General features: G+C 53.4%; 53 protein-coding genes, 1 tRNA gene, 1 other RNA gene, 1 pseudogene and 1 other annotated feature (2 of these 57 only partly in view). Of the genes and pseudogenes, 33 read left to right on the top strand and 23 right to left on the bottom strand.

Translation table 11 applies throughout. The annotated features are described in order from the left end of the window. From cobU to rnm, 4 genes are all read right to left on the bottom strand, one after another. Nucleotides 1-231: the 5' end (the start) of a bifunctional adenosylcobinamide kinase/adenosylcobinamide-phosphate guanylyltransferase gene (gene cobU / locus ACM5QY_RS13580; protein ID WP_416121281.1), read on the bottom strand. It extends 324 nt beyond the left edge of the window; only the first 231 of its 555 coding nucleotides appear in the window; its start codon is at nt 229-231; its stop codon lies off the left edge, out of view. A 123-nt stretch (nt 232-354) separates the two neighbouring features. Next, on the bottom strand, nt 355-1,275 hold the full coding sequence (rluB, locus tag ACM5QY_RS13575) for a 23S rRNA pseudouridine(2605) synthase RluB (RefSeq protein WP_226790068.1): 921 nt from the start codon (nt 1,273-1,275) through the stop codon (nt 355-357). Nucleotides 1,276-1,857: 582 nt separating this feature from the next. Then, on the bottom strand, nt 1,858-2,478 hold the full coding sequence (locus tag ACM5QY_RS13570; RefSeq protein ID WP_416121279.1) for an L-threonylcarbamoyladenylate synthase: 621 nt from the start codon (nt 2,476-2,478) through the stop codon (nt 1,858-1,860). A 71-nt stretch (nt 2,479-2,549) separates the two neighbouring features. Next, nucleotides 2,550-3,473: an RNase RNM gene (gene rnm, locus ACM5QY_RS13565; protein WP_416121277.1), complete on the bottom strand. Its 924-nt coding sequence runs from the start codon at nt 3,471-3,473 to the stop codon at nt 2,550-2,552. Between the two features lie 350 nt (nt 3,474-3,823). Next, nucleotides 3,824-3,926: a sequence feature (Trp leader region), on the top strand. 42 nt (nt 3,927-3,968) lie between these two features. Here rnm and ACM5QY_RS13560 point away from each other — a divergent pair. From ACM5QY_RS13560 to ACM5QY_RS13535, 6 genes and pseudogenes are all read left to right on the top strand, one after another. Then, nucleotides 3,969-5,531 carry an anthranilate synthase component 1 gene (locus ACM5QY_RS13560; RefSeq protein ID WP_416121275.1) on the top strand — a complete coding sequence of 521 codons (1,563 nt, stop codon included), beginning with the start codon at nt 3,969-3,971 and terminating at the stop codon, nt 5,529-5,531. 1 nt (nt 5,532) lies between these two features. Then, nucleotides 5,533-7,136, top strand: a pseudogene (gene trpD / locus ACM5QY_RS13555) (bifunctional anthranilate synthase glutamate amidotransferase component TrpG/anthranilate phosphoribosyltransferase TrpD). 3 nt (nt 7,137-7,139) lie between these two features. After that, nucleotides 7,140-8,504, top strand: a complete 1,365-nt coding sequence (gene trpCF, locus ACM5QY_RS13550) for a bifunctional indole-3-glycerol-phosphate synthase TrpC/phosphoribosylanthranilate isomerase TrpF (RefSeq protein WP_416121273.1) — start codon at nt 7,140-7,142, stop codon at nt 8,502-8,504. Between the two features lie 43 nt (nt 8,505-8,547). Further along, nucleotides 8,548-9,738: a tryptophan synthase subunit beta gene (trpB, locus tag ACM5QY_RS13545; RefSeq protein WP_416121271.1), complete on the top strand. Its 1,191-nt coding sequence runs from the start codon at nt 8,548-8,550 to the stop codon at nt 9,736-9,738. Next, entirely contained in the window at nt 9,738-10,544 is an 807-nt protein-coding gene (trpA, locus tag ACM5QY_RS13540; protein ID WP_416121269.1) for a tryptophan synthase subunit alpha, read from the top strand. Before trpB ends, trpA begins: the two co-directional genes overlap by 1 nt. A 237-nt stretch (nt 10,545-10,781) precedes the next feature. Then, nucleotides 10,782-11,096: a BON domain-containing protein gene (locus ACM5QY_RS13535; protein WP_104921637.1), complete on the top strand. Its 315-nt coding sequence runs from the start codon at nt 10,782-10,784 to the stop codon at nt 11,094-11,096. A gap of 96 nt (nt 11,097-11,192) precedes the next feature. Here the strand turns inward: ACM5QY_RS13535 and ompW are convergent, their stop codons facing one another. After that, nucleotides 11,193-11,825, bottom strand: a complete 633-nt coding sequence (ompW, locus tag ACM5QY_RS13530; protein ID WP_104921636.1) for an outer membrane protein OmpW — start codon at nt 11,823-11,825, stop codon at nt 11,193-11,195. Nucleotides 11,826-12,118: 293 nt separating this feature from the next. On the opposite strand from ompW, the gene ACM5QY_RS13525 reads away from it, so the two are divergent. The 4 genes from ACM5QY_RS13525 (at nt 12,119) to yciA (ending at nt 14,523) form a co-directional block, all read left to right on the top strand. Then, the gene (locus tag ACM5QY_RS13525) at nt 12,119-12,520 is read left to right on the top strand and encodes a YkgJ family cysteine cluster protein (protein WP_416121267.1); all 402 of its coding nucleotides are present in this window, start codon (nt 12,119-12,121) and stop codon (nt 12,518-12,520) included. An 88-nt stretch (nt 12,521-12,608) separates the two neighbouring features. Next, entirely contained in the window at nt 12,609-13,364 is a 756-nt protein-coding gene (locus ACM5QY_RS13520; protein WP_416121265.1) for a YciC family protein, read from the top strand. 99 nt (nt 13,365-13,463) lie between these two features. Beyond that, nucleotides 13,464-14,003 carry a septation protein A gene (locus ACM5QY_RS13515; RefSeq protein ID WP_416121263.1) on the top strand — a complete coding sequence of 180 codons (540 nt, stop codon included), beginning with the start codon at nt 13,464-13,466 and terminating at the stop codon, nt 14,001-14,003. A gap of 79 nt (nt 14,004-14,082) precedes the next feature. Then, on the top strand, nt 14,083-14,523 hold the full coding sequence (yciA, locus tag ACM5QY_RS13510; protein WP_104921632.1) for an acyl-CoA thioester hydrolase YciA: 441 nt from the start codon (nt 14,083-14,085) through the stop codon (nt 14,521-14,523). 78 nt (nt 14,524-14,601) lie between these two features. Here yciA and ACM5QY_RS13505 read toward each other — a convergent pair whose 3' ends face one another. Continuing rightward, nucleotides 14,602-15,333, bottom strand: coding sequence for an energy transducer TonB (locus ACM5QY_RS13505; RefSeq protein WP_416121261.1), 732 nt, complete (start codon nt 15,331-15,333; stop codon nt 14,602-14,604). Nucleotides 15,334-15,546: 213 nt separating this feature from the next. On the opposite strand from ACM5QY_RS13505, the gene ACM5QY_RS13500 reads away from it, so the two are divergent. The 3 genes from ACM5QY_RS13500 to ACM5QY_RS13490 all read left to right on the top strand — a co-directional run bounded on the left by ACM5QY_RS13500 (nt 15,547) and on the right by ACM5QY_RS13490 (nt 16,576). Next, nucleotides 15,547-15,843 carry a YciI family protein gene (locus ACM5QY_RS13500; RefSeq protein ID WP_104921630.1) on the top strand — a complete coding sequence of 99 codons (297 nt, stop codon included), beginning with the start codon at nt 15,547-15,549 and terminating at the stop codon, nt 15,841-15,843. A gap of 165 nt (nt 15,844-16,008) precedes the next feature. Then, nucleotides 16,009-16,299 (top strand): TFIIB-type zinc ribbon-containing protein, encoded by a 291-nt coding sequence (locus ACM5QY_RS13495; protein WP_416121259.1) that lies wholly within the window; start codon nt 16,009-16,011, stop codon nt 16,297-16,299. Between the two features lie 115 nt (nt 16,300-16,414). Then, on the top strand, nt 16,415-16,576 hold the full coding sequence (locus tag ACM5QY_RS13490; protein WP_226790016.1) for a YnfU family zinc-binding protein: 162 nt from the start codon (nt 16,415-16,417) through the stop codon (nt 16,574-16,576). On the opposite strand, the gene ACM5QY_RS13485 is transcribed toward ACM5QY_RS13490, so the two are convergent. Next, nucleotides 16,577-16,759, bottom strand: a complete 183-nt coding sequence (locus ACM5QY_RS13485) for a YciY family protein (protein WP_015697085.1) — start codon at nt 16,757-16,759, stop codon at nt 16,577-16,579. 288 nt (nt 16,760-17,047) lie between these two features. On the opposite strand from ACM5QY_RS13485, the gene cls reads away from it, so the two are divergent. Together cls and ACM5QY_RS13475 are read left to right on the top strand one after the other, a co-directional pair. Continuing rightward, complete coding sequence (cls, locus tag ACM5QY_RS13480) at nt 17,048-18,508, top strand: cardiolipin synthase (protein WP_104921629.1); 1,461 nt, start codon at nt 17,048-17,050, stop codon at nt 18,506-18,508. Nucleotides 18,509-18,583: 75 nt separating this feature from the next. Further along, entirely contained in the window at nt 18,584-18,913 is a 330-nt protein-coding gene (locus ACM5QY_RS13475) for an HI1450 family dsDNA-mimic protein (RefSeq protein ID WP_416122883.1), read from the top strand. 71 nt (nt 18,914-18,984) lie between these two features. On the opposite strand, the gene oppF is transcribed toward ACM5QY_RS13475, so the two are convergent. The 6 genes from oppF to ACM5QY_RS13445 form a co-directional block, all read right to left on the bottom strand. Beyond that, on the bottom strand, nt 18,985-19,989 hold the full coding sequence (oppF, locus tag ACM5QY_RS13470; protein ID WP_416122882.1) for a murein tripeptide/oligopeptide ABC transporter ATP binding protein OppF: 1,005 nt from the start codon (nt 19,987-19,989) through the stop codon (nt 18,985-18,987). A gap of 29 nt (nt 19,990-20,018) precedes the next feature. Further along, nucleotides 20,019-21,044, bottom strand: coding sequence for an ABC transporter ATP-binding protein (oppD, locus tag ACM5QY_RS13465; RefSeq protein WP_416121257.1), 1,026 nt, complete (start codon nt 21,042-21,044; stop codon nt 20,019-20,021). Between the two features lie 11 nt (nt 21,045-21,055). Beyond that, a complete protein-coding gene (oppC, locus tag ACM5QY_RS13460) occupies nt 21,056-21,964 on the bottom strand; it encodes an oligopeptide ABC transporter permease OppC (protein WP_416121255.1) in 909 nt (302 codons plus the stop codon). 15 nt (nt 21,965-21,979) lie between these two features. Next, nucleotides 21,980-22,900 (bottom strand): oligopeptide ABC transporter permease OppB, encoded by a 921-nt coding sequence (gene oppB / locus ACM5QY_RS13455; RefSeq protein ID WP_416121253.1) that lies wholly within the window; start codon nt 22,898-22,900, stop codon nt 21,980-21,982. A 187-nt stretch (nt 22,901-23,087) separates the two neighbouring features. Continuing rightward, on the bottom strand, nt 23,088-24,728 hold the full coding sequence (gene oppA, locus ACM5QY_RS13450) for an oligopeptide ABC transporter substrate-binding protein OppA (RefSeq protein ID WP_416121251.1): 1,641 nt from the start codon (nt 24,726-24,728) through the stop codon (nt 23,088-23,090). Nucleotides 24,729-25,884: 1,156 nt separating this feature from the next. Further along, a complete protein-coding gene (locus ACM5QY_RS13445; protein WP_416121249.1) occupies nt 25,885-26,529 on the bottom strand; it encodes a YchE family NAAT transporter in 645 nt (214 codons plus the stop codon). Nucleotides 26,530-27,059: 530 nt separating this feature from the next. Here ACM5QY_RS13445 and adhE point away from each other — a divergent pair. Beyond that, nucleotides 27,060-29,729 (top strand): bifunctional acetaldehyde-CoA/alcohol dehydrogenase, encoded by a 2,670-nt coding sequence (gene adhE, locus ACM5QY_RS13440; protein ID WP_416121247.1) that lies wholly within the window; start codon nt 27,060-27,062, stop codon nt 29,727-29,729. 120 nt (nt 29,730-29,849) lie between these two features. Here the strand turns inward: adhE and ACM5QY_RS13435 are convergent, their stop codons facing one another. After that, complete coding sequence (locus tag ACM5QY_RS13435) at nt 29,850-30,458, bottom strand: thymidine kinase (RefSeq protein WP_416121245.1); 609 nt, start codon at nt 30,456-30,458, stop codon at nt 29,850-29,852. Nucleotides 30,459-31,072: 614 nt separating this feature from the next. Between ACM5QY_RS13435 and hns the strand changes: the two genes are divergently transcribed. Beyond that, nucleotides 31,073-31,480 (top strand): histone-like nucleoid-structuring protein H-NS, encoded by a 408-nt coding sequence (gene hns / locus ACM5QY_RS13430; RefSeq protein ID WP_013575950.1) that lies wholly within the window; start codon nt 31,073-31,075, stop codon nt 31,478-31,480. 207 nt (nt 31,481-31,687) lie between these two features. Here hns and ACM5QY_RS13425 read toward each other — a convergent pair whose 3' ends face one another. The 4 genes from ACM5QY_RS13425 to rssA all read right to left on the bottom strand — a co-directional run bounded on the left by ACM5QY_RS13425 (nt 31,688) and on the right by rssA (nt 36,284). Next, nucleotides 31,688-32,695 carry an NAD-dependent epimerase gene (locus tag ACM5QY_RS13425; protein ID WP_416121243.1) on the bottom strand — a complete coding sequence of 336 codons (1,008 nt, stop codon included), beginning with the start codon at nt 32,693-32,695 and terminating at the stop codon, nt 31,688-31,690. A gap of 9 nt (nt 32,696-32,704) precedes the next feature. Then, nucleotides 32,705-34,048, bottom strand: coding sequence for a UDP-glucose dehydrogenase family protein (locus tag ACM5QY_RS13420; protein ID WP_416121241.1), 1,344 nt, complete (start codon nt 34,046-34,048; stop codon nt 32,705-32,707). Between the two features lie 214 nt (nt 34,049-34,262). Beyond that, on the bottom strand, nt 34,263-35,276 hold the full coding sequence (rssB, locus tag ACM5QY_RS13415) for a two-component system response regulator RssB (protein WP_416121239.1): 1,014 nt from the start codon (nt 35,274-35,276) through the stop codon (nt 34,263-34,265). Nucleotides 35,277-35,372: 96 nt separating this feature from the next. Next, on the bottom strand, nt 35,373-36,284 hold the full coding sequence (rssA, locus tag ACM5QY_RS13410; protein ID WP_416121237.1) for a patatin-like phospholipase RssA: 912 nt from the start codon (nt 36,282-36,284) through the stop codon (nt 35,373-35,375). 138 nt (nt 36,285-36,422) lie between these two features. Between rssA and ACM5QY_RS13405 the strand changes: the two genes are divergently transcribed. From ACM5QY_RS13405 to ACM5QY_RS13390, 4 genes are all read left to right on the top strand, one after another. Further along, the gene (locus ACM5QY_RS13405; RefSeq protein WP_416121235.1) at nt 36,423-36,887 is read left to right on the top strand and encodes a YchJ family protein; all 465 of its coding nucleotides are present in this window, start codon (nt 36,423-36,425) and stop codon (nt 36,885-36,887) included. A gap of 46 nt (nt 36,888-36,933) precedes the next feature. After that, on the top strand, nt 36,934-37,782 hold the full coding sequence (gene purU / locus ACM5QY_RS13400; RefSeq protein ID WP_416121233.1) for a formyltetrahydrofolate deformylase: 849 nt from the start codon (nt 36,934-36,936) through the stop codon (nt 37,780-37,782). Between the two features lie 202 nt (nt 37,783-37,984). Next, nucleotides 37,985-38,069, top strand: a tRNA-Tyr gene (locus tag ACM5QY_RS13395). A 43-nt stretch (nt 38,070-38,112) separates the two neighbouring features. Next, nucleotides 38,113-38,242, top strand: a non-coding RNA gene (locus ACM5QY_RS13390) — RtT sRNA. A gap of 67 nt (nt 38,243-38,309) precedes the next feature. Here ACM5QY_RS13390 and ACM5QY_RS13385 read toward each other — a convergent pair. Genes ACM5QY_RS13385 through ACM5QY_RS13375 form a run of 3 tightly spaced genes read right to left on the bottom strand, consistent with a single transcriptional unit; the run spans nt 38,310 to nt 42,717 of the window. Next, complete coding sequence (locus tag ACM5QY_RS13385) at nt 38,310-40,130, bottom strand: ABC transporter ATP-binding protein (RefSeq protein WP_416121231.1); 1,821 nt, start codon at nt 40,128-40,130, stop codon at nt 38,310-38,312. 1 nt (nt 40,131) lies between these two features. Next, nucleotides 40,132-41,565 (bottom strand): M81 family metallopeptidase, encoded by a 1,434-nt coding sequence (locus ACM5QY_RS13380; protein ID WP_416121229.1) that lies wholly within the window; start codon nt 41,563-41,565, stop codon nt 40,132-40,134. 12 nt (nt 41,566-41,577) lie between these two features. Then, entirely contained in the window at nt 41,578-42,717 is a 1,140-nt protein-coding gene (locus tag ACM5QY_RS13375; RefSeq protein ID WP_416121227.1) for an ROK family protein, read from the bottom strand. 224 nt (nt 42,718-42,941) lie between these two features. On the opposite strand from ACM5QY_RS13375, the gene ACM5QY_RS13370 reads away from it, so the two are divergent. From ACM5QY_RS13370 to ACM5QY_RS13355, 4 genes are read left to right on the top strand one after another with little or no spacing between them, the layout of a single operon-like run. Further along, on the top strand, nt 42,942-44,486 hold the full coding sequence (locus ACM5QY_RS13370; RefSeq protein WP_416121225.1) for an ABC transporter substrate-binding protein: 1,545 nt from the start codon (nt 42,942-42,944) through the stop codon (nt 44,484-44,486). 27 nt (nt 44,487-44,513) lie between these two features. Then, nucleotides 44,514-45,434: an ABC transporter permease gene (locus tag ACM5QY_RS13365; RefSeq protein ID WP_416121223.1), complete on the top strand. Its 921-nt coding sequence runs from the start codon at nt 44,514-44,516 to the stop codon at nt 45,432-45,434. Then, a complete protein-coding gene (locus tag ACM5QY_RS13360; protein ID WP_416121221.1) occupies nt 45,434-46,300 on the top strand; it encodes an ABC transporter permease in 867 nt (288 codons plus the stop codon). The genes ACM5QY_RS13365 and ACM5QY_RS13360 overlap by 1 nt, the downstream gene beginning before the upstream one ends. Continuing rightward, nucleotides 46,297-47,226, top strand: coding sequence for an ROK family protein (locus ACM5QY_RS13355; RefSeq protein WP_416121219.1), 930 nt, complete (start codon nt 46,297-46,299; stop codon nt 47,224-47,226). The genes ACM5QY_RS13360 and ACM5QY_RS13355 overlap by 4 nt, the downstream gene beginning before the upstream one ends. Nucleotides 47,227-47,539: 313 nt before the next feature. Here the strand turns inward: ACM5QY_RS13355 and ACM5QY_RS13350 are convergent, their stop codons facing one another. Next, nucleotides 47,540-48,118: a GNAT family N-acetyltransferase gene (locus tag ACM5QY_RS13350; protein ID WP_416121217.1), complete on the bottom strand. Its 579-nt coding sequence runs from the start codon at nt 48,116-48,118 to the stop codon at nt 47,540-47,542. Nucleotides 48,119-48,253: 135 nt separating this feature from the next. Between ACM5QY_RS13350 and dapF the strand changes: the two genes are divergently transcribed. The 5 genes from dapF to aroQ all read left to right on the top strand — a co-directional run bounded on the left by dapF (nt 48,254) and on the right by aroQ (nt 53,441). Beyond that, on the top strand, nt 48,254-49,093 hold the full coding sequence (gene dapF / locus ACM5QY_RS13345; RefSeq protein ID WP_416121215.1) for a diaminopimelate epimerase: 840 nt from the start codon (nt 48,254-48,256) through the stop codon (nt 49,091-49,093). Between the two features lie 327 nt (nt 49,094-49,420). Next, on the top strand, nt 49,421-50,800 hold the full coding sequence (locus ACM5QY_RS13340; RefSeq protein WP_416121213.1) for an MFS transporter: 1,380 nt from the start codon (nt 49,421-49,423) through the stop codon (nt 50,798-50,800). A 92-nt stretch (nt 50,801-50,892) separates the two neighbouring features. Then, entirely contained in the window at nt 50,893-52,155 is a 1,263-nt protein-coding gene (locus ACM5QY_RS13335) for a gallate dioxygenase (protein WP_416121211.1), read from the top strand. Next, a complete protein-coding gene (locus ACM5QY_RS13330) occupies nt 52,152-52,985 on the top strand; it encodes an amidohydrolase family protein (protein ID WP_416121209.1) in 834 nt (277 codons plus the stop codon). The genes ACM5QY_RS13335 and ACM5QY_RS13330 overlap by 4 nt, the downstream gene beginning before the upstream one ends. Nucleotides 52,986-53,000: 15 nt before the next feature. Then, nucleotides 53,001-53,441, top strand: a complete 441-nt coding sequence (gene aroQ, locus ACM5QY_RS13325) for a type II 3-dehydroquinate dehydratase (RefSeq protein ID WP_416121207.1) — start codon at nt 53,001-53,003, stop codon at nt 53,439-53,441. A 4-nt stretch (nt 53,442-53,445) separates the two neighbouring features. Here aroQ and ACM5QY_RS13320 read toward each other — a convergent pair whose 3' ends face one another. Then, nucleotides 53,446-54,660: a LysR family transcriptional regulator gene (locus ACM5QY_RS13320; protein ID WP_416121205.1), complete on the bottom strand. Its 1,215-nt coding sequence runs from the start codon at nt 54,658-54,660 to the stop codon at nt 53,446-53,448. Nucleotides 54,661-54,810: 150 nt separating this feature from the next. Between ACM5QY_RS13320 and galB the strand changes: the two genes are divergently transcribed. The 3 genes in view from galB to ACM5QY_RS13305 are tightly spaced (at most 9 nt apart) and all read left to right on the top strand, a layout consistent with a single transcriptional unit that may run on beyond the window. Continuing rightward, complete coding sequence (galB, locus tag ACM5QY_RS13315) at nt 54,811-55,557, top strand: 4-oxalmesaconate hydratase (RefSeq protein WP_416121203.1); 747 nt, start codon at nt 54,811-54,813, stop codon at nt 55,555-55,557. Beyond that, nucleotides 55,554-56,279 (top strand): 4-carboxy-4-hydroxy-2-oxoadipate aldolase/oxaloacetate decarboxylase, encoded by a 726-nt coding sequence (locus ACM5QY_RS13310; protein WP_416121201.1) that lies wholly within the window; start codon nt 55,554-55,556, stop codon nt 56,277-56,279. Before galB ends, ACM5QY_RS13310 begins: the two co-directional genes overlap by 4 nt. Nucleotides 56,280-56,288: 9 nt before the next feature. Further along, nucleotides 56,289-57,011, top strand: partial view of a 4-oxalomesaconate tautomerase gene (locus ACM5QY_RS13305; protein WP_416121199.1) — the 5' portion only. The gene runs 384 nt beyond the window's last position; only the first 723 of its 1,107 coding nucleotides appear in the window; it begins with the start codon at nt 56,289-56,291; its stop codon lies beyond the right edge, outside the window.

Here is a 57,011-nt window from a genome sequence, read left to right as displayed (position 1 = left end):
CGTCGGAAATTCAGCCCGCTTCAGGCGCACAACGTCGCCTAAATCACGGTGACCTTCAAATGTGTGCCAGTGCGCCGGACGCTGCTGCCGGTGGAAGCGGATCCGCTCGGCCATTTCTGCATCAGTCACCGCAGACGTGGCGATATACAACACGTCTCCGCCCCGCTTTTCTGCGATCTGTTCGGCAAAACGGCTTTTACCACTGCGCGCGCCGCCGGTAATCAGCATCATAATCGGCTCCCTTTGGGTTAAGCGAACAATCACGTTTCGCCCTGATTTTTGAGCAAAAAAAAACCGCAGCCGGTGAGGGCTGCGGTTGATGAGCATAACGGTTAGCGGTTCGCTTGTCAGCGATTAACCCCGTTTTGCCGGGCCGGTCGTGCGACGAGCCGGAGCTACCGACGTGTGGCGCTTAACGGCGCGACGGATCTGGTTGGCTTTCACACGACGACGATCGCGCTCAACCGGCAGCTTGCTGACGGTTTCTTCGGTCATATCGACCAGTGTGCGCAGATAGTTAATGTCCGGCAGATCCAGCTCTTTATAGCCGCCGCGAGGCAGGCCTTTAGGCAGGTTCAGATCACCGTAACGCACGCGGATCAGACGACTGACCTGGACGCCAACGGCTTCCCACAGACGACGAACTTCACGGTTACGCCCTTCTGTCAGGGTCACGTTGTACCACTGGTTCAGGCCTTCGCCGCCCTGGAACTTGATGGAGCGGAAAGCGGCCGGGCCGTCTTCCAGCTGCACGCCACGGCTCAGTTGTTTGATTTTTTCATCATCAACCTGACCGAATACGCGTACCGCATACTCACGTTCCACTTCACGGCTCGGGTGCATCAGGCGGTTAGCCAGTTCACCGTCGGTGGTGAATAACAGCAGACCCGACGTGTTGACGTCCAGACGACCGACGGCAATCCAGCGTGAACCGCGCATTTTCGGCAAGCGGTCAAACACGGTCGGACGCCCTTCCGGATCACTGCGCGTACACAGTTCGCCTTCGGGCTTGTAGTACGCCAGCACGCGGCAGACGGTGTCCTGAGACTCCATTACCGACAGAACGTGGCCGTCGAGACGAATTTTCGTCCCGCCGGTCACTTCAACACGATCGCCCAACGTCGCGATTTTGCCGTCAACGCTGACACGGCCAGCCTGGATCATCGCTTCAACTTCACGACGTGAACCGTGGCCCGCACGTGCGAGAACTTTCTGGAGTTTTTCAGTTTGCCCTTCGGTGCTGTCCAGCGCGTTTTTCGGCTTCTGGTACTTCACTTCTTCTTCGTCACCGTTTTCATCAAACAGTGCTTCAGCATTAGGCTTGGCGCCACGCGGTTTCAGCGGACGCTTTTTATCATCGCGCGCGTTGTCCGGACGAGCCGGTTTACCCATGCGGGGTTTTTCAATGCGGGAATCAGAACGTGAATCGCTGCGACCTGCATCGGCACGCGGTTTATCGCTGCGCGGCTTGTCAGAACGTGGCTTATCGCTACGTGGCTTTTCGGTACGTGGCTTTTCGCCACGCTTTTCAGCCCGCGACGGTTCCGGACGGCTTTTCGCTGCGCCGGAATTTCTGCCGCTTTTAGGCTTGTCACCAGACGAACGTGCCGGTTTGGATTTGTCGCTGGTGTGCTTCTGGGAATTATACTTCTCGCTCATTGAGCAGCCTCATTTGTCGCCTTCACAGGCGTCGGGGGGAGCCGGCAGCACAATGTGACCCATTGTCTGCCCGCCAAAATTCGTTTATTGCGCTTGAATACAATGACTTGCAAAAAAGTCAGCCCGCCATTATACACATTTATCCCCAATTTGTATCCTGCTAAGGGATTTACGGGCTGATTATTTTTCCACCAGTGGTTAGCGGAACGGCGTCGGATCGCCCGCGCCTTCACGGACCACTTCCGGTGTTGATTCGGTCAGGTCGATGACCGTGGTCGGTTGTTGCCCCAGCGAACCGCCGTCAATCACCAGATCGACCAGTTTGCCCAGACGATCTTTGATGTCTTCCGGGTCAGATTCTGCAAAATCATTGCCCGGCAGCATCAGCGTGGTGGACATCAGCGGTTCACCCAGCGCGTCGAGCAGTGCAATCGCAATCGGGTTGGACGGCACGCGTAAACCGATCGTCTTACGCTTTTCACTCATCAACCGGCGCGGCACTTCTTTCGTCGCTTTCAGAATGAACGTGTAGTTGCCCGGCGTGTTATTTTTGATCAGACGGAAAGCCGGATTATCCACGTATGCGTAAGTGGACAGCTCGGACAAATCGCGGCAGACCAGCGTAAAATTGTGGTTGCCGTCGAGCTGACGGATACGGCAAATGCGCTCCATTGCATTCTTTTCTTCCAGGCGACAGCCCAGCGCATAACCCGAATCTGTCGGATATACGATCACATTCCCTTTGCGCAGTAATTCAACCGCCTGACTGATCAGACGTGGCTGCGGATTTTCAGGGTGAATATAGAAATATTGACTCATTTGTTCCTCTCAATTCTTTTCAGGTCTGCCCTCTGTAACGTCATCTTAAAAATGACGTCAAAAAGCAGGCATCAGACCCGTTCAATTTCAGGCTTTTCTGCGGCTACCGGCCAGTGCTGCCACACCGGTTCCACGCCTGCGGGAAGCCAAAGTTTGCGCCCCAGCTCAATCCACGAGCAGGGCTGATGGAAATCAGAACCTTGCGAGGCCAGCAAATGATAATCGCGGGCATAGGCCGCCAGCTGTGCGCGTTCGTTCGGCGCCTGCTGGCACTGCGCGACTTCCATCGCATCACCGCCCTGCTCAGCAAAATACGCCAGCAGACGTTTCAGCCATTTGGTCGACAGGTCATAACGCCCCGGATGCGCGACGACGGCCTGCCCGCCAGACTGATGAATGGCCTCGACAGATTGTTCTATTGTACACCACTGTGGCGGAACGTAGCCGGTCTTGCCCTTGGCGAGATACTTTTTGAAGACCTGCGCGATGTTATCCGCTGCGCCAAATTCGACCAGATAGCGTGCAAAGTGAGCGCGGGTTACCGCACCGCCCTGCGCAAGACGCAGTGCCCCTTCCCATGCGCCTTCAATGCGCGCTTTCGCCAGCCTGTGGCCCATTTCCTGTGCGCGCTGCTGGCGCAATTCGGCCTGGCTTTTGAGCAAACTCACCATCGCCGGATGTGCCGGATCAATCCCTAATCCGACGATATGAATCTCGTGGTTTTCCCACAGCGTGGAAATCTCGACACCGTTCACCAGTTGCAGCGGAAGTTGCAGGCTGGCAATCGCCTGCGCCGCACGCGCCAGTCCTTCTGTGCTGTCGTGATCGGTGATCGCCAGAACGCCAACCCGCATTTCAACGGCGCGGGCCACCAGCGCTTCGGGCGTTAAATAGCCGTCCGAAGCCGTCGTGTGGCTGTGGAGATCGTAAATCTTGAATGCAGTGCCGGAGGTCTGATCGTCTGCTGAGGGTGAAGCTGTTGTTGGCGAAGTCATCGTCACGTCGGGGATTTAACCTGTTTCTGAATGCAGTACTTATCATAACGCGTTAGCGCTGTGCCCGTTAGGGATGATTTCACCGGGTTTTTACGCACGGTTACGGTGCGATAACAATTTGGTCGCACTAAAGATGTGAAATCAGCCAAATTGAGGGTTGACTTTGCCTTCATGAACTAGTTTACTAGTACGCAAGTTCACGGGATGATTCAGAAATTATCAGCGTGACAAACAAATTCAGAAAGTTTAGGTTTTAAGAACGACGGGTTGTAAAGACGACCATTTTTAAAACGATAGCTTTCCCAAACTTAAAAGAGTGTCTGATGATGAAAATTCACATGATGGCGGTTCTCAGCTGGTGGCGTGCTTCCCCTTGTCGGGCGGAGTAATCACGCATAGCTGTCATCAGACGCTGCAAGATTTCCGAAGCCCGCTTAACGCGGGCTTTTTTGTGGCCGTCTGTTTGAAAATGTTCAGAAAATTTCAGGAAGCAAAATGACTATTCAAAAACCACGTTTAGAATTGCTGACCGCACAGGGATGTTACCGCGGCGATCCAACGGCCATTTTCCATCAGCTGTGCGGCGCACGTCCGGCGACCCTGCTGCTGGAATCCTCGGAAGTGACCAGTAAGGAAAACCTGAAGAGCCTGTTGATTGTTGACAGCGCCCTGCGCATCACCGCGCTGGGTTCCCGGGTTTCCATTCAGGCACTGACCCCCAACGGTGCATCTTTACTGCCGCTGATTGACCGCGCGTTGCCGTCTGAAATCCGCAATGACGTTCGTCCGAATGGCCGCGAACTGAATTTCCCGGCGATTGACCAGATGCAGGACGAAGATGCCCGTCTGCGTTCCCGCTCTGTTTTCGACGCCCTGCGCAGCATTCTGACTTCGGTGGAATCCCCGGCACAAGAGCGCGAAGCGATGTTCCTCGGTGGCCTGTTTGCTTATGACCTGGTCGCCGGTTTCGAAGATTTGCCGCAGTTAGCCTCTGACCAGCGTTGCCCGGATTTCTGCTTCTATCTGGCGGAAACCCTGCTGGTGCTCGATCACCAGAACCGCACCTGCCGTTTGCAGTCGAGCCTGTTTACGCCATCTTCTGAGGAAAAACAGCGTCTGCACGAACGCCTGGAACAGCTGCAACACCAGCTCCAATTGCCGCCACACGCCATCCCGCACCAGAGCGTGCCGGAAATGCAACTGAGCGTGAACCAGAGCGATGAAGTGTTTGGTGCCGTGGTTGAGAAAATGAAAGTGGCGATCCGCGCCGGTGAAATTTTCCAGGTGGTGCCGTCACGCCGTTTCTCCCTGCCGTGCCCTGCTCCGCTCGCGGCCTACGAAACGCTGAAAAACAACAATCCAAGCCCGTACATGTTCTTCATGCAGGACAACGATTTCACGCTGTTCGGCGCGTCACCGGAAAGCGCACTGAAATACGATGCGACTAACCGTCAGATTGAAATTTACCCGATTGCCGGTACACGTCCGCGTGGCCGCCGCGCTGACGGTTCGCTGGATTTGGATCTCGACAGCCGCATCGAACTGGAAATGCGCACCGACCATAAAGAGCTGGCCGAACATCTGATGCTGGTAGATTTAGCGCGTAACGATCTGGCGCGTATCTGCGAGCCAGGCAGCCGTTATGTGGCTGACCTGACCAAAGTTGACCGTTACTCCTTCGTGATGCATCTGGTATCCCGCGTTGTCGGCACGCTGCGCGCAGACCTCGACGTGCTGCACGCTTATCAGGCCGTGATGAATATGGGCACGCTGACCGGTGCACCAAAAGTCCGCGCCATGCAGCTGATTTCTGCGTCAGAGCAAACCCGTCGCGGCAGTTACGGCGGCGCAGTGGGCTACTTCACCGCACACGGTGATCTGGATACCTGCATCGTGATCCGCTCAGCCTACGTGGAAGACGGCATCGCCACCGTTCAGGCGGGCGGCGGCGTGGTCCTCGATTCCGTACCGCAAGCCGAAGCTGACGAAACCCGTAATAAAGCCCGTGCCGTGCTGCGCGCCATCGCCACTGCCCACAATGCGAAAGAGGTATTTTAAGATGGCCGACATTTTACTCATCGATAACGTGGATTCCTTTACGTACAACCTGGTCGATCAGCTGCGCTCCAGCGGCCATAACGTGGTGATTTACCGCAATCAGATCCCGGCTGACGTGATTATCGAAAAACTCAGCCAGCTGGAAAAACCGATACTGGTGCTCTCGCCGGGGCCGGGTACGCCGTCTGAAGCGGGTTGTATGCCGGAACTGCTGAAACGTCTGCGCGGGCAGTTGCCGATTATCGGTATCTGCCTCGGACATCAGGCGATTGTAGAAACCTACGGCGGTTTCGTCGGTCAGGCGGGTGAAATCCTGCACGGTAAAGCCTCTTCTATTACGCATGACAACGAAGCGATGTTTGCGGGCATGAACAATCCGCTGCCGGTGGCGCGTTATCACTCACTGGTCGGCAGTCAGATCCCGGAAGGGCTGACCGTTAACGCCCGCTACGGCGATATGGTGATGGCGGTGCGCCACGAAGAAGATCGCGTTTGCGGCTTCCAGTTCCATCCGGAATCCATTTTAACTTCGCAGGGCGCACGTCTGCTTGAGCAGACACTCGCCTGGGCTTTGGCGTAAGGAGAACTGTCATGAAAACGCAAACTATCCCCGGCATTCTCGAAAATCTGTATCAGGCTCAGGCGATGACAGAGGAAGAAAGTCAGCAGTTATTCACCGCCATCGTGAACGGTGAGCTGGAACCCGCCCAGTTAGCGGCGGCGCTGATCAGCATGAAAGTGCGCGGCGAGCAGCCCGCTGAAATCGCCGGTGCCGCAAAAGCATTACTGGCACACGCCGAGCCGTTCCCGCGCCCTGATTATCCGTTTGCGGATATTGTCGGCACCGGCGGCGACGGCACCAACAGCATCAATATCTCCACCGCCAGCGCCTTTGTGGCGGCAGCCTGTGGCGCACGTGTGGCTAAACACGGCAACCGCAGCGTGTCCAGCCGTTCAGGTTCGTCGGATTTACTGGCTGCTTTCGGCATTCGTCTGGATATGCCTGCGGAAGAATCCCGCGCCGCCCTGGACGATTTGAGTGTGTGCTTCCTGTTCGCGCCGCAATACCACACCGGTTTCCGCCACGCGATGCCGGTGCGTAAAGCGCTGAAAACACGCACGCTGTTTAACGTGCTCGGCCCGCTGATTAACCCGGCGCGTCCGCCGCTGGCACTGATTGGCGTGTACAGCCCGGAACTGGTGAAGCCGATTGCGGAAACCCTGCGCGCGCTCGGTTATCAACGTGCGGCGGTGGTTCACGGCGGCGGAATGGATGAAGTGGCAATTCACTCGGCAACACAGGTCGCTGAACTGAAAGACGGCGAAATCACCACCTATGAAGTGACGCCACAGGACTTCGGGCTGGACAATTATCCGATCGAATCCCTGCTGGGCGGCGAGCCGGAAGAAAACCGTGACATTCTGGCACGCTTATTACAAGGTAAAGGTGATCCCGCCCATGAAGCCGCGGTAGCCGTCAATGTGGCGATGTTACTGCGTCTTTTCGGTCAGGAAGATTTGAAGCAAAACGCTCAACAGGCTTTAGATGTCATGCGCAGCGGTGAACCCTACCAGCGCGTGATTGCATTGGCAGCAAGAGGATAAGTGATGCAGCAGGAAACCGTGCTCCACAAGATTGTTCGCGACAAGGAAATTTGGGTCGCGGCACGCAAAGAACAACAACCGCTGGCCAGCTTTCAGAACGAAATAACACAGAGCCAGCGCAGTTTCTACGATGCGCTTCAGGGCGCAAGAACGGCTTTTATTCTTGAGTGCAAGCAGGCCTCTCCTTCGAAAGGAAAGATCCGCGAGAACTTTGATCCGGTAGAAATCGCCGGCGTTTACAAAAACTACGCCTCAGCCATTTCCGTTCTGACGGATGAAAAATACTTCCAGGGCAGCTTTGATTTTCTGCCGCTGGTGAGCAAAACCGTTACGCAGCCGGTGTTGTGTAAAGACTTTATTATCGACCCGTATCAGATTCATCTGGCACGTTTTTATCAGGCCGATGCCATTTTGCTGATGCTGTCCGTGCTTACCGATGAACAATATGTGCAGCTCGCCGCCGTCGCGCACAGCCTGAATTTGGGCGTGCTGACCGAAGCCAGTAATGAAGAAGAGCTGGAACGTGCGGTGAATCTGAAAGCGAAAGTGGTCGGTATTAATAATCGTGATTTACGCGATCTGTCCATTGACCTGAACCGTACGCGTGAACTGGCACCCCGCGTGCCGCACGGTGTGACGGTCATCAGCGAATCCGGCATTAATACCTACGGCCAGATCCGCGAACTCAGCCGCTTTGCCAACGGTTTCCTGATTGGCAGCGCGCTGATGTCAGAACCCGATCTGAACACCGCCGTCAGCCGCGTTTTACTCGGCGAGAACAAAGTGTGCGGTCTGACCCGCGCGCAGGATGCGAAAGCCGCGCATGACGCCGGCGCGATTTACGGCGGGCTGATTTTTGTCGACGCCTCACCGCGCTTCGTGACACAGCCGCAGGCGAAAGAAGTGCAAAACGGCGCACCGCTGAAATACGTCGGCGTGTTCCGTGATGCACAACTGGCCGGGGTCGTGCAAACCGCTCAGACGCTGAATCTCACCGCAGTACAGCTTCATGGCGATGAAGATCAGGCCTATATCGACGCCCTGCGCAGTGAGCTGCCTTCTGCGGTGCAGATCTGGAAAGCGCTGAGCGTGAAGGACAGCATGCCGGCACGCAGTCTGAATCACGTTGACCGTTACGTTCTCGATAACGGCAAAGGCGGAACCGGACATCGTTTTGACTGGAGCAAACTGGCCGGGCAAGACCTGAGCAATGTTCTGCTGGCCGGTGGCCTGAGTGCCGATAACTGCGTCGAGGCCGCGCAGCTTGGTTGTGCGGGTCTGGATTTCAATTCAGGCGTTGAGAGCGCACCGGGCATAAAAGACGCGGGTAAAATTACCGCCGTATTCCAGACATTGCGGGCTTATTAATTCCCCGCAATGACGCAAAAATTGACAGACAGGATGGAATCACATGACTTTACTTAATCCCTACTTCGGCGAATTTGGCGGCCAGTACGTCCCGCAAATTCTGATGCCTGCACTGGCGCAGCTGGAAGAAGCTTTTGTCAGCGCACAGCGCGACCCGGTGTTTCAGGCTGAATTTATCGATTTACTGAAAAACTATGCAGGACGCCCGACGGCGCTGACGCTGTGCAAAAACCTGACCGCTGGCACCAAAACCAAACTGTATCTGAAACGCGAAGACCTGCTGCACGGCGGCGCACACAAAACGAACCAGGTGCTGGGTCAGGCGTTGCTCGCTAAACGTATGGGTAAAACTGAGATTATCGCCGAAACCGGTGCCGGTCAGCACGGCGTGGCATCCGCTCTGGCCTGTGCCCTGCTCGGCCTGAAATGCCGCATTTATATGGGTGCCAAAGACATTGAACGCCAGTCGCCGAACGTGTTCCGTATGCGTCTGATGGGTGCAGAAGTGATACCGGTTCACAGCGGTTCCTCCACGCTGAAAGATGCCTGTAACGAGGCACTGCGCGACTGGTCTGGCAGCTACGAAACCGCCCACTATATGCTGGGAACCGCGGCGGGCCCGCATCCGTATCCGACGATTGTGCGTGAATTCCAGCGCATGATCGGCGAAGAAACCAAAGTGCAAATGCAGGAACGCGAAGGCTGCCTGCCGGATGCTGTTATCGCCTGCGTCGGCGGTGGTTCTAACGCCATCGGCATGTTTGCGGATTTTATCGATGACACGAGCGTGAAGCTGATTGGTGTTGAACCGGGCGGTCTGGGTATTGAAACCGGACAACACGGCGCGCCGCTCAAACACGGTCATGTCGGCATCTATTTCGGAATGAAAGCGCCGATGATGCAGACCTCAGAAGGCCAGATTGAAGAATCTTATTCGATTTCTGCCGGTCTGGATTTCCCGTCAGTCGGGCCGCAGCATGCTTTCCTTAACAGCATCGGCCGTGCGGAATACGTGTCGATTACCGATGAAGAGGCGCTGGACGCCTTTAAAGAATTGTCCCGCCATGAAGGGATTATTCCTGCGCTGGAATCTTCGCACGCGCTGGCTTATGCACTGAAACTCATCAAGGAAACGCCAGAGAAAGAACAAATTCTGGTGGTGAATCTGTCAGGTCGCGGCGACAAAGATATTTTCACCGTACATGACATCCTGACTGCCCGGGGAGAAATTTAATGGAACGTTATCAGCAATTATTCAAGCGTCTGGAAAGCAAAAAAGAAGGTGCCTTTGTTCCCTTCGTGACGCTGGGGGATCCGGGCGCTGAGCTGTCACTGTCGATCATCGACACGCTGATTGAAGCCGGTGCCGATGCGCTGGAGTTGGGCATTCCGTTCTCTGACCCGCTGGCTGACGGCCCGACCATTCAGAACGCAAACCTGCGCGCGTTCGCCGCCGGTGTGACGCCAACACAATGTTTCAATCTGCTGGCACGCATTCGTGAAAAACATCCGGATATCCCGATTGGCCTGCTGATGTACGCCAACCTGGTGTTCCATAACGGCATCGAAACCTTTTACCAGCGTTGCGCCGAAGTGGGCGTTGACTCTGTGCTGGTGGCGGATGTGCCATTTGAAGAATCTGCGCCGTTCCGCGCGGCGGCACTGCGTCATAACATCGCGCCGATCTTCATCTGCCCGCCGAATGCGTCAGACGATCTGCTGCGTGAGATTTCCTCTCATGGCCGTGGCTACACCTATTTGCTGTCACGCGCCGGTGTGACCGGGACCGAGAAACGCGCACTGACGCCGCTCAATCATCTGGTTGACAAGCTGCGTGAATATCACGCCGCGCCGCCTTTGCAGGGCTTTGGTATCTCTGAACCTTCACAGGTGAAAGAGACACTGGCTGCGGGTGCTGCGGGTGCGATTTCCGGTTCCGCGACGGTGCGCATTATCGAAAATAATCTGCATCAGCCTTCAGAAATGCTGGCTCAGCTTTCCCGTTTCGTCAGTGAAATGAAAGCCGCCACCCGCACTTAATCCCGCGTATTTCTGCCAGACAGGACCTGACTCATCTTCTGACTCGGGTTCTGTTTCTTTAAAATGCTTATGTTTTTTTCGCCATTCGATTTGTATAAACCCCGCCAATAATCCAAACTAAAATCACTCGGCAAATCAATGGCAATACAGTTGCCCAAGGTGTTGTTTGTCTGAGTCCTGAACGGGTGAATACAGATCAATCCTTTTGGTTTTATAACAAAGCATGGAGAGTTATTTATGAAGCTATTCAAGACATTGTCCGCTTTCTGCATGGCTGCTGTGGTCGTCATGGCTGTTGCTGCCTGCGCACCGACAAAAAAATCAGAAGGAACAGGTGGTTACATCGATGACACCGTAGTCACCACAAAAGTGAAATCCGCCCTGCTGGCAGATAAAACCATCAAATCAACAGAAATCAGCGTTGAGACCTTCAAAGGCCGCGTTCAGTTAAGTGGCTTCGTGACATCAACGGCGGATGCCAACCGTGCGGTTCAGGTGACACGTGGCGTGGCGGGTGTGCGTTCCATTGAGAACGACATGCGGGTCAAATAATCAGAAACGTTTCTGATGCAATGCGAAGAGGCGCCTGAGCGCCTCTTTTTTATGCCCTGTGTTTCAGGCAATACGTCTGATGCATTGCGGGCAACATCAGAAACGATAGCCGACGCCAAACATAAAGACCCACGGGTCAATCCGGGTGTTGATGTTTTGCTGCTCGCCGCCCGCTTTGAATTTAACTTCTGTATCGATATCCATCCACCAGACGGACATGTTGATCAGCCAGTTATCATTGAGGTTGTAATCCAGACCGGCCTGCGTAGCCACGCCCCAGGAATCCTTAACGCTCAGGTCAGAAAGCCCCGCATCCTGTCCGGTCTGGTTGAATTTCGTATCAAAGAACGTGGTGTAGTTGATACCCAAACCGAGGTACGGACGCAACTTGTCACGCTTGTCCCCGAAGTAGTATTGCGCCATGAGTGACGGCGGCAACTGTTTCACTTCGGCGATGGTCCCGGTGCTTTTCAGACCGATTTTATGCTGGAACGGCGTCGCTGCCAGCAACTCCATCCCAATGTTGTCGGTGAACATATACCCGAACGTCAAACCCATCTGCGTATTGTTATTGATATTAAAAGAACCCAGCCCCAGCACGTTGTCTGAACCTGCGGTTGGACGAACGGTTGCTGTGCCGACGCGAACAATCACATCCCCTGCTTCATGTGCGCTGGCGATTGCCGGAAATGCGGCTGCTGCCACTAATGCCCAATGTGCTGCTTTCATTATCCCTTCCCTTTGTATGGATTATTTATTGACCGCGCGAATGATACCCACTCTTTGGTAGGGTTTGATCAATGCGGGATCACATCTTTAAAACAATTTTTCGGAAAATGCATCTTTCTCAATCCGATCTAAATCGCTAAAAACAAAGGAATTGATCTACATCAAAAACGAGGGATTTTTACTGTTTCACAAAAGCATCAAATTTCGATTGCTTAAAAAAATACCGATACGTAGTTTGCCTGTACCCGGTTGTTTTTGGTTTGATACCGTCAAGGAGTCGGTAGCTTCCCAAGATGAGCGAAATTAATAATCCCTGTATGACCTGTGGCGCATGCTGCGCCTATTTCCGTGTTTCATTTTATTGGGCTGAATCTGAAGAGGCTGGCGGCGTTGTTGCGCAGGCGCTGACGGAGCAGGTCACGCCTTTTTTGAGCTGCATGAAAGGCACCAACAGCAAGACGCCTCGCTGTGTGGCTCTGGAAGGGGAAGTGGGACAATCGGTCTCCTGTTCTGTTTACCTTAACCGCCCGACGCCCTGCCACGAATTTGATCAGTCAGGGCTGAACGGTGTTGGCAATCCGGCCTGCGATCGCGCGCGCGGGCATTTCGGGCTGCCGCCGCTGGAACTGGATGTACCGATGATTGATCTCAGTGCTTTTGCACGGGCACCGTCGGCGTTTCATCGGGCTGACTGACAGGAAGTCAGCGCAAAAGTATCGGCGGGGGCACATTACAGGTTACAATCCACGCCTTGTTATTTTTAGCTTGTGCCAAGGAGCGTCCATGTCTATCACGGCCAGTACATTGTACCGTGACAGTTATAATTTTATGCGCAATCAGCTCGGTAGCGTTTTTTCGCTTTCCGTTCTGGCCGCATTAATTACCGTCATATTGAGCTGGATTTTAAGCCCGTCAGCCGATCAGCTTGATGCTATCGGGCAACTTATGAACAACATGGCGGGCATGAGCGTCGCCGATATGATGGGTTTCATTGAACAGCAGGTCACGCCTGAACAGCAAAGTGCCATTTTCCGTTACAGCATTGCGGCTCTGTTTTCGACGCTGGCAGGAAATGTCATTCTGGTTGGCGGTATCCTCACGTTGATCCAACTGGTTTCTCAGGGCGTTCGCGCAAGCGTCACTCAGGTCGTGACCGCTTCGTTGCCGGTGCTTCCGCGCTTAATCATTTTGCTGTTCGTCTTCAGCATCATGTTCCGTCTCGGTCTGGCGCTGCTTTTCGTTCCTGCGTTCCTGATTGCCATTGCCTGGTCAATGTCGCCAATCATTGCCTGCAAAGAACAGGTCGGGATGTTTAAAGCAATGCGCCTGAGTACCCGTCTGGCCTTTACCCATGTGCGGCTGGTGGCACCGGGTGTTTTGCTGTGGATCCTGGCGCAGGTGGTGCTGATGCTTTTCGTGGGCGTATTAAGTGCCCTGAATCCGATGATCAGCGCTGTCATTTTTGGCGCACTCAGCAATGTTATCACGGCATTTATCCTGATTTATCTGTTCCGTCTTTACATGAAATTACAGGATTAATAGAGACATAACTTTTTCAGGGGCGCTGTGGCGCCCTTTTCTTTTGTCCGGTAAATGATTCCGGTATAGTCATCCCATACATAAAACATGGAATGAAGTATGAAGCAGCTCCTCGATTTTCTTCCCCTGGTTGTCTTTTTTGTGGTTTATAAGCTTTACGACATTTTTGTCGCTTCAGGCGCGTTGATCGCTGCCACTGCACTGGCGTTAGTCATCACCTGGGTGGTGTACCGCAAAATTGAAAAAATGACGTTAATCACCTTCGCCATGGTGGCTGTTTTTGGCACCCTGACGCTGGTCTTCCATAATGATGAATTCATTAAATGGAAAGTGACGGTCATTTATGTTCTGTTCTCCGGCGCTTTACTGGTCAGCCAACTGGTGATGAAAAAGCCGTTAATTCAGCGGATGCTGGGTAAAGAACTGACGCTGCCTGACCACGTCTGGAATAAACTCAATGTCAGTTGGGCAATCTTTTTCCTGCTGTGCGGTCTGGCAAATATCTACGTGGCGTTCTGGCTCCCGCAGAATATCTGGGTTAACTTCAAAGTGTTCGGGCTTACCGTTCTGACGCTGGTCTTCACGCTGTTAAGCGGCATCTACATTTACCGGCATATGCCGGATGATGAAAAAAAATAAGCATTCTTCTGCACGGGCCTTCATTTGAAGGCCTTCGTTGTTTTGAATAAAAACATTGATCACTGTGAAGCAATCAAACATGAACGAAAAACAGAGTTTACCCAATGGTGAGATGGTGCTGCGCACGCTGGCAATGCCTGCGGACACCAATGCGAACGGCGATATCTTTGGCGGATGGCTGATGTCACAGATGGATATGGGCGGCGCGATCCAGGCGAAGGAAATCGCCAAAGGCCGCGTGGTGACGGTTCGTGTCGACGGCATGACATTCCTCAAGCCGGTCGCTGTCGGTGACGTGGTGTGTTGTTACGCGCGCTGTATCCGCACCGGCAACAGCTCGATCACCATCAACGTGGAAGTATGGGTGAAGAAAGTCTCTTCTGAACCTATCGGACAGCGCTACAGAGCCACTGAAGCGGTGTTTACCTACGTGGCAGTGGATGAATCCGGAAAATCCCGTCAGTTGCCTGATGGACGCAGCAATTTCAGTGTCGATTCTGGCGGTGTTTCTCAGGATTGATCCGAATACGCAGTGCGTGAACGAAAAAGGTCGCCCGAGAGGCGACCTTTTTTATGGAGCAACGGGCATGATGCCGCTTTATTCGACGGTGGTGCCGCCTTTGATTTTGAACACCAGGTTAACCACTAAGTTGCTGGCCGCCTTCGGTTCATAACGCCATTTCCCCATCGCCTGTTTTACTTCACGCTCAAACATGTTGCGCGGCTCAGCAGAAAGAACGCGGACATTTTGAACCCGCCCATCGCTGTCCACATCAAACTGAACACGGACGCGCCCTTCAATACGCAGCGCCAGCGCGCGCGCCGGATACATCGGTTCGCCACGTTGTAACGGACGCGGCCCGGTATTGCTCTGCGCATTGGTTGACGCAGGCGGCTGGCTCACGGGCTTCGTGACCGGCTGGTTGCTGGTGACGGGCGCGGTTTGTAACGTTTGCAGCGGTTTTTCCACCGGACGTTCGACCGGTTTCACTTTTGGTTTCACAACCGGTTTTTTCACCGGTTTAGGTTTAGGCTTCGGCGGTTCCGGGATCACAACCGCTTCCGGCGGCGGTGGCGGCTCGGGCACCACTTCCGGCTCAGGCTCGGGTTCCGGCGGTGTAGGCTCAGGCTGTGGCGGCGGCGGAGGTGGCGCAAAGTCAGCCGGGTTGACCATCGTCACACTCATGACTTTTTGTTCCTGCGTCGGCAACTTGATTGACTCACCGACCGCCATGTACAAAACACCCGCAATAACAGCCATGTGCAAAGTGACAGAAAGAACGGCAGGCAACGTAACCTTGCGGATAAATCTAAACTTTTTTAGCGGCATAATGATTCATTTTCCCCGTGAAGCCGCAAGTTTAAATGTAAATAGCAATCATATTCAACACCGAGATGACAACTATTCTCAAATAACCTTTGCTTTGATCCCACGCAAAGCGCTTTCCCCCGGCTTCAGGTTTAGCTATGTTAATTCTGCAAAATGTTCCGGCAGCCCGTGGCGGCCCAAAATTGCTCAATAAAAACTCAATAAAGGTGACTCATGCTTTACGTTATTTATTCTGAAGACGTTTCCGACTCACTGGAAAAACGCACGCTTGCGCGCCCTGCACACATTGAACGCCTGAAAAAATTACAGGAACAAGGTCGCGTCCTGATTGGCGGCCCGACGCCTGCCATCGACAGCGAAGATCCGGGCGCGGCGGGGATGACCGGCTCCCTGCTGGTCGTCGAATTTGAAACGCTGGAAGCCGCTAAAGTGTGGGCTGACGCTGACCCGTATGTTGCCGCAGGCGTGTACAAATCCGTGACCGTGAAACCGTTCAAACGCGTATTCTGATTTCCGGCGGGCAGTTTCAGGCTGCCCGGCTTCTCTTCTTCGGCCCTTCCTGTCGTCTCTTTTAATCAACTTTACTTTTGCTTACAGCAATTGATTGTCTAAATACCCGGTTACCTGAACATTCACTGCATCACTTATTAATCAATACCGAGCGGAGAGCCCGATATGCAATGTCCTGTATGCAAAGAAAGTCAGTTGGTTATGTCAGAACGCCAGGGGATAGAAATCGACTATTGCCCGGATTGCCGTGGCGTCTGGCTCGACCGGGGAGAGCTGGATAAAATCATCGAGAAATCCGCCGTGATTCATCAGCCGGAACGCCCGTCAGCGACTCGCTACGAAGAACCGAACCGCCACGACGATCACCGTCCCCACAGCGGGCATGAAAACCGCGGAAATTATTCCTCGCAAAAGCCCTACAAAAAGAAGAGTTTCCTTTCAGAGCTTTTCGACTGAGTAACGGAAAGCACGCGCCATAGCCGAAACGCTCTGGCGTGATTTCCCAAAGCCGTCACATTGCTTTCATCCGTTGTGTGTTAGAATGCTTACCCCTGCCCACGAGGTAAGCATTATGTCATTCTTCGACGGATTGAAGTTTCTAACCAGTACGACCACGAAGGTCACCTGCCCGGAATGCGGTTTTGTTTCTGAACAGATGAGCGCAAAAGTGCGTAAAAACTCCACGCTGGTTTGTAAAAAATGTGGCGCGCTGTTTCAGCCTAAATCCCGCTAATCACGCATTCCATTCGTAGTTCACCGCATACAGTGACAAACGCTGATGTTGTTGATGATGGATCTGACGAATACGGTAGATATGACGATAGCGTCTCGACTGACCTTCCAGCCAGCGGCTTCTCCGGCGCTGAGTCTGGCGTAACATACGCCAGCGGCCGACTTCATTTTTACTGCGTTTCATTCACCTGTGTCCCGTGATGACCGTTCCTAACGGAAGCGTTTCTTAGCCGGAAAATTACTCATCGTAAAAAACTGCGGGGACATTATAGGCCGATGGGGTTGTGATCCAAGTCTTGTTTTTCCCTTATTCAGCGTTATCAGCTAACCTTGATGTCAGAACAGTGAAAGTTTTATTAATCGGCGACACATTTAAGAGGTAGCTGATTGATTGGTGGGATAAAACTGGTTAAAACTCCCCCCGGTCCCGTACACTTAATTCGATAGCTTGCGAACAGGATTTTTCGCCTTTATGACAACATTTTACACGGTAATCAGCGGACTTCTGGTTTTCGGTTACTGGTTACTCATTGCCGGCGTGACCTTGCGCATTTTGATGAAACGCCGTGCAGTGCCTTCGGCCATGGCGTGGTTGCTGATTATCTACATCATTCCGCTGGTCGGTATTATTGCCTATCTCTCATTCGGTGAATTGCATTTAGGAAAACGCCGCGCCGAACGCGCAAAAGCCATGTGGCCTTCTACCGCCCGCTGGCTGAATGATCTTAAAGACTGCAAACGTATTTTCGCCACTGAAAACAGCGAAATCGCCGCGTCGCTTTTCCAGCTCTGCGAACGCCGCCAGGGGATTGCCGGTGTCAAAGGTAACCAGCTGCAATTGCTGACGACCTGTGATGACGTTCTGAAAGCCATGATGCGCGACATCGGCCTGGCACGCAGTAACATCGAGATGGTGTTTTATATCTGGCAGCCCGGCGGACTGGTGGATCAGGTGGCAGAATCGCTGATGGCGGCGTCGCGTCGCGGTATTCATTGCCGTCTGATGCTCGATTCCGCAGGCAGCGTTGCATTCTTCCGCAGCCCATATCCGGCCATGATGCGCAATGCCGGTATTGAAGTCGTCGAAGCGTTACAGGTGAATCTTTTCCGTGTTTTCCTGCGCCGCATGGATTTACGCCAGCACCGTAAAGTGGTGCTGATCGACAACTATGTCGCCTACACCGGCAGTATGAATATGGTCGATCCGCGCTTCTTCAAACAGGACGCCGGCGTGGGTCAGTGGGTTGATCTGATGGCGCGTATGGAAGGACCGGTGGCGACCACCATGGGGATTGTGTATTCCTGTGACTGGGAGATTGAAACCGGTAAACGTATTCTGCCGCCAGAACCCGATCTCAATCAGATGCCTTTCGAGCAGGAAAGCGGCCACACCATTCAGGTTATCGCGTCCGGTCCGGGTTTCCCGGAAGATATGATCCATCAGGCGCTTCTGACTGCGACGTATTCTGCGCGTGAACAACTGGTGATGACGACGCCGTATCTCGTTCCAAGCGATGACTTGTTGCATGCGATTTGTACCGCCGCACAGCGCGGCGTGGACGTCAGTATTGTTCTGCCTATGAAGAACGATTCAATGATGGTCGGCTGGGCAAGCCGGGCATTCTTTGGCGAATTACTGGAAGCCGGGGTTAAGATTTATCAGTTTGAAGACGGCTTATTGCATACCAAAAGCATTCTGGTCGATGGTCAGCTCAGCCTGGTCGGCACCGTGAATCTGGATATGCGCAGCCTGTGGCTGAATTTCGAGATTACGCTGGTCATTGATGATGCCGGGTTCGGCGACGATCTGGGCCGTGTTCAGGAAGATTATATTGCCCGTTCGCATCTGCTGGATGTTGAGGCGTGGCTGAAGCGGCCTTTCTGGCACCGCATCGTCGAACGTTTGTTCTACTTTTTCAGTCCGCTGCTGTAAAAGCCGCGTCGGGCGTGATGTAATACGCGCAGTACCGGGTTGCATGAGCCCGAACACATTCATTTGTAAACGAGAATTAATATGGACCTGAATAATCGCCTGACCGAAGACGAAACGCTTGAACAAGCCTATGACATCTTTCTGGAGCTGGCCGGAGATAACCTTGATCCGGCAGATATCCTGATCTTCAATCTGCAATTTGAAGAACGCGGCGGCGCTGAATTATATGATCCGGCCGAAGACTGGGTTGAGCATGTTGATTACGACTTAAACCCGGATTTCTTTGCCGAAGTGGTCATTGGCCTGGCGGATGCAGAAGACATGCCAATTAATGATATTTTTGCGCGTGTGTTGCTGTGCCGCGAGAAAGATCACAAGCTCTGCCATATCCTCTGGAAAGAATGATCTGCCACTCCGGACGAAAAAAAACCTGCCAATGGCAGGTTTTTTTATGCGTCAGGTTTACCGCACGTTAATCAGAGTGGATCCACTTTAAGGCAGGAAACCGCATGGCGGAAACTGCCTTCGAGCAACGGACGGGTTTTCGCACATTCCGGCCCGGCAATCGGGCAGCGCGTACGGAACACACAGCCTGATGGCGGGTTAATCGGCGAAGGCAACTCCCCTTCCAGCAACTGGATGGTTTTGTTGCGTTCTTTGTCAGGATCCGGCACCGGCACCGCCGACATCAGGGCGCGGGTATACGGATGCTGAGGATTGTTGTACACCTCGTCATAGGTGCCCAGCTCTACCGCGTGACCCAGATACATCACCAGAACACGATCAGAAATGTGCTTCACCACCGCCAAATCGTGCGCGATGAAAATCAGTGACAGACCCATTTCACGTTGCAATTGCTGCAGCAGGTTGACCACCTGCGCCTGAATGGAAACATCCAGCGCCGAAACCGGTTCATCACAGATAATCAGTTTTGGCTCAAGGATCAACGCGCGGGCAATACCGATACGCTGACACTGACCGCCCGAGAATTCGTGAGGATAGCGGTTGATCAGGTTAGGCAGCAGCCCGACCTTCAGCATCATCGCTTTCACTTTTTCTTTCACCTCTGAACGAGGCATTTTCGGGTTATAGGTTTTCAGCGGCTCAGCGATGATCTCGCCGATGGTCATGCGCGGGTTCAGGGATGCCAGCGGATCCTGGAAAATCATCTGGATATCGCTGCGCGTATGACGCCATTCGCTGTCAGACATATTCAGCAGATCTTTGCCCAACCAGGCCACTCGCCCGTCTGTCGCTTTGACCAGGCCGATCAGCGCGCGGGCAAATGTTGATTTCCCGCAACCTGATTCGCCGACCACACCCAGCGTTTCGCCTTCGTAAAGACGCAGCGTGACGCCATCAACCGCTTTGAGCGTTTTGGACGGTTGCCAGAACCATTGCTTACCGTCTTTGATGTCGAAATGGACTTTCAAATCCGAGACTTCGAGCAGGACTTTTTTCTCCGGCGCGAACGAATTCATTGCCGCACTGTTCATTACTGTGTTGTCGGTCATACCAGTTCCTCCAGCGGCTTGAAGCAGGCACGTAAGCGACCATCACCGAAACGCTCAAGCGGCGGCGCAGAGGCACAAATATCCATGGCATGTGGGCAACGTGGCTGGAACGGGCAGCCTTTTGGCAGACGCAGCAGGTTCGGCGGGTTACCCGGAATGGTCAGCATCGCCCCGCCCTCGGCATCCAGACGCGGAACCGCATTGAGCAGGCCGATGGAATACGGATGGCATGGCTCATAGAACACGTCGCGTGCGCGGCCATATTCCATGGTACGGCCGGCGTACATCACCAGCACTTTGTCGCAAATACCGGCGACCACGCCCAGATCATGGGTAATCATGATAATGGCGGTATTAAACTCAGCCTTCAGCTCGTTGAGCAACGTCATGATCTGCGCCTGAACGGTCACGTCCAGCGCGGTTGTTGGCTCATCGGCAATCAGCAATTTCGGGCGACACAGCAAGGCCATCGCAATCATCACGCGCTGGCGCATGCCACCGGAAAATTCATGCGGGTACATTTTCATACGCTTGCGGGCTTCCGGCATTTTTACCGCGTCCAGCATGCGCACGGATTCTTCAAACGCCTCGCGCTTGCTCATCTTTTTATGCAGAACCAGGACTTCCATCAGTTGCTCGCCAACACGCATGTACGGGTTGAGAGAGGTCATCGGATCCTGGAAAATCATCGAAATCTGTTCTGCACGCAGCTTGTTCAGCTGCTTTTGTGGCAGATTCAGAATTTCACGGCCGTTGAATTTCGCCGTTCCGCCAATACGACCATTGCTGGCCAGCAGGCCCATCAGGGCAAAGGCGGTCTGGGATTTACCAGAACCGGATTCCCCGACGATACCGAGCGTTTCACCCGCGCGCAGATCGAAGTTAAGGTCATTAACGGCGGTAACATCGCCATCCGGCGTGTCGAAGGTAACGCGCAGGTCTCTGACATCTAAGAGAATTGGCGGTACATTACCTTCAGTGGTGGCAGGTGCTGCAAATGTGGAATGTTCAATTGTGCTCATGGTCGCACTCCTTAACGATCTTTCGGGTCGAGGGCATCACGCAGGCCATCGCCGATAAAATTGAAACAGAACAGAGTGACAACCAGGAAACCTGCCGGGAACAGCAGCAACCAGGGTGAAACTTCCATCGAGTTGGCGCCGTCGCTCAGCAACGCGCCCCAGCTGCTCAGTGGTTCCTGCGTCCCCAAGCCTAAGAAGCTCAGGAAGGATTCGAACAGAATCATGCTGGGAACCAGCAGTGACGCATACACCACAACAACACCCAGCACGTTAGGAACAATGTGACGCAAGACGATATTGCGCGTGTTCACACCACTCACCAGTGCGGCTTCGATGAATTCTTTACGTTTCAGGCTGAGGGTCTGGCCGCGAACGATACGCGCCATATCCAGCCAGGACACCATCCCGATCGCCACGAAGATCAACAGGATATTTTGCCCGAAGAACGTCACCAGCAGGATCACGAAGAACATGAACGGGAAGGAGTTGAGGATTTCCAGCAGACGCATCATGGCCGAGTCGATTTTGCCGCCCAGATAGCCGGACAAAGACCCGTACAGCGTTCCGAGGATCACAGCTACCAGCGCCGCGGCCACACCGACCATCAGGGAAATTCGCCCGCCGATTGCCACACGCACCAGCAAATCACGGCCAGAGGAATCCGTGCCGAAATAGTGGTGAGAGGCAAAATCAGGCGCGCCTGACATCATGTTCCAGTCAGTGTCGTCGTAGGCAAACTGCGACAACATCGGCGCAAATGTCACAAACAGTGCGATAAAGGCCAACACCACCAGGCTGGTGACAGCCGCGCGGTTATGCATAAACCGGCGTCGCGCATCCTGCCATAGACTGCGGCCTTCCACTTCCAGTTTTTCACTGAGATTTTCGACGATGTCGCTATTTTTTTTACTTAAGATCATTGACGTACTCCGGCATTAATAACGGATTTTCGGGTCGATGACGGCGTACAGCACGTCGACGATTGCATTGAACAGAATGGTCAATGCGCCCACCAAAATAGTCAGGCTGAGAACCAGCGAGTAGTCACGGTTTAATGCCCCGTTAACAAACAGCTGGCCGATGCCCGGCAATCCGAAAATGCTCTCGATAACCATTGAACCGGTGATGATCCCAACGAAAGCTGGCCCCATATAAGACAGTACTGGCAGCAGCGCGGGTTTCAATGCGTGACGCAAGATAATGCGATGCAACGGTAAACCTTTGGCGCGAGCCGTACGGATGAAGTTGGAGTGCAGAATTTCTATCATAGAACCGCGGGTGATACGCGCGATACTGGCAATGTACGCCAGTGAGAGAGCGACCATTGGCAGGATCATGTATTTTGCACCACCGCCATTCCAGCCACCGCCTGGCAGCCATTTCAGGGTAATCGCAAATATCAGCACCAGTAACGGCGCAACCACGAAACTGGGGATAACCACCCCGGTCATCGCGACGCCCATCACGGTATAATCCCATTTGGTGTTTTGATTCAGCGCAGCAATTACCCCGGCTGATACACCAAAGACAATCGCCATGATAAATGCCGCCAGTCCGAGTTTCGCTGAAACCGGGAACGAGGCTGCAACCAGATCATTAACGGTGTAATCCTTGTATTTGAACGACGGGCCAAAATCGCCTTTCGCCAGTTGTTCTAAATAGTGGAAATACTGCTTATACATCGGGTCATTGAGGTGGTATTTCGCCTCAATGTTCGCCATCACTTCTGGCGGAAGATTACGCTCACCCGTAAAAGGGCTGCCCGGTGCGAGACGCATCATAAAAAACGAAATAGTGATCAGAATGAATAGCGTCGGAATCGCTTCCAGACAGCGGCGTAAAATAAACTTTAACATTGCCCGTACCTGTTTCTAAGCCTGTCACTACAGCTTGATAGTTTATGGCTTGGTCACGACGGCCATCGGGTGATTACCGTCGTGCTGGCTCTTTGCTTCAGCACGAAAAATTCGCGCTAAAAACTTTACCTTCATCAAAATACAACGAGCAGGGCAGCTCGGGGATGCCCTGCTCTGCACTGATTAATTAGTGTTTGATGATGTACAGATCTTTCACGTAGACGTTGTCTTGTGGATCTTTACCGGTGTAGCCGCCAACGTAAGGTTTCACCAGACGCGCGTTCACGTAGTAATAAACAGGCACGATGGCAGAGTCTTTATCCAGCTGAGTTTCCGCTTTCTGGTACAGCGCAGCGCGTTCTTCGTCAGTTTTCACATTCAGAGTGTCTGCGATGTCTTTATCAAACGCCGGGCTCTTATAGTGCGCGGTGTTGTTGCTGCTGTCAGACAGCATGGTGTTCAGGAAGGAAGAAGGTTCGTTGTAGTCAGAACACCAGCCTGCACGCGCAACGTCGAAGTTGCCCTGATGACGGCTGTCGAGGAAGGTTTTCCATTCCTGGTTGACCAGTTTAACGTCAACGCCCAGGTTTTTCTTCCAGATGGCGGCCGCCGCGATCGCCAGTTTTTTATGCAGATCAGAGGTGTTATACAACAGGTCGAAAGTCAGAGGCTTAGCAGAAGTGTAACCTGCTTCGGCCAGCAGTTTTTTCGCCTGCTCGTTACGTTGTTCCTGTGTTTCCTTGAACCAGGCCGGAGGCGTCAGTTTTGCGCCATCGGTGTAAGGCGGGGTGTAGCCGTAAGCCGGCAGATCACCCTGCGCTTTCACTTTGTTCACGATGATGTCGCGATCCAGGCCCAGTTTCAGCGCTTCACGAACGCGGGAATCGGTGAACGGTGCTTTCTGGTTGTTGATTTCGTAGTAATAAGTACACAGATACGGGTCAACATGGACTTCGGTCGGGATTTCTTTTTTCAGTTTCTGGAACAGTTCGATCGGCATGTTGTTGTAAGTCATGTCGATTTCGCCGCTGCGGTAGCGGTTAACGTCTGTCACTTCAGAAGAGATTGGCAGGTAGGTCACCTGGTTGATCACCGTTTTAGCGTTGTCCCAGTAAGTCGGGCTGCGTTCCAGAACGATACGTTCGTTGACGGTCCAGGCTTTCAGGGTATACGCGCCGTTGCTCACGTAGTTTTCAGGTTGGGTCCATTTGTCGCCAAATTTCTCAACCACTTTTTTGTTTACCGGCTTCATCGCGGTGTGAGACAGCATTTTTACGAAATAGGGAACAGGTTCGGTCAGGGTCACTTGCAGGGTATGGTCGTCCAGCGCCTTCACACCCAGAGTATCAGGGCTTTTTTTGCCACTGATGATGTCATCAATGTTTTCGATGTGACCGTATTGCAGGTAGCTTTCGTATGGAGAAGCGGTTTTCGGGTCAGCCAGGCGCTGCCAGCTGTAAACGAAATCTTCGGCCGTGACAGGATCGCCATTTGACCATTTAGCTTCCGGACGCAGGTGGAAGGTCCAGACTTTAAAATCTTTATTTTCCCAACTGGTTGCCACGCCAGGGATGACGCTGCCGTCTTTGCTGTCGGTGTTAACCAGACCTTCAAGCAAATCACGAATTACGTTGGATTCCGGTACGCCTTCAACTTTATGCGGGTCAAGAGACTGAACTTCAGAACCGTTATTACGCACCAGTTCTTGTTTTGCAGCCAGTGTCACGCCAGCAGGCACATTGGCCGCAAATGCGTTATTGATTGAAACAGAGCCCACTGCAGCCATGATGCATGCAGCCAGCAGATTTTTTTTTGTGATGTTGGTCATTTTTTATTTAACTCCAGTTTTTATTATGAACTTGCACGCACGGGTGCAAGATAAACCCTTGCTGGGTCAATGGGTTTCAAAAGCAGGAACGAATTGCTCAAGAAAGGCCCCCCATGTAGTGCCATCCGCAGATGGCTGTCCCCTATTACTGCATGTTGCTACATCTCAGGTTTGTTGAAACGTCAGGCTTTATTCGCCGTGCGGTTTCCGGGATCGTTAAGGATGATCCCCTTCCATTTGATCACCCCGTTCGCACACCAGGTAATCACATTCTGTTATTTCTGCACTTCCCCCGAATATTTTCTTTTAACCCAAATTAAGGCGATAGAAAATCCGTGACAGCTAAGCGCTGTCATTCATTTTAATGAGAAGGTGTGCTGAAGATTTGTTTTGTTGAACTGAGAGAGCCAACGCCAGACGGTTAATTGTCGTCATCTCAATATCTGACTTTCTTTTCACAGAAAGCGAACGAGGATAATTTTGTGCTACGCATGATGACACGACACTCTCCAAAACAAATGAAATTGCTTCAATCTCTCTGTGCCTGGCAAGATTCGTTCTCACTCAAAGCATGACTCTAAACAAAATTCCATTTTTGAAGACGATTTGAAAATTATCAGAAGCCCGATACCGGCGCCAATAAATTTTGCAAATTTGTTACGTAATTCTCTTTTATGCGTTAAGCGTGTCAGAAGACCACCCAGTGCTTCACACCAGAAACAGTACCTAACCCTCTGTTATAAATTGAGTTAATCCACCATTTCATCCACATTTTTGTAAAGTAGGTTGTTCAGGAACTGCTCTGACACAATCAGTTAACAATGAGATGATTTCAAGGATAAAGCCCTGTTAACTGCTGTGTTAACACTAATAACATCTCGGTACGGCCTGCACAAGCCTTACAGAATGATGTGGGTAAATTAACGGCAATACGGGCAATAAAGAGCGGTATTTAGCGAACAATTAGCTAAGTTTATTAGTTTAAATGGAGACTTGGATTAAAAAGGAAGGTGAGATGTGAATTTACGCCACATTAGGGTGCAAATGCTCTCAATTGCGTCATTAGCTGCACTATATTAATGCACTGGATTATTAGAAGGGATAATAATTCTCACGGATAACGTTAATGTATCCGTGAGAATTAGCAGGCAAAGAATCAGAGCAAACCGGGGAAAATTGCTTTAATGCCGGTCACGATAAACTCGATGCCGAGTGACATCAGCAAAAGTCCCATGATACGGGTAATAACGTTGATGCCGGTTTGCCCAAGCAGGCGAACTAATAAAGGTGCCGCACGAAACAGCAGCCAGCAGCAAAACGCAAAGAAGATGATTGCAATAGTGAGCCCCAGCAGATTCTGCCAGCCGTTATAGCGGGAGCTCCAGACTATCGTCGAGCTTATCGCACCCGGCCCGGCCATCAGAGGTAATGCCAGCGGAACCACACCCACGTTTTCGCGAATTGCCGTTTCTGATTTCTCCTGTTTGTTCTGCTTATCTTCGCCCAACTTACCGCTGATCATCGACATCGCAATCGTCACAACCAGGATCCCGCCGGCAATACGGAATGAATCAATGGAAATCCCGAACAGGTGCAAAATCGCGTCACCCAGGAAAAGCGCAGTCGACAATATAATGGCCACTGACAGGTTTGCTGTCATGTTGGTCTTATTACGCCCCGCTGCGGCCTGATAGCTGGTCATACTGATAAACACCGGCAAGATCCCCACCGGGTTGACCAGTGCAAACAGGCCAACAAAAAATTTGATATACCCTGAAAAATCTAATAAAGATTGGCTCACGCAGAACTCCGCACAACTATGCCAGCAGATGAAGGTTTTGATGGGCGCTAATGTACTGGAATCGCCGTTAAGGCGCCACGCCGTTTCATAGTTTTTATCACCAGTTTTCCAAATAAATGCAGTGAATATGACTTTTGTTAAAATTGAGTTTTTTTATTGATAACTTTAGCTACAAAACTGTATTATCCATGGGCGAATTTGATAATTATTCTCAAAAACACCCTGCTGAAAGGTGTCAGCATCGGTATTTAGTGATCCAGATCAAATTCACTCTGCCCACAAATAGGTAAGCTCAGTTCATAGTCACTCAGCGTTACTTGAAGGAAAAATGCTCCGTGACGAAAGTGATTTAAAAGATATCGACTTTACCCAGTGCTTCACAACTGAAAGCTCTTTGAGCAAATAAAAGATAAAGACAACACATTGAGATCCTTAGCATTAATTAGTTTCTCACGGTGACTGTTAGCAGGTCTATACTAGTCTTTGGCAGATTATTTACTAAAAGAGTTTAACTTTATCAGGAGAGCATTATGGCTGTAACAAATGTCGCTGAACTAAACGCACTCGTAGCACGAGTCAAGAAGGCACAGCGCGAATATGCCAACTTCAGTCAAGAACAAGTAGATAAGATTTTCGCTGCCGCCGCTCTGGCTGCTGCCGATGCTCGAATTCTGCTCGCCAAACTGGCTGTTGAAGAATCCGGAATGGGTATCGTCGAAGACAAAGTGATCAAAAACCACTTCGCCTCTGAATATATCTACAATGCTTACAAAGATGAAAAGACCTGTGGCATTCTGGGTCAGGATGATACTTTCGGTACCATCACTATCGCTGAGCCAATCGGCCTGATCTGCGGTATCGTTCCAACCACCAACCCGACTTCTACTGCGATTTTCAAAGCGCTTATCAGCCTGAAAACACGTAACGGCATCATCTTCTCCCCGCACCCACGTGCAAAAAATGCGACCAACAAAGCCGCTGATATCGTGCTGCAAGCCGCTATCGCCGCAGGCGCACCAAAAGACATCATCGGCTGGATTGATGAACCGAGTGTCGAACTGTCTAACCAGTTAATGCATCACCCTGACCTGAACCTGATTCTGGCAACCGGTGGTCCGGGCATGGTTAAAGCAGCCTATAGCTCCGGTAAACCAGCCATCGGTGTGGGTGCAGGTAACACACCAGTCGTTGTTGACGAAACTGCCGACATCAAGCGCGTTGTCGCTTCTGTCCTGATGTCTAAAACCTTCGATAACGGCGTAATCTGTGCGTCTGAACAGTCTATTATCGTCGTTGACTCTGCTTATAACGCAGTGCGCGAACGTTTCGCTTCCCACGGCGGCTACATGCTGCAGGGCAAAGAGCTGAAAGCGGTTTCTGATATCATCCTTAAAAATGGTGGTCTGAACGCAGCCATCGTGGGTCAGCCAGCAGTGAAAATTGCTGAAATGGCCGGTATCAAAGTTCCTGCTAACACCAAAGTGTTAATCGGCGAAGTCAGCGTTGTTGACGAATCTGAACCGTTTGCACACGAAAAACTGTCCCCTACCCTGGCAATGTACCGCGCTAAAGATTTCGAAGATGCGGTAAACAAAGCAGAAAAACTGGTAGAAATGGGCGGTATCGGCCATACCTCATGTCTGTATACAGACCAGGACAACCAACCAGAACGTGTAAACTATTTTGGCAACAAAATGAAAACCGCACGTATCCTGATCAATACCCCGGCTTCACAGGGTGGTATCGGTGACCTGTATAACTTCAAACTTGCCCCTTCTCTGACGCTGGGTTGCGGTTCATGGGGTGGTAACTCCATCTCTGAAAACGTCGGTCCTAAACACTTGATCAACAAGAAAACTGTAGCGAAGCGAGCAGAAAACATGTTGTGGCATAAACTTCCGAAATCAATCTACTTCCGCCGTGGCTCACTGCCAATCGCGCTGGAAGAAGTCGCTGCTGACGGAGCGAAACGCGCCTTCATCGTTACCGACCGTTACCTGTTCAACAACGGCTATGCTGACCAGATCACCAGCGTTCTGAAAAATCACGGCATTGAAACCGAAGTGTTCTTCGAAGTTGAAGCAGATCCAACACTGAGCATCGTTCGTAAAGGTGCTGAGCAAATGAACTCCTTCAAACCAGACGTTATCATCGCTCTGGGTGGTGGTTCACCGATGGACGCCGCGAAGATCATGTGGGTGCTGTACGAACATCCAAATACTCAGTTCGAAGATTTGGCGCTGCGCTTTATGGATATCCGTAAACGTATCTACAAATTCCCGAAAATGGGCGTGAAAGCAAAAATGATTGCTGTCACCACCACTTCCGGTACCGGTTCTGAAGTGACACCGTTTGCTGTTGTGACCGACGATGCAACCGGTCAGAAATATCCACTGGCTGATTATGCGCTGACACCTGATATGGCTATCGTTGACGCAAACCTGGTCATGAACATGCCGAAATCACTGTGTGCATTCGGCGGTCTGGATGCGGTAACTCACGCACTGGAAGCATACGTTTCTGTACTGGCTAACGAATATTCTGACGGTCAGGCTCTGCAAGCGCTGAAATTGCTGAAAGAAAACCTGCCAGCCAGCTACAAAGAAGGCGCTAAAAACCCGGTTGCTCGTGAACGCGTTCATAATGCGGCAACTATCGCAGGTATCGCGTTTGCCAATGCCTTCCTGGGTGTCTGTCACTCAATGGCTCACAAACTGGGTTCTGAGTTCCATATCCCTCACGGCCTTGCAAATGCCATGTTGATTTCTAACGTGATTCGCTACAACGCCAACGATAACCCAACTAAACAGACTGCTTTCAGTCAGTATGACCGCCCACAAGCGCGTCGTCGTTACGCAGAAGTGGCAGACCATCTGGGTCTGGGCGCTCCTGGTGACCGCACTGCACAGAAAATTGCAAAACTGCTGAAATGGTTGGATGAAATCAAAGCGGAACTGGGCATCCCAACGTCTATCCGTGAAGCCGGCGTTCAGGAAGCAGACTTCCTGGCTAAAGTAGATAAACTGTCTGAAGATGCGTTCGATGATCAGTGTACCGGTGCTAACCCACGTTACCCTCTGATTTCAGAACTGAAACAGATTCTGATGGATACCTACTACGGTCGCGAATTCAGCGAAGAAGTTGCAGAAGAAGTTGTTGTTGCAGCGCCTAAAGCTGAGAAGAAAACCAGCAAAAAATAATCTGCTGAGATTCTGATAGCAAAAAACCCGCCGGAAGGCGGGTTTTTTATTTCCGGCAATAAACTTAACTAAACAATTCAGACTGATATAAACATTCGCGTCAAAAGCACTGTAACGACCTCAGACGGACGTTGAATCATCCTTTGTATCAATAGCAGCCATTGCCTCTTTGTAATGCTTACGGCATACAGAGACGTAGCTTTCATCGCCACCTATTACAACCTGCGCGCCGTCATGCAGCGCATTGCCATTTTCATCTAAACGCAGGTTACGGTTTGCCTTGCGGCCACAGTGACAAATGGTTTTAAGCTCAACCAGCTTATCCGCCCAGGCCAGCAAATATTCACTGCCCTCAAAAAGCTCGCCACGGAAATCCGTCCGCAGTCCGTAACAAAGCACAGGCACATCCAGGTCATCCACAACGTCTGTGAGCTGCGATACCTGCGCCTTGCTGAGGAACTGGCACTCATCTATCAGAACGCAATTCAGGCGCTGTGAGCGGTTCTCTTGCGCTATCAAGTCAAAGAGCTCGGTGTCTTTGTTATAAAGTTCTGCATCGGAGGACAGCCCGATACGAGAGCTGACTTTACCGACGCCAAAACGATGATCTAATTCAGCCGTTAACACCAGCGTACGCATACCACGTTCTTGATAATTATATGAAGATTGCAGCAACGAGGTAGACTTTCCGGCATTCATCGCCGAGTAATAAAAATAAAGCTGAGCCATGAAACAGTGACCCCATAATGTATTGGATGGCGTAAATTTTCGGCAGGTATTGTACCACACGCCAGCCAGCCTATAACAATAAGTACAAAGGGATTATCCCCTTTTGGCCAATGTGTCATTACATTTGAAAAAATCACAGAAACTTACAATCCGAGATTATAAAAGCATTAGATGATAATTAGTTAACCTAACTCATTACCGGCGTTTGCCCCCCTTATATGTTACAGGTTCGGCGTAATTGTATTGTCTATACATTAATGGGCGACGGCGTAAACCTCCAATGTATTGATCATTCGCCGGGCCGGGTCTTCCGGCGCCCTTTTGCCATATCTTTACATAACATGTCTTCACTTATCCTTTAATTTTGTGAACAATCGCATGCTTATAAAACGTCTTGTGAAAAGTAACAATAACCCCTGGCCATGAATTGAAACGGGGGTTATGGCCCCCAATAAATAGGGAGCATAGCCCCAACTATATTTTCATGTGATAAACACTATTTGCTTTAAATGCGTAAATTAAGGTCAGGTAAACAAATTGGCTATTGCAGAATACCAAAGAGCATTCTATTATTAGCCAAACGCCCCCCACCAATATAATTCGAGACTAGTATAATGAGCGAAGCATTAAAGATTCTGAACAACATCCGTACTCTGCGTGCGCAAGCAAGAGAATGCACTCTGGAAACTCTGGAAGAGATGCTGGAAAAATTAGAAGTTGTTGTGAACGAGCGTCGCGAAGAAGATTCTCAGGCCGCTGCTGAGATTGAAGAGCGCACCCGTAAACTGCAACAATATCGCGAAATGCTGATTGCTGACGGTATTGACCCTAACGAATTGCTGCAAACTATGGCTGCTACCAAAGCAACCGGTAAAGCAAAACGTGCAGCGCGTCCTGCTAAATACAAATACGTTGATGAGAACGGCGAAAACAAAACCTGGACTGGCCAGGGTCGTACTCCAGCCGTTATCAAGAAAGCAATCGAAGAGCAAGGTAAATCACTGGATGATTTCCTGCTGTAATTGCCCTTATTAACGCCAATGTTAATCTGAAAGCCCGTCTTTGCTGACGGGTTTTTTTTTGCTTTTAAAAGTATGGGGTTTATCTTTCTCAATACCCATTTCTTTAACAATACATGGCAATAATTTGTTCGGGTAAATAACCATCAGAATAAACTGATTTCATAAAAAAGGCCGCCCGCAGGCAGCCTTAAGAGAAAACCATCAAACTCACACCTGATAGAAATCGCGATACCAGTCGACAAAGTTCTGTACACCCTGCTCTACCGGCGTTTCAGGTTTAAAGTTAATCGCCTGATACAGCGGCGCTGTATCAGCGCTGGTGTCTTTAACGTCACCAGGCTGCATAGGAAGCAGATTCTTATCCGCCACCTTGCCCAGCGCCTTCTCCAGCGCGCTGATATAGGTCATAAGCTTAACCGGGTTGTTATTACCAATATTATAAACAGAGTATGGTGCCGAGCTGCTTGCAGGAGAACCGTTCTCTACCGTCCAGTTTGCATCCTGTTGCGGGATTACATCCTGTAAACGCACAATCGCTTCGGCGATGTCATCAATATAAGTAAAGTCACGGTACATTTCACCACGGTTATAAACATCAATACTCTGCCCGGCAATCATGGCTTTGGTAAATTTGAACAACGCCATATCCGGACGTCCCCACGGGCCGTATACGGTAAAGAACCGTAATCCGGTCGTAGGAATGCCATAAAGATGTGAATAAGTATGAGCCATTAATTCGTTGGCTTTTTTGGTCGCGGCATATAATGAAACAGGGTGATCAACGGAATCATCGGTTGAGAAAGGCTGTTTTTTGTTCAGGCCATAAACTGAGCTGGACGATGCATACAGCAAATGTCCAACTTTATTATGACGACAACCTTCCAGAACGTTAACAAATCCTATGAGGTTAGAATCTGCATAAGCTAAAGGATTTTCGATGGAATATCGGACACCGGCCTGCGCGGCCAAATGAATAACGCGCTCAAAACGCTGTTCTGCAAACAATGCCGCCATACCTTCACGGTCAGCCAAATCCAGCTTAATAAATTCAAAACCGTCTTTATTCTCCAGCCGAGCGAGCCGCGCAAGTTTCAGATTGACGTCATAGTAGCCATTCAGATTATCAAGTCCGACAACTGAATGGCCTGCCGCCAGCAAACGTTGTGACACATAGAAGCCAATAAAGCCCGCTGCGCCGGTTACCAGATATTTCATGAAGTCTCCTTACAAAACGGGATTGATTGATGCGCCGCGGCCAATGCCATAGTAAGTAAATCCGCGTTTCTCCAATCGTTCAGGATCGTATAAATTACGACCATCGAAAATGACCGGCTCTTTCAGCGTTTTTTTAATGGCATCAAAGTCAGGTGCGCGGAAATTCTGCCATTCAGTACAAATAATCAACGCATCGGCATTCTGTAATGCGGACTCTTTTGTGCCCATCAATTCCAGATCGTCACGTTGCCCGTAAATGCGCTGAGTTTCATTCATCGCTTCAGGGTCATAGGCTTTGATTTTCGCACCGGCAGCCCAGAGCTGTTCCATTAATACGCGGCTGGACGCTTCACGCATGTCATCCGTATTCGGTTTGAATGAAAGGCCCCAAAGCGCGAACGTTTTCCCTTTCAGGTCATCACCAAAGTGGCGCTGAATGAACGTTGGTAATTTATATTTTTGCTGATAATTGACCTGTTCAACGGCCTGAAGCAGTTTTGGCTGATAGCCAATGTGTTCAGCCGTTCGGATCAGCGCCTGAACGTCTTTCGGGAAACAGGAACCGCCGTAACCACAGCCAGGGTAAATAAAGTGGTAACCAATGCGTGAATCAGAACCAATCCCCTGACGCACTTTTTCGATATCTGCACCCAGCATTTCTGCCAGATTAGACATTTCATTCATAAAGCTGATTTTTGTGGCTAACATGCAGTTGGCGGCGTATTTAGTCAGCTCTGCACTGCGGATATCCATCAGGATCATGCGATCGTGATTGCGGTTGAAAGGCTCATACAACTCGCGGATGGGGTCAATGGCGTCCGGATTGTCCGTACCAATGACGATGCGCTCAGGTCGCATGCAGTCAGCCACTGCTGCGCCTTCTTTGAGGAATTCAGGGTTGGAAACCACGTTAAATTCGATATCCACGCCACGTTCTTTCAGCTTTTCAGTCATCACGGCACGCACTTTATCGGCGGTGCCTACAGGAACGGTGGATTTATCAATGACCACTTTAGGTTCGGTCATGTACTCGGCGATAGTGCGCGCCACAGCGGTCACATATTTCAGATCCGCTGAGCCATCTTCATCGGGAGGGGTGCCTACGGCGATAAACTGAACCGTTGCATGCGCCACGCCTTCAGCCGCATTGGTGCTGAACAACAAACGCCCTGCTTCATAGTTCTGCTGCACCAGCGGAGTTAAACCTGGTTCGAAAATAGGGATATGCCCATTTTTCAGGTTTTCTACCTTTTTAGCATCAACATCGATGCACAATACTTCATGCCCGACTTCAGCAAGAACCGCCGCCTGAACAAGTCCGACGTAACCGATACCAAAAACTGTTACTTTCATCAGCGAATTCCTATTTGTTATTTATAATCAATGCAAAATAGACAGCCAAAATTACGACACGGATTATACCAGTTTCATCCACATGTGCCGCTGGAAAGGCATATTTTGCATAAGATAGGTCTTAGAAGAAGGGGATAAAGCGGAAGAATAAAATAACGTGCGGAAAAAATACTCAACATTATGAAGGCATTGTTCTTAATAGCGCAAAACCTGCTCACTCCACAGACAGCATCAACCTCAGACGTCCGCCCGATCCCCACACCTGACACTGCCACGCCTCGCATTTCTGGCTGATCTGATTGGAATAGGTTGCGCCGGTTGTGCCCAGCGGAACGCCATTGCTCAACTGAATCATATTTGTGCCGGTATTCACATTGGCATGTAATCCCGCAGAGACCAGAATGAGGTTTTTTTGTTCGGCATGATAATACCCCAGCAGCAAGGGAAATTGTCCGTCGAGATTGGCTTGTTTGAATAAATGATTCACTTGTTTAAGTAATGTAGACATTTGCGGCAAGCGCTGATCCTGATTACTTAAATGCTCGCGCAATAAACTGTTAAAAATAGCGCGCAGTAATAATGCGGCAAGTACACCATTTTCATTGGCGCGGGTGACGTCGAGACAATAAAAACCCAAATCTTTGGCAGATAGCGCTGCAATATCGAGCACCAGACCCGGCGAATCTGCCGTCGTCAGTTGACGGTAATTGATACGACAATGTGCCAGTGTTTGCTGGACGGGCGGCTGCAATTCCTGCAATAAGCGCTGCGCTTCGTTGGGGTTACGGCACAGCGCTTCCCAATCCTGAACCAGTGAGCTTTCTTCCATCGCCTGGGAAGAAAACAGTTTTGGATATAAAGAAGAAAGTAACGCCTCGCGCAGGCGTTGCAGATCGGTAATCGGTTTAAGCAAAACATCTTCGACGCCAAGACGCAGCATCGAGGCCACATCGGTCATTTTATCGGTCGCGGAAATGACCAGAACGGGGATTTTATTGCCCTGCAATCGTAAATTTTCGACAAACTCAATGCCGCCCATTTCTGGCATTGCTAAATCGCAGAGGATGAGATCAGGAGGATAATCTTCGACCAGAGACAGCGCTTCCAGCCCGTTTTGCGCTTCAGTGAAAGTGGCACCCAGAGAACTTACATAGCCAGCAAGAATTGATCGGAAAACCGCTTCGTCTTCAACGATGAGGATATGCTTACTTGTAAGTGGCTTGTCCATCAGGATCCCCCAGAATTTCTTATTCTAATAGTGGCTCATAAAGCCTGTTTTTGCTTGGCAGAATTGTCAGATTCCGGCGATCACATTTTAAGCCGTTCAGAACTGTCTATTTTTTATCAGGGGCAGCAAATGCTCTCTTTGTTTTTCAACGGCAAGGCGTCCGGCCTCAATCGCTTCTTCAGCACGATGGAAATCCAGCGTCGAGATTTGCGGGCAATACGGCTGAATCAGCACATCCGGCGGATCCCCCGCCATTCGGTTACGTTTGAGCCGGTTTTCCAGCACCTGAATGGACGTGGACATAATCTCCATGGCCGACGGGCTCACATTCGGTTTGCGGGCGTTCGGCCGGGTCAGGCGCTGTCGTATTCTGTCACGCCAGCTCAGATCTTTCTCAGTATCCAGTGCTTCGCCGGTAGGTTGTACGGTGAGTAAATCCTGCTGCATCAGATGGGCGTCATGCTGCAAATCGACGGCAATCACGATATCCGCCCCCAAAGCCCGGGTCAGCGAGATCGGTACCGGGTTCACCACTGCGCCATCGACCAGCCAGTAACCATTGTGCCAGACCGGCGCCAGCAAGCCGGGCATACTGCACGACGCGCGCACCGCCTCGGGCAGATCGCCTTCAGTCAGCCACAGTTCGCGTCCGGTGCTCAGATTGGTCGCCACCGCGCCAAATTTCTTCGAACACTTTTCAAAATCCGTGATGCGGATAATCTGCCCGACGGCGTTAAACACGCGTTCGCCGCGCAACAGGCCACCGCGTTTCCAGGAGAAATCCATCAGCCGCAGCACGTCCCAGTAGCTGAACGAGCGCACCCAACTTTCCATCGATGGCAACCGGCCACTGACATACGCCGCGCCTACCAGCGCACCGACAGAGCATCCGGCCACCACATCGACCTCGATATCCATGTCTTTCAGGGCGTTGATCACCCCGATATGTGCCCATCCTTTTGCTGCGCCGGAGCCTAACGCGAGGCCAATGGTGACTTGTCTGCTCATCTGATGACCTTAATAATCCGCAAGAGTGAAGAATGGGCCGGGAAGCGCGTTGTCACCCGGCAAGTTTGTTAGGTAACATATCACTTTGGTGCATTCAATAGCGCAACCTGCTCACCGGCAGCCGATTCAGGAGTTCCCGTGTCACAACTTTGCCCTTGTTGCAGCAACCTTTCTTATGAAGAGTGCTGCCAGCCATACCTTTCTGAGACCAAAGTGGCGCCCACTCCGTCTGCTTTAATGCGTTCACGGTACACCGCGTATACACTGCAAAATGCGAGTTATCTGATCGCTACCTGGCACCCGGATTGTCAGCCTGAACAGTGGCGCGGCAGTTTACAGGCAGGCTTCGCGAATACACACTGGCAGGGTTTGCAGGTTATCGCCTCTCAGGACGGACGTGATGCCGATGAAGGCTTTGTCGAGTTTGCGGCGCGTTTCACTGAGCCCGGTGAAGAAAAAATTCATCTCATCCATGAACGCTCACGATTTCTTCGTTTGAAAGATCGCTGGTACTATATCGACGGAATTAAACCGCAGACAGGCCGCAATGACGCCTGCCCGTGCGGATCGGGTAAAAAATATAAGAAGTGCTGCGGTAACTAAACCGGCTACTTAATTAATACGAGAATTCGACAGGATCCACACCCTCATGCCGCAACAGAACGTACAAACTAAGGTGTTACGCACCATTTGCCCTGACGCAAAAGGTCTGATCGCCAAAATCACCAACATTTGCTACAAACACGAACTCAACATCGTGCAAAACAATGAATTTGTCGATCACCGCACCGGGCGCTTCTTTATGCGTACCGAGCTTGAAGGGATCTTCAATGACAACACGCTGCTCGCCGATCTGGACAGCGCGCTGCCTGCCGGTTCCGTGCGTGAACTCAACAGCACCGGGCGTCGCCGCATCGTTATTCTGGTCACCAAAGAAGCGCATTGCCTGGGCGACCTGCTGATGAAAGCCGCTTACGGTGGTCTGGATGTGGAAATTGCCGCGGTTATCGGTAACCACGATACGCTGCAAACCTTGGTAGAACGCTTCGATATTCCGTTCCATCTGGTGAGCCACGAAGGTTTAACCCGCGAACAGCACGACAGCGCCATGATTGCGCAAATCGACCAGTACCAGCCTGATTATGTGGTTCTGGCAAAATACATGCGTGTTCTGACACCAGGTTTCGTCCAGCATTACCCGCATCAGGTGATCAACATTCATCATTCGTTCCTGCCGGCGTTTATCGGCGCACGCCCGTATCATCAGGCTTACGAACGTGGTGTGAAGCTGATTGGTGCCACGGCGCACTACGTCAACGACAGCCTGGACGAAGGCCCGATTATCATGCAGGACGTGATCAACGTGGATCACACCTACACAGCAGAAGATATGATGCGTGCAGGCCGTGACGTTGAGAAAAATGTTCTCAGCCGCGCGTTATATCGCGTGCTGGCCCAGCGCGTATTTGTTTACGGTAACCGCACCGTTATTCTGTAATCCGCGTACCTGACGGTGTTTTTCGCTCAGAGAAACACCGTTAAGGGCAAAAAAACCGCAAACTAACTTTTTTATCGCTTTCAGCGCTTTACACGTTCGAATCATTTGGTATTATGCGCCCCGTTCGCAGCTAACCGCTGTAACGAGAAATCATCCATGTAGCGCATGATGATTTTAAAAGAGTAAAGACCACGAAAATTGTGGTGGGGTTCCCGAGCGGCCAAAGGGAGCAGACTGTAAATCTGCCGTCATCGACTTCGAAGGTTCGAATCCTTCCCCCACCACCATCTCAAGTAGTTCGCCATACCTTCCGGTAAAACAAAAAATCAAATAAAGCACAAATCGGGAAGGATAGAGAATCTTCGACCCGAAGGTTCGAGCCGAGCGAAGCGAGACAACGTTGCGTAGCAACGGCCCGAAGGGCGAGGCCACAGGCCGAGTCATCCTTCCCCCACCACCATCTCAACGGCGCCAGCCGCTGAGATAGCCTTGAAAAACTTCTGTTTTACTTCTGAAAATCTACAAATTCAAATCTGAACAAAATGTCCTGCAGACACTTCCTGATACTGCCTTTGCGGGGAAATATAGCCGTTATCGCGCACCGGGCTTTTCAGCTCATCGACCTGCATTTGCCGTTTCAGCATTCTGCGTGACGGATCCGGCACCGGCACTGACGCCATCAGCTTGCGCGTATACGCATGCTGCGGATTATCGAATATCGCCGCACGCGGGCCGATCTCAACAATTTCCCCCAGATACATCACCGCCACGCGATGACTGACCCGCTCGACCACCGCCATATCGTGCGAAATAAACAGATAAGACAGATTCATGCTTTCCTGCAAATCGAGCAGCAGATTCACCACCTGCGCTTTCACCGACACATCCAGCGCGGAAACCGACTCATCGGCCACAATCACTTTCGGATCTAACGTCAGCGCACGGGCGATGCAAATTCGCTGACGCTGCCCGCCGGAAAATTCATGCGGAAAACGGCGCAACATATCCGGCGACAGCCCGACTTTTTGCATCAGCGACGCCGCTTTTTCACGGGCATCTTTGCGGTTATGCAGTTTGTGTTGCAGCATCGGTTCGATCAGCGCGTCGCCAATGCGCATACGCGGATTCAGGCTGGCAAACGGATCCTGGAAAATCATCTGGATGCGCTGACGCATGTGTAAAATATCGCGCTTGCCGATGTTCATGACATCAAAACCGTCAAAATCTATCTCACCGCTGTATGGCTTGAGTAAACGCGTGACGGCGCGACCGGTCGTCGATTTTCCGCAACCGGATTCCCCGACCAGAGAAAGCGTTTCGCCCTGGAATAATTCGAAACTGATATTTTCAACCGCATGCACCGCGCCCACCTGACGGCTGAATACGCCGCCATACACCGGAAAACGCGCGCTCAGATTCCTCACCGAAAGCAGCGGTGTCTGCCCGGCATCGACCGTTCCGGCGACTTCCCGCGGTGTATTTGCTTCGCCGGTTTGCAGATTAATTTGCGGGAAACGCAGCGGCCAGTCGTGTCCGCGCATCGACCCGAGTTTGGGCACGGCGGCCAGCAGCGCGCGGGTGTAAGGATGTTGCGGACGATGGAAAATATCTTCCGTTGCCCCGCTTTCCACCGCTTCGCCGCGATACATCACCAGCGTCCGGTCAGCGATTTCCGCCACCACGCCCATATCGTGCGTGATGAACAAAACGGCCATGCCCTCTTCTTCCTGCAACGTCTTGATCAGATCCAGGATTTGTCCCTGAATTGTCACGTCCAGCGCGGTTGTCGGTTCGTCGGCAATCAGCAGTTTGGGTTTCAGCGCCAGTGCCATGGCAATCATCACGCGCTGACGCATCCCGCCGGAAAACTGATGTGGATATTCATCAAACCGTTTATCTGCATTCGGAATGCGTACTTTCTCCAGCAACTTCAGCGTTTCCGCCCGCGCCTGCGAAGACGACATTCCCCGATGCCGTTTCAGGCTTTCGGCGATTTGCCGCCCGATGCTGAACGTCGGGTTGAGCGACGTCATTGGCTCCTGAAAAATCATCGCCATTTCGTTGCCGCGAATATCGCGCATTTCCTTTTCCGGTAACGCCAGCAAACTGCGCTGATTCAGCCGCACTTCGCCCGCAATCCGGCTGCTTTGCGCCTTCAGCAGACGCATCACCGACAGCGATGTCACGCTTTTTCCCGAGCCGGATTCGCCGACAATCGCCAGCGTTTCACCGGGATACACATCAAACGACAAATCACGCACCACCGGCAGCCAGTCGTCTTCCCCGCGAAAGGACGTGGTGAGATGCTTAACGCTCAGCACGGGCTGACGGTTTTGCGGCTCGTTCATCCTATTTGCTCCTTGCCGACAGTTGCACCTGCGGCACATAGCTGAAATCGCGGTCAAACGGGAAGGTTTTGCGCGCCTTGCGGTTGCGCGGCAGACGCTCGACGAACTGATCGACCACGCCGTTCGACAGCGCCATCAGATTCGGGCTGGCAATCGGCGCCAGCTCCGGCGACAGATAACCGGATTTCACCACCACGATATCAGCGGTATGCGGATCCAGCTCCAGCGCGGTGAAATCACTGATGTTGTGATACGGACGACGGCGCGCCGACACCACCACGTCAATGCCGCCAGTGCGCAATACCGCCTGACGATCGGCCGGAGCCAGCGCATCAAGCAGAAAAACCACCTCAAACTCGCCTTTCACCTGCGGGCTGGCGTGATCCAGCGAAGCGCCCAGCGTCAGCGTTAATACTGACCCGACACCGGCGTTGAACGCCGCATCGGTCGCAGGCGCGTCAGCAATTCCGGCCACCACCACATTTTGCGCATACTGCTTAATCAGTTCCTGTAGCACATCCGCACGGTCACCAACGCCGCCGCCGGTCGGATTATCGCCGGAATCCGCCAGCACCACCGGACGGGTTTCACAGGCGATCGCTTTTCGCACGCAGGCTTCCACGGTATCGGTTTCGCAGCCAAACACGAAATCTTCGCGCGCATCCCAGTAAGCCTGCGCCAGTTTTGTGGCCTGTTGCTCCAGCACAGCACGGTCAGTGCCGGTCATGATCACCGCCGCCGTCGCACGCGGTTCATCGGCCCAGACATAACCGACCATCAGCGAGCTGTCCCACACGCCGTCTACGTCATCCATTTCCGGCAAACGGGCATACAAACTTTTCGCCGGTTCATCTTCCGTGCTGGTGCGTTCGCCCGGCAGCACAACCGGCACCGGCACCCACAGCAGCGTCGGTTTTTCACCCGTTTGCAGATGCCTGACCAGCATTGCCACCGAGCGGCGCATGGTTTCTTCCACGTCGATGTGCGGTGCGGTGCGGTACGTCGAAAACATATCAATGGCGTCGATAATTCGCTGTGAGACATTGCCGTGCAAATCGTAACTGACGCTGATCGGGCAATCCGGCCCGACAGCTTTGCGTGCGGCAGCAATCCAGTCGCCTTCCGCGTCTTCCAGCCCCTCGACATACATCGCGCCGTGCATCGCCAGATACAGGCCATCAAACGGTTTTTGCGCGGCCAGCCCGGCCAGCATTTCCGCTTTGAATTTATCGTAAGTCGCCCGCGCGACCGGCCCGCCGGCAATGGCGCGGGCGTGGATTGTCGGCAAAAACGTCGCCGGATAATCTTGCAGGAAACGAAAACGCGGCGACGCCAGCAACTGCCCGTCACGCACCACGTTGAAATCCTTTTCCTCGTTGAGAACCGGGTTGTAGGTGCTGCATTCAATATGAATACCGCTGACAGCTATACGCATGTTGATGATTCCTCAGACTGGCTTCAGACCGACAAGAAAGCGGTGTGCAGCAATGCTTGCCGCCGCGCGCGCCCAGGTGTCGTCGTTTAGGGTGAAAGTGCGTACCGGCGTTTTCCCGGCGTTACCCGGCAACACGTTGGCTTCGATAGACTGCTGAACCACGGTGCCGAACAGGCCGGAAAAATCCGCGTCCTGATGGGCGATCAGAATTAAATCCGGGTCGTTAATCTGAATAAGATGGGATATTGCTAAACCCAGCGCCGAACCAGCACGATGCAAAATACGGATCGCCGCCGTGGTGCCCTGCATCGCCTGCTGCTCCAGCCCGCCGATCGTGGAGACGTCCAGCCCTTCGGCTTTGGCCATTTCCGCTATGGCATTGAGCGAGGCCAGCGTATCCAGACATCCGCGCTTTCCGCAGCGGCACGGCGAACCGTTCAGCTCCAGCGTGCAGTGGGCGATTTCCCCGGCACCGCCGTGCAGCCCGCGATGAAGTTTTCCGGCAATAAAATGCGCGCTGCCGATCCCCGCGCCGTGGCTGACCAGCGTAAAACTGCTCAGATCACGCGCCTGACCAAAGTTTTTCTCACTCACCGCCAGCGCTTTGGCATCATTTTCAATCGCCACGTCCATACCGGTGGCCTGCGAAATCAGCTTCGCCAGCGGCACATCGCGCCAGCCCAGCAGCGCCGACTGCACGCAGGTGGACTGATGTTCATCAATCAGGCCCGATAGCGTCACCCCAAGCCCGACCATTTTTTTGGCTGCTTCAGGATGTGGTTCAAGCAAGGCGGGCAGCGCCTGCGCGATGTTTTCCGCCAGCCGCTGCGGGTCAGAATCGGCCGCAAAAGACACCCGGGAGAGAATTTCGCCGTGCAGATTAATCAGCGCCATCTGCGCCGGATTTTGCAGCAGGGAAACGCCCGCAAACCACGCACCGTCCGGGTGAACCACCAGACGCACCGACGGCCTTCCCTGCCCGCTACCGGGCACCGTTTCAGCTTCAAGCAGGAATCCGGCATCAAGCATTTCGCGAACCACGCCGCTTATCGCCGCTTTGCTTATTCCGCAAAGTTTCGCCAGATCTGTCCGGCTTAAATTCCCGGACGCATTCACCGCACCCAAAATCTGGCGTTGCATGGTTGTTAACATATTCGTTTTGCCGCTCTCAGTTTTGGCTCATCTGCATTGACATTAAACGGTAGAAAGGGATATATCAATGCCAATTAGTTCACAAAATAAACTAAATATTCCGATATAAGTATTTCATATGAACTATTTGTTAAAAAATGTCTTGTAATAAGATCTGTCGAATAACGCAATAAAACGACATAGCCAGAGCCACTTAATCCGATTTTTCACGCAGAGGGCAGAACATGAAGATTACCCGTTACATCCGGCGTCCCGTGCAGTTATCACTGCTGAGCAGCGCCCTTCTCGCCGCGTTTTCGCTGCCGGTTTTCGCCGCCACGCTGAACGTGATGCAAAACGAAGCGCCGCGCAGCATGGATCCGGGCAATCAGACCGCCACGTTTACCGGCACGGTGTTGGATCCGATGTACGAAGGTCTGCTGCGCATGTCGCCTCAGCTGAAACCGGAAGCCGCGCTCGCCACCTCATGGAGCAGCGATGAAAGCGGTCTGGTCTGGACATTCAAACTGCGCAGCGGCGTCACTTTCCACGACGGCACGCCGTTTAACGCCGACGCCGTGGTCGCCAACTTCGCCCGCCATCTCGACACCAAACGCGGGCTGGCAGCCAGCGGACGTCTGCGCACCTTCCTCGACAGCGTGACCAAAACCGACGAGTCCACCGTTGTTTTCAAACTGAAAAAACCGTATCCGGCCTTCCTGAATTTACTCACCACCGGCGCGTGTCTGATGGTCAGCCCGGCGGCGGATAAAACCGGCACACTCGACAGCAAAGCCGTCGGCACCGGCCCGTACAAAATGGTGCAGTACAAAACCGGCGAATTCGTGCTGGAAGAAAAATATCCGGGCTACTGGGGCGATAAAGCTGCCGGGCCGGATGACATCAAATGGACGTGGAGCGCCGAACCGTCGGTCATGAACATGGCATTGCAGGCCGGTGAAACCGACGTCATCAACCCGGTGCCGCCGCAGTTTGCCCGCGTGCTGAAAAACAATCCGAAATTCAGCCTGCACGAAAGTCCGGGGGCCGCGGTGTTCTGGGTGGCGCTCAATACCGATCTCAAGCCGCTTAACGACGTCCGCGTCCGTCAGGCGCTGAACTACGCCACCGACCGCGACGGGCTGGTGCGCGCCATCATGTCCGGCTTCGCACAACCGGCGAATTCCCCGCTGGCACCGGTTACCGCCGGCTATGACAAAACGCTGAATCCGTATCCGCTGGATCTCGCCAAAGCCAAAGCATTGTTAAAAGAAGCCGATGTCGCCGACGGATTCAGCATGTCGATTGCGGTACAAGGCCAGGACGCGCGGATCGGCCAGGTGCTGCAAAGCATGTGGGCGAAAATTGGCGTGAAACTGGACGTGCGCATCATGGAAAGCGGCGTGTGGACTAAAGCCGCGTTTGCCGATCAGGCCGGGAAAAAAGCTGATAACACCGGCGCAATTCTGGCGTCATGGTCATCCGGCGCGAACGGCGCAGACCTGCAACTTCGTCCGCTGTATTACAGCAAAAGCTTCGCACCGGGCGGCGCTAACCTCGGCTTCTTTAACGATCCGAAACTGGATGAAATGTTAGACAAAGCCGCGTCAACGCGGGATGAAAATACCCGTAACGCGATTTACGTGGAGGCGCAGAAAGAAATCAACCAGCAGGCGCCGCAGGTCTTGCTGTATTACCAGAATGATTTGTACGCCACCGGCACCGGGATTTCAGGCGTGACGATGATCCCGGGCGGTCAGATCGTAGTTAAAGACGCACAGAAAAAATAACAGCGTCATTTACGGTGGAAAAAAGTGATGAAAGCCTATCTTGCCAAAAAGCTTATCGCTTTCCCGGTCATCCTGATCGGGGTTTCGATGCTGATTTTTGTGTCCATCCGTGCGCTGCCGGGCGATCCGGCGCGCCTGATGGCCGGGCCTGAAGCTACACAGGAAGCGGTCGATGCCATGCGCGTTCGCCTCGGGCTGGATCAGCCGCTGGTCACGCAATACCTGCATTTTGCCGGTAACGTGCTGCACGGCAATCTCGGCGTCTCGTTACAGTCGCAACAACCGGTGACGCAGGAAATCGGCGAGCGTATGCCGTACACCCTGATGCTCGCCGTGCTGTCGTATTTTCTGGCGGTAGCGGTTGGCGTTCCGGCAGGCATGATAGGCGCGGTTTACCGCAACCGCTGGCCAGATTTTGGCGTGATGCTGCTGGCGATTGCCGGTGCGTCCATCGCCAACTTCTGGCTGGGGCTGATGGCGATGAATACCTTTTCGGTTAATCTCGGCTGGCTGCCGCTGCTCGGCGCGACGTCATGGAAAAGCTACATTTTGCCCTCGGTCACGCTGGCGGTTTTACCGATGGCGGTGATGGCGCGCATGACGCGTTCGAGCATGCTCGACGTCTTGTCGGAAGATTACATCCGCACCGCGCGCGCCAAGGGGTTGTCCGCCACCACCGTGTATTGCAGCCACGCCTTTCGCAACGCGCTGATCCCGATTGTCACCATTGTGGCGCTCAACTTCGGCAGCCTGATTGGCGGCGCGGTGGTCACAGAATCCGTCTTCAACTGGCCGGGCATTGGCCGTCTGCTGGTGGATTCCGTGCGCTATCGCGACTATCCGGTGATCCAGGGCGTCGCGCTGGTGGCCGTTTGCGGCGTGGTGATCATGAACCTGCTCGGTGAATTACTGATAGCCTTCCTGAATCCAAAAATAAGGTTCGACTAATGTCTGCCATTATCACGCAATTACCCCGTCGCAAGCCGCGCACGCTGCGGTTGTTCCGCTGGTTCTGGCGTCATCCTGCGGTGACGCTCGGCGGCCTGATTGTCAGCCTGATCGTCCTGATGGGGGTATTCGCGCCGCTGATTGCCCGTCACGATCCTTATGCACAGGATCTGATTGATACCCTGCTCGCACCAAGCGCCGGTCACTGGTTTGGCACCGACGATTATGGCCGCGATATCTTTGCCCGCGTCATTTACGGCGCGCGGATTTCCATTATTGAAGTGGTGCTCAGCGTCGGGCTGGCGATGATTGTCGGCATCCCGTTAGGCATTATTGCCGGTATGGCCGGTCGTTATACCGACATGATCATCATGTGGTTTATGGACATGCTGTTTGCGTTTCCGGGCATCGTGCTGGCGATTCTGGTGGTCAGTATTCTCGGCGGCGGGCTGGTCAATTTACTGATCGCCATTTCCCTGTTTGCGATACCGGTGTATGCGCGTCTGAGCCGTAACCTCACGCAGGGTTTAAAGCAGATGGAATACGTCGAAGCGGCGCAGGCGCTCGGGTTGTCGAATTACCGGATTATCGTCCATTACATTCTGCGCAACGCCATCGGCCCGATTATTGTGCAATCGACGCTGACGGCGGGCACCGTCATTCTCGCTGCCGCCAGCCTCTCATTTCTGGGTCTGGGCGTGCAGCCGCCGATGCCGGAATGGGGTACCATGATGAGCGATGGCCGTAATTTCCTCGGCATAAATATTTACCTTTCGCTGTTCCCGGGTCTGGCCATTATGCTGACCGTGCTTGGTTTTAACGTACTGGGCGACGGGCTGCGCGACTTACTGGACACACGCTCATGAGTTCTGCGGTTTTCTGCGCCGATATCGGCGGTTCATTTATCAAGTTTGGCGTTTCACGTGCTTCCGGCGAAGTGGATGAGTGCGGCAAAGTGCCGACACCCGTTTCGTCGTGGCCTGATTTTGTGGCGGCGATGCAAAACTTCATTACGCAGTTTGGCGCTGATTTACCCGCGACTGCCCCGCTGGCGATTTCCACCGCCGGGCTGGTTTCTCCGCAAACCGGCGAACTGCTGGCGACCAACATTCCGGCCTTCACCGGACGTTCACTGGCAAAAGATCTGAGCGCGGCGCTGAACCGCCCGGTCACCGCCGCCAACGACGCCGACTGTTTTGCACTGGCCGAAGCCCATGCCGGAAACGCGCAAAATCATGCGGTGGTTGTAGCGATTATTCTGGGCACCGGCGTCGGCGGCGGCGTGGTCATTAACGGCCATCTGGTTCGTGGCCACGGCGGCGTCACCGGCGAATGGGGACACGGCGCAATCACGCGCACTGAAGTGGTGATTGACGGCGAAACCTACGCCGTTCCGCGTCTGAAATGTGGCTGCGGCCAGACCGGTTGCCTCGACATGCTGGGTGCCGCACGCGGCCTTGAGCGCCTGCATAAGCATTTCCATCAGCAGGATAAAACCAGCCTTGAGATTGTTAACAGCTGGAAAGCCGGTGATGCGGCCAGCACGCTGACGGTTAACGCCTGGCTGCAAATCGTGTCAGAACCGCTGGCGCTGCTGGTGAATATTCTCGGTCCTTCACGGATTGTCGCGGGCGGCGGTCTGGCGTCTGCGACGGAGCTGATGGCGGCGCTGGATGTGAAAGTACGTGGCGGCGTTTTGCATACGTATGATGAGCCGCTGCTGGTACCGGGGAAATTTCTGACGGCGGGTGGATTGGTGGGGGCATCGGTGATGGGGAGAATAGAAGGATAGTTTTTGCTCCTCCACCTGCGAAAATGGTGTTGCCCGTAAACACCTCATCAGAGCATGCTTCAACTTTTGATTATTCTTTAATACCCCACCCCAACCCTCCCCTTCGCAGGGGAGGGAGCCGACCGAGCTGTTTCGGATTTTGTTTTGCTCCTCCCCTGCGAAGGGGGAGGACGGGAGGGGGTTTAGCAACGAACTCCCTGGCTAAAAACCTAATGCATCGCGCATACGGTTTTGAACGGTTTGTTTTTGTTCTCGGGTCAACTTGCGCAGTTAAACCCGCACACAGTAAAAAGGGCTGCTCAGGGCCTTTTCGTCATTTCATGTTGTTACCCGAAAGCCGGTACAAGCAATGCTCCTCGAGCCAGTTACCCTTCTCCACCGCCGGATGGTTGAAGTTTTCGCTGATATCACAGGTCATCCCCATTTTCTTCATCACCGCCTGCGAACGCACATTCGGCAACGCCGTAAAAGCGACGATCTCTGCCAGACCAAGCTCAGTAAACCCGGCATCCAGCGCCGCACGCGCCGCCTCGCTGCAATAGCCTTGACCCCACACGTCGGCACGAAGTCGCCAGCCGATTTCCACACATGGCGTAAACGGCAAATCATAGCCGGGCGTATGCAGGCCAACAAAACCGATAAACTCACCGGAGTCACGCGACTCCACCGCCCAGATCCCCCAGCCGCGAACCGCAATCAAATCCCGGCAACGGGTCAGCATCTCATCGCTTTTCTCACGGGTCATCGTGGACGGAAAAAACTCCATCACCCGCGGGTCAGCATTCATTTCGGCAAACGGATCGGCATCGCTGTCCTTCCACTGACGGAGGATCAGACGCGGCGTCTGAATATTTAGCGACGGGGAAGCGATGGGAACGGTAAATGCATTCATCAGTAACGCCTTGTACACGACGATATTTCAAACAGGGGAGAATGTTTTTTAACATACCAAGGATTGAAATATAAACAAATTCTGATTAAAACTATCCAGATCATATCAATTATGAATTCTTCGAGAACTGCCACTATGATTTTTCACCGCTATCACGGCTTGGGTAACGATTATCTGGTCTGCCATCACAGCGTCGCCAGCCTGCTGACAAATCAGCAAATTCAGCGCATCTGCGACCGTCATTACGGCATCGGTTCTGACGGATTACTGATCGACATCGATGACGCCGAAATCCCGTCATTGCGCATCATCAATCCCGACGGCTCCGAGGCGGAAAAAAGCGGTAACGGCCTGCGTATTTATGCCCGTTATCTGTTTGATATCGGCCGCGTCGGGCATGAACCGTTTCTGGTGAATACGTTGGGCGGTCAGGTACGTTGCGAAGTCACCGAAGGCGCGCATGAGGTGATGGTGGATATGGGTCAGGCCAGGTTTACGCCGTCAACGTTACCGGCGAGCGTCGAAGGCGACGAAGCGCTGGCGTTGCCGCTGGTCGTCGGCGGCCATCATTTCACCGCCACGCTGGTGTCGATGGGCAATCCACACTGCGTGATATTAGTGAAAAAACTCGACCTGGGTTTAGTCAGACAACTGGGCGCAGAAATAGAAACGCTGGCGATTTTCCCGAAACGCACCAACGTACAGTTTGTTGAAGTGCTGGACCGCAACAACATCAGTATCGGGATTTGGGAGCGCGGAGCTGGCTATACGCTGGCCTCCGGCAGCAGCAGTTGCGCGGCCGCCAGCGCCATGCACAAACTCGGGTTGGTGGATGACAGCGTCACGGTGCATATGCCGGGCGGTACACTGGCGATCAGCTTCAGCGGCAATTTTCAGGTCAACATGCGCGGTCCGGTGCAGAAAATCGCCGCCGTCACGCTCGATGACGACTGTTTTTGGGACATGCCGGAATAAATTTCCCCCGAATTTTTCTCCCCCGCTCTCTTTTCATTTTCGCATTAACGTTCCCCCGACGGCAGCCAGTCTGCCGCTCATCAGTTACCCATCATGATAAACAAAACTCATACCTGCATAATGATTTTATGGCAGACAGCGCGCTTTCCAGCCCCTAAGTTGGTTATCAGAAAGCACCTCAATGAATAATCAACTCATTGTTTAATATATAAAATAATTTTAATAAACCCCCATCACGGCACGCCGGTGTGCTCCGGAAGTCAGTGAATATTTTTTCAAAGTTTTAATCCGATCACATATTAATAAAAAAAACAGAGAGCGTACCCTATGAGCAACAACACCATCGTGGATGTTAAAACATGGATAGACCAACGCCCGATATCCAAATATCAATGGGTGGTTCTGGGGCTGTGTTTCATCATCATTATGTTCGACGGCTACGACGCAGCAGTGATGGGTTTTATCGCCCCGGCGCTGATTGAAGACTGGGGCATCAACCGCGCGGAAATGGGGCCGATCCTCGGCGCGGCCATGTTCGGCGTCGCCATCGGTGCGCTGATTGCCGGGCCGAACGCCGACCGCTTCGGGCGCAAACGCGTCCTGATGTGGTCCATTCTCTGCTTCGCCCTGTTCAGCCTGCTGAGCACCTTTGCCCGCACGCCGATGGAAATGGCGATTCTGCGTTTTCTCACCGGCCTCGGTTTAGGCGCGGTCATGCCCAACACCGTCACGCTGGTCTCGGAATACATGCCGGAACGCCGCCGCAGCCTGATGATCACCGTGATGTACAGCGGCTTTAACGTCGGTTCCGGTGCCGGTGGCTTTGTCGCCGCCGGTCTGTTGCCGCATTTTGGCTGGAAAGCCGTGATCTTCGCGGGCGGTATTTTGCCATTGCTGATGCTGCCCTTGCTGATGTGGATTTTGCCCGAATCGGCGATGTACATGGTGGTGCGCAACGTCGCGAAAGAGAAGATTGCCAAAGTGCTGTCCCGCGCCGGTGGCCTGTTCAGCGCGGAAACCAAATTCGTGCTGAAAGCGCCGGTCATTCAGAAAAAAGCCAAAGTCTTCCAGTTGTTCGCCAACGGTTATGCCAAAGGCACGATTGTCCTGTGGGTCACCTATTTCATGGGGCTGTTCGTGATTTATCTGCTCAACGGCTGGCTGCCAACCATTATGCGCAACGGCGGTTTCTCACTGGAACGCGCCGCGATTGTCGCCGGTTTATTCCAGCTCGGCGGCACTTTCGGCGGCCTGATGGTCGGCGGTTTGATGGATAAGTACACTGCAAAACGCGTCATCGCCGGTTTCTATGTCATGGGCATGGTCAGCCTGCTGTCGCAGGGACTCGGCAACTTTGGCCCGGATGTGCTGGCGCTGCTGGTCTTCCTCAGCGGTGTGTGTATTAACGGCGCGCAAACCGGGCTTCAGGCCTTTTCCCCTGCCTTCTACCCGACCGAAATGCGCGCCACCGGCGTCTGCTGGATGCATGGCATTGGCCGCAGCGGTGCCATTATCAGCTCGTCGATGGGCGGGATCCTGCTGGGCATTTTCTCCGGCGAAAACATGATCTTTATCATTCTGGCGCTGCCTGCCCTGCTGGCTGGCCTGAGTATTCTTTTGCACCGCGCGGCACACCCGGCCGAGATGATTAAAGGCGTTGATATTACTGACATCCCGGAGTTGTCGCGCACCCTGAACATCCGCTAACCTTGCGTTAGCCTCCTGATAATTAGAAACATCAATACACTGACGCAGCGGCTGCGCTGCGATTACCCTACAAAAAGTTCAGAGGATTCAAGATGGCTAAGATCATAGGCGGTTTAGCGGTTTCACATACCCCGACTATCGGTTTCGCAGTGGATCACAACAAACAGGACGAAAGCGCCTGGGCACCGATTTTCGAGAGTTTTGCGCCGATGCAGAAATGGCTCGCAGAAAAGAAACCCGACGTGCTGGTGTACGTCTTCAATGACCACGTTACGTCCTTTTTCTTTGATCACTATTCGGCGTTTACGTTAGGCATTGATGACCACTACGAGGTCGCGGATGAAGGCGGTGGCCCGCGCGATTTGCCGCCGGTGAGAGGCCATGCGGCGCTGTCTCAGCATATCGGGGCCAGCCTGATGGCGGACGAATTTGATATGTCGTTCTTCCAGGACAAACCGCTGGACCACGGCCTGTTCTCGCCGCTTTCGGCGCTGATGCCGCATGAAGGCGGCTGGCCGACGCAAATCGTCCCGCTGCAAATCGGCGTATTGCAGTTCCCGATCCCGACGGCGCGCCGTTGCTACAAACTCGGTCAGGCGCTGCGCCGCGCGATTGAAAGTTTCCCGGAAGATCTGAACGTGGCGATTGTCGCCACCGGCGGCGTTTCCCATCAGGTTCACGGCGAACGTTGCGGCTTTAACAACCCGCAATGGGACGAACAGTTTGTCGATATGATTGTGAACGACCCGGAGCGTCTGACCGAAATGACGCTGGCGGAATTCGCCACGCTCGGCGGGCTGGAAGGTTCGGAAGTCATCATGTGGCTGGTGATGCGCGGCGCGCTTTCCGCCAATGTGAAAAAACTGCATCAGGCGTATTACCTGCCGTCGATGACCGGCATCGCGACGCTGATCCTCGAAAATCAGTCCCGCGAAGCGCCGGTGGACGTGCAGCAGCGCCAGCGCGATAAAATCGCACAACAGCTGGCGGGCGTGGAAAATCTGCCGGGCACCTATCCGTTTACGCAGGCGCGCAGCCTGAAAGCGTTCCGCATGAACCGGTTCCTGCATCGCCTGATCCAGCCCGCCTGGCGTGCGCGTTTCCTTACCGATCAGAACGCGATGTTTGCCGAAAACAAACTGACCGCTGATGAACAACAACTCCTGCGCGAACTCGACTGGCGCGGGATGATCCATTACGGCGTAAGCTTCTTTCTGCTGGAAAAACTCGGTGCCGTGGTGGGCGTGTCCAACTTACATATTTATTCCGCGATGCGCGGTGAAACGCTGGAGGAATTCCAGAAGACCCGCAATCAGCAAGTTCTCTACTCCGTAGCAGGTAAAGCGAAAGCATGACGATATTTGAGCAACCCAAGATCGACACCCACCATCACGTGTTTGATCCGGCGCGCTTCCCGTACCTTCCGGACACGCCGTACCGTCCGGAAGGGCACGAGATTGGCACCGCCGATGATTACCGTGCGGTGATGCAAGCCTATAACATCCGCCACTCCCTGATTGTCGGCCCGACATCAGGGTATAACACCGACAGCGCCTGCCTGCTGGATGCGCTGGAAAAAGGCAATGGCCGCTTCAAGGGCATCGCCGTGGTGCCGTTTGATATTCCGCAGGAAAAACTCGCCGCGCTGAAACAGGCCGGCGTAGTCGGTATCGCGATGAATGTGGCGATGCTCGGCACGGAACCTTTTCTGCATCTCGACGCCCTGATGGGACGCCTGACCGAACTGGACATGTTCGCCGCCATTCAGGTACAAGGCGACCAGTTTCTGGCGCTTTTGCCGCTGATTAACCGCACGAAAACCCGCCTGCTGATTGATCATTCCGGCCGCCCCGATGTGACGCAGGGCTTGCAACAACCGGCGTTTCAGGCGCTTTTACAGCTCGCGAATCAGCAACGCACCTGGGTGAAACTGTCCGGCTTATCGAAATTCAGCCGCCAGCCTTTTCCGTATCAGGACGGTCACGCTTATCAGCACGCGCTGCTTGAGGCATTCGGTGCAGAACATTGCATGTGGGGCTCCGACTGGCCGTTCCTGCGCGCGGAACACCGGATGGATCTCGGCACGTTACTGATGCTGGTGGAACAGCTATTCCCGGATGAGAAAACGCGTCACCAGATCCTGTGGCAGACGCCGAAAGACCTGTTTGGTTTTGCCGATTACTGAAGAAAGGAAGGCCCGATGAACTATAAAATTGCCGTCTTTAACGGCCCGAACCTGAATATGCTCGGCACCCGCGAGCCGGAAACTTACGGTTACGACACACTGGCGACCATCGAAAAGCTGTGTCATCAGACCGGGAAAAGCTGTGGTGCGGAAATCGAATTTTTCCAGACCAACCACGAAGGTGATTTGATTGACCGCATACAGGCCTGCCGGGGCACCACCGATGCGATTGTGCTGAACGCCGCCGCCTGGACCCACACGTCGGTCGCCCTCCGCGATGCCGTCACTGCCGTCAGCCTGCCGCTGTACGAAGTGCACATCACCAACGTGCATAAACGCGACGCCTTCCGCCACCACTCATTCCTCTCCGACGTGTCCGTCGGTGTGATCTGCGGTTTCGGTATTCAGGGCTACGAATATGCCATCCGCCAGGCGGTAGTGAATCTGAGAAAGTAAGCCGCTAGCCGCAAACCTGCCGGATTTCCTCCACCAGCGCCTGTGCGGCGGGGGAAAGCAGGCTTCCTGCGCGGAAAGTCAGGCCGATGGCGCGGTGCGTGTCGGCCAGATCCAGCGGCAGTTTTACCAGCTCGCCGCTGTCCAGTTCGTGCTCAAGCTGACGGGCGGAAACGGCGGCCAGCATATCCGAGCCGAGCAGCAGCCCGCGCACAATCCCCAGATCACCGCTTTCCACCACCGGATCCGGCGGCGGCATATCCATGGCATGAAAACTGTCGTCCAGCAGCCGTCGCGACGGGGTGTCTGCGCGCGGCAAGACCCAGCGCGCCACGCGCAATTGCGCCTGCGTCACGGGTTCATTAAGCAGCGGATGCCCTTTTCTCGCCAGAATCACCATGCTTTCGGTAAACAGCGTTTCCGTCACCATGTCCGCCGCGTAATCGCTGGAACGCAGTGCGCCGAAGATAAAATCCACCTCGCCGGAACGCAGTTCGGACGCCAGCGCGCTGAACGCACTTTCATTGGTGATCACCTTTACACCGCCGTATCGCTGCGTCAGCCCGATGATCGCCTGCGGCAACAAACGCGTGCGGCCAAGCGGCAATGCGCCGACCTGCACGGTGCCTTCCAGCACGCCACGTCGGGCGGCGATATCCGCCGGAATATGCCGCAGTTCGTTCAGCGCACGGCGCAGGTTTGGCACGATATCCTGCCCCGCCAGCGACGGCATCATGCCGTGCGGCGTCCTCGCCAGAAGCGCCAGACCCGCGCCATTCTCCAGCACTTTTAACGCCGAACTGACCGCGGGCTGGCTCAGCCCCAGCAGGGTGGCGACCGTCTGCATATGCCGTGTTTTGCACAGCGAAATAAAAATTTGCAGGCGACGGACGTTAAACAGATAAAGCGGTTCGGTTTCGCTGCGCGTCTGCCCGGCTTTGCCCTGCAATTTCGCCAGTTGTGACGGGATTAATCGCAATTCGGCAATCGCCCGCCGCGCACGCGGCAGCACGCATTTACCGAAATCGGTCAGCAACATGCCGTTGGCATGGCGCTCAAACAAAGGCACGTCGAGAGACTGTTCCAGATCGCGGATTGCCCGTGTCACCGCCGACTGCGTGCGGTAAAGCTCATCGGCCGCACGCGATACACTTCCCTGATCGACCACCTGACAAAAAGCGCGTATTTGCATCAGGTTACTCAGCATCTCGTCTTGTGCCATCCCCTTCTCCCGTCAGGTTTTTTTACGTGATATCCCTCAGCAATATAAATAAAACGCATACCCTCTGCAATCAAATGAATTACCCGCTGCGGGCACGGACTGACAGCATGGAACGCAGGCAACCTGATCACCATTAACCCAGGAACATTCATGACTCAGCCAAAAAAAGATGAAAGCAAAAGTGCATTAGTCGTCAGCGCCCACTCCGCCGATTTCGTCTGGCGCGCAGGCGGTGCCATCGCAAAACATACGCAGGCCGGTTACGCCGTTCATATCGTTTGCCTGTCTTTCGGCGAGCGCGGCGAATCCGCCAAACTGTGGCGTAAAGGCGCGATGACCGAAGAGATTGTGAAAGCGTCGCGCCGCGAGGAAGCGATGGCCGCCGCTGAAATTCTGGGTGCCACCGTCGAATTTTTTGATATGGGCGATTACCCGCTGCGCGCCGACAAAGCATCGCTGTTCCGTCTGGCCGATGTTTACCGCCGCGTGCAGCCACATTTCGTCCTCACGCATTCCCTGAAAGACCCCTACAACTACGATCATCCGATGGCCACCCATCTGGCGCAGGAAGCGCGGATTATCGCTCAGGCAGAAGGCTATAAACCGGGCGAAACCATCGTCGGCGCACCGCCGGTTTACTGTTTCGAGCCACATCAGCCGGAACAGTGCGAATGGAAACCCGACGTATTACTCGATATTACCGACGTCTGGGACAAAAAATATCAGGCAATTCAGTGCATGGCCGGTCAGGAACATTTGTGGGAATACTACACCCGCGTCGCCCTGCAACGCGGCGTTCAGGCCAAACGTAACGTCGGTATCACCAGCACCAAAAACATCGTGTACGGCGAAGGTTATCAGAGCCTCTTCCCGCGCGTGACGGAGGATTTAGCATGAGCTTAACCGGCAAAAAAGGCGTGGTGGTGCGCAATATTCCACGGGCAAATCCTGCGGATGTCACCGCGCTGGCGGCGTTTGGCGTGGCCACCGTCCACGAAGCACAGGGCCGCACAGGATTGCTGGATCCGGCAATCCGTCCGATCCAGCAAGACTGCGCCATTTCCGGCAGTGCCGTCACCGTGCTGACCGCACCGGGCGATAACTGGATGTTCCACGTTGCCGTCGAACAATGTCAGCCGGGCGATATTCTGGTGGTCGCGCCGACGTCGCCCTGCTCCGACGGATTCTTCGGCGATCTGCTGGCGACCTCACTGAAAGCGCGCGGCGTGGTCGGGCTGGTGGCCGATCTTGGCGTGCGTGATACCAAAACGCTGCGTGATATGGGGTTCCGCGTCTGGTCGCGGGCGGTTTACGCGCAGGGCACGGTGAAAGAAACACTCGGTTCGGTCAACGTGCCGGTGGTCTGCGCCGGACAACTGGTGTATCCGGGGGATGCGATTGTGGCGGACGATGACGGCGTGGTGGTGGTTCGCCGTGAAGACGTCACGCCGGTGCGCGAAGCCAGCCGCCAGCGGGAAGCACTGGAAGAGAGCAAACGGGCGCGGATGGCCGACGGCGAACTCGGGCTGGACATCTACAACATGCGTCCGCGTCTGGCCGAAAAAGGGCTGCAATATTTCGACTCCACCGCAGAGCTGGAACAGGCCGACAAACGCTGAGGAACCGCTATGCCACAGACCCGAATTCCCTGCCTCTTCATGCGCGGCGGTACGTCCAAAGGCGCCTTCTTTCTGGCTGACGATCTGCCGCAGGACCCGGCGCTGCGTGACCGCGTGTTGCTGGCGGTCATGGGCTCGCCCGACCCGCGCCAGATTGACGGGCTGGGTGGTGCCGATCCGCTGACCAGCAAAGTGGCGATACTCCGCCCTTCTGCCCGCCCTGATGCCGATGTCGATTACCTGTTTGCGCAGGTTAACGTCGATAAAGCCCTGGTGGACTACGGCCAGAATTGCGGCAATATTCTGGCGGCCGTTGGCCCGTTCGCCCTCGAACGCCATCTCATCGCCGCCCGAAACGGCATCACGCCGGTGCGAATCTTTATGGAAAACACCGGCCAGATCGCTACTGCGTATGTTCCGGTGGAAGACGGTCAGGTTTGTTATCAGGGCGATTTCCGCATCGACGGTGTACCGGGGACAGCGGCCAAAATCAGCGTGGAGTTTGCGGATATCGCCGGTTCCAGCTGTGGCGCGTTACTGCCCACCGGCAATGCGCGGGACGTTTTCGACGGCACCGAAGTCACCTGTATCGACAACGGCATGCCGGTGGTTTTACTGCGCGCCGCAGATCTAGGCCGCAGCGGCTATGAAAGCCGCGAACAGCTCGACGCCGATGCTGAACTGAAAACACGCCTCGAATCGATCCGTTTGCAGGCCGGGACAAAAATGAAT

Source organism: Rahnella sp. PCH160 (assembly GCF_047784855.1).
In the GTDB taxonomy this organism is placed as follows: Bacteria; Pseudomonadota; Gammaproteobacteria; order Enterobacterales; family Enterobacteriaceae; genus Rahnella.
Note: the sequence above shows the minus strand (reverse complement) of the source record. Positions and strands in the feature narration are given on the sequence as shown.

What these genes read in the sequence shown, in the direction of transcription:
- ACM5QY_RS13320 (WP_416121205.1), bottom strand. Translation starts at nt 54,660, where the DNA reads ATGGCACAAGACGAGATGCTGAGTAACCTGATGCAAATACGCGCTTTT.
- ACM5QY_RS13365 (WP_416121223.1), top strand. Translation starts at nt 44,514, where the DNA reads ATGAAAGCCTATCTTGCCAAAAAGCTTATCGCTTTCCCGGTCATCCTG.
- ACM5QY_RS13515 (WP_416121263.1), top strand. Translation starts at nt 13,464, where the DNA reads ATGAAGCAGCTCCTCGATTTTCTTCCCCTGGTTGTCTTTTTTGTGGTT.
- oppA (WP_416121251.1), bottom strand. Translation starts at nt 24,728, where the DNA reads ATGACCAACATCACAAAAAAAAATCTGCTGGCTGCATGCATCATGGCT.
- ACM5QY_RS13490 (WP_226790016.1), top strand. Translation starts at nt 16,415, where the DNA reads ATGTCATTCTTCGACGGATTGAAGTTTCTAACCAGTACGACCACGAAG.
- ACM5QY_RS13505 (WP_416121261.1), bottom strand. Translation starts at nt 15,333, where the DNA reads ATGCCGCTAAAAAAGTTTAGATTTATCCGCAAGGTTACGTTGCCTGCC.
- oppC (WP_416121255.1), bottom strand. Translation starts at nt 21,964, where the DNA reads ATGATCTTAAGTAAAAAAAATAGCGACATCGTCGAAAATCTCAGTGAA.
- rssA (WP_416121237.1), bottom strand. Translation starts at nt 36,284, where the DNA reads ATGAGCAGACAAGTCACCATTGGCCTCGCGTTAGGCTCCGGCGCAGCA.
- ACM5QY_RS13360 (WP_416121221.1), top strand. Translation starts at nt 45,434, where the DNA reads ATGTCTGCCATTATCACGCAATTACCCCGTCGCAAGCCGCGCACGCTG.
- galB (WP_416121203.1), top strand. Translation starts at nt 54,811, where the DNA reads ATGACTCAGCCAAAAAAAGATGAAAGCAAAAGTGCATTAGTCGTCAGC.
- ACM5QY_RS13310 (WP_416121201.1), top strand. Translation starts at nt 55,554, where the DNA reads ATGAGCTTAACCGGCAAAAAAGGCGTGGTGGTGCGCAATATTCCACGG.
- ACM5QY_RS13495 (WP_416121259.1), top strand. Translation starts at nt 16,009, where the DNA reads ATGCAATGTCCTGTATGCAAAGAAAGTCAGTTGGTTATGTCAGAACGC.
- aroQ (WP_416121207.1), top strand. Translation starts at nt 53,001, where the DNA reads ATGAACTATAAAATTGCCGTCTTTAACGGCCCGAACCTGAATATGCTC.
- ACM5QY_RS13500 (WP_104921630.1), top strand. Translation starts at nt 15,547, where the DNA reads ATGCTTTACGTTATTTATTCTGAAGACGTTTCCGACTCACTGGAAAAA.
- ACM5QY_RS13485 (WP_015697085.1), bottom strand. Translation starts at nt 16,759, where the DNA reads ATGAAACGCAGTAAAAATGAAGTCGGCCGCTGGCGTATGTTACGCCAG.
- hns (WP_013575950.1), top strand. Translation starts at nt 31,073, where the DNA reads ATGAGCGAAGCATTAAAGATTCTGAACAACATCCGTACTCTGCGTGCG.
- ACM5QY_RS13570 (WP_416121279.1), bottom strand. Translation starts at nt 2,478, where the DNA reads ATGAGTCAATATTTCTATATTCACCCTGAAAATCCGCAGCCACGTCTG.
- ACM5QY_RS13350 (WP_416121217.1), bottom strand. Translation starts at nt 48,118, where the DNA reads ATGAATGCATTTACCGTTCCCATCGCTTCCCCGTCGCTAAATATTCAG.
- oppB (WP_416121253.1), bottom strand. Translation starts at nt 22,900, where the DNA reads ATGTTAAAGTTTATTTTACGCCGCTGTCTGGAAGCGATTCCGACGCTA.
- ACM5QY_RS13520 (WP_416121265.1), top strand. Translation starts at nt 12,609, where the DNA reads ATGTCTATCACGGCCAGTACATTGTACCGTGACAGTTATAATTTTATG.
- ACM5QY_RS13385 (WP_416121231.1), bottom strand. Translation starts at nt 40,130, where the DNA reads ATGAACGAGCCGCAAAACCGTCAGCCCGTGCTGAGCGTTAAGCATCTC.
- trpB (WP_416121271.1), top strand. Translation starts at nt 8,548, where the DNA reads ATGACTTTACTTAATCCCTACTTCGGCGAATTTGGCGGCCAGTACGTC.
- trpA (WP_416121269.1), top strand. Translation starts at nt 9,738, where the DNA reads ATGGAACGTTATCAGCAATTATTCAAGCGTCTGGAAAGCAAAAAAGAA.
- ACM5QY_RS13375 (WP_416121227.1), bottom strand. Translation starts at nt 42,717, where the DNA reads ATGTTAACAACCATGCAACGCCAGATTTTGGGTGCGGTGAATGCGTCC.
- adhE (WP_416121247.1), top strand. Translation starts at nt 27,060, where the DNA reads ATGGCTGTAACAAATGTCGCTGAACTAAACGCACTCGTAGCACGAGTC.
- oppD (WP_416121257.1), bottom strand. Translation starts at nt 21,044, where the DNA reads ATGAGCACAATTGAACATTCCACATTTGCAGCACCTGCCACCACTGAA.
- oppF (WP_416122882.1), bottom strand. Translation starts at nt 19,989, where the DNA reads ATGAATTCGTTCGCGCCGGAGAAAAAAGTCCTGCTCGAAGTCTCGGAT.
- ACM5QY_RS13340 (WP_416121213.1), top strand. Translation starts at nt 49,421, where the DNA reads ATGAGCAACAACACCATCGTGGATGTTAAAACATGGATAGACCAACGC.
- ACM5QY_RS13330 (WP_416121209.1), top strand. Translation starts at nt 52,152, where the DNA reads ATGACGATATTTGAGCAACCCAAGATCGACACCCACCATCACGTGTTT.
- ACM5QY_RS13370 (WP_416121225.1), top strand. Translation starts at nt 42,942, where the DNA reads ATGAAGATTACCCGTTACATCCGGCGTCCCGTGCAGTTATCACTGCTG.
- ACM5QY_RS13560 (WP_416121275.1), top strand. Translation starts at nt 3,969, where the DNA reads ATGACTATTCAAAAACCACGTTTAGAATTGCTGACCGCACAGGGATGT.
- purU (WP_416121233.1), top strand. Translation starts at nt 36,934, where the DNA reads ATGCCGCAACAGAACGTACAAACTAAGGTGTTACGCACCATTTGCCCT.
- ompW (WP_104921636.1), bottom strand. Translation starts at nt 11,825, where the DNA reads ATGAAAGCAGCACATTGGGCATTAGTGGCAGCAGCCGCATTTCCGGCA.
- ACM5QY_RS13435 (WP_416121245.1), bottom strand. Translation starts at nt 30,458, where the DNA reads ATGGCTCAGCTTTATTTTTATTACTCGGCGATGAATGCCGGAAAGTCT.
- ACM5QY_RS13380 (WP_416121229.1), bottom strand. Translation starts at nt 41,565, where the DNA reads ATGCGTATAGCTGTCAGCGGTATTCATATTGAATGCAGCACCTACAAC.
- ACM5QY_RS13425 (WP_416121243.1), bottom strand. Translation starts at nt 32,695, where the DNA reads ATGAAATATCTGGTAACCGGCGCAGCGGGCTTTATTGGCTTCTATGTG.
- cls (WP_104921629.1), top strand. Translation starts at nt 17,048, where the DNA reads ATGACAACATTTTACACGGTAATCAGCGGACTTCTGGTTTTCGGTTAC.
- ACM5QY_RS13335 (WP_416121211.1), top strand. Translation starts at nt 50,893, where the DNA reads ATGGCTAAGATCATAGGCGGTTTAGCGGTTTCACATACCCCGACTATC.
- dapF (WP_416121215.1), top strand. Translation starts at nt 48,254, where the DNA reads ATGATTTTTCACCGCTATCACGGCTTGGGTAACGATTATCTGGTCTGC.
- ACM5QY_RS13355 (WP_416121219.1), top strand. Translation starts at nt 46,297, where the DNA reads ATGAGTTCTGCGGTTTTCTGCGCCGATATCGGCGGTTCATTTATCAAG.
- yciA (WP_104921632.1), top strand. Translation starts at nt 14,083, where the DNA reads ATGAACGAAAAACAGAGTTTACCCAATGGTGAGATGGTGCTGCGCACG.
- ACM5QY_RS13535 (WP_104921637.1), top strand. Translation starts at nt 10,782, where the DNA reads ATGAAGCTATTCAAGACATTGTCCGCTTTCTGCATGGCTGCTGTGGTC.
- rnm (WP_416121277.1), bottom strand. Translation starts at nt 3,473, where the DNA reads ATGACTTCGCCAACAACAGCTTCACCCTCAGCAGACGATCAGACCTCC.
- rssB (WP_416121239.1), bottom strand. Translation starts at nt 35,276, where the DNA reads ATGGACAAGCCACTTACAAGTAAGCATATCCTCATCGTTGAAGACGAA.
- ACM5QY_RS13420 (WP_416121241.1), bottom strand. Translation starts at nt 34,048, where the DNA reads ATGAAAGTAACAGTTTTTGGTATCGGTTACGTCGGACTTGTTCAGGCG.
- trpCF (WP_416121273.1), top strand. Translation starts at nt 7,140, where the DNA reads ATGCAGCAGGAAACCGTGCTCCACAAGATTGTTCGCGACAAGGAAATT.
- ACM5QY_RS13525 (WP_416121267.1), top strand. Translation starts at nt 12,119, where the DNA reads ATGAGCGAAATTAATAATCCCTGTATGACCTGTGGCGCATGCTGCGCC.